Genomic DNA, 50,105 nt, shown 5'->3' on the forward strand with positions numbered 1-50,105 from the left:
CTGGCGCTCGGGGAGGCGACCGGGCACGCGCACGCGCTGTCCGCGCCCGGCTCGCTGCTGCGCACCCCCGATCCGCTCGCCCCCGACCATCTGCACCTGCCGTCCGGCGGGCGGCTGGTGCACGAGGAGCACGCGGCGATCACGCTGCCCAAGGGGTGGTACCGGGTGATCCGCCAGCGCGAATACGTGCCCGGCGCCGTCCGCGTCGTGGCCGACTGAGGGGGCCGGGATGCCCACCGGAACGGTACGTGAGACCCACTACGTCGTCGGCGACTGGCAGGCGGCCGCGTTCCGCACCGGCCCCGCCGACCGCGCCCGCGCCGAGGCGGGCGTGGCCGCCGCCTACGCCGCGGCCGGGCTGGCCGCCCCCGAACGGTACATCTGGGTGCCCTCCCCCGCGCGCGGCGCCGCCCTGGCGGCCGTCCTGGCGGGGCACGGCGACGCCCTCGCGGCGGCGGGACTGGGGGGCCTGGTCGAACAGGCGCGGATCGACCTCGGCGAGAGCACCCCGGGCAGGAGCGTCCTCGCGGACGTGCGCACCCGGCCCTGGGAGGCGGAACGTGCGGCGGCCTGCTCCGAACAGGGGCCGGAGCAGTGGCCGCGCACGTGGGCCGACACCGGGGGCCTGCTCTGGAACCCGGTCCAGTCGCTGGTCGCGCGGGTGCGCGCCGCCATCGGCGAGCAGGCCGGGGACGCGCCCGAGCAGGAGCCGGCCGCGTCGCTGCTGCGGGCGGCCGCGCTCGACGCGGTCCTGGGCCAGCACGACGCGCCGTGGCTGGCGCTGTTCGAGTCGCTCGGCCGGCTGGACGGCCCGCTCGCCGGCCTCGCCGAAGCCGCCCGCTCGGCGGGCTGGTGGTGGCCCTACGAGCGGCTGGCGATCATGTCGGAACGCCCCAGCGAACTGCACCGCGACGAGCCCGGCCGGCTGCACCGGGGCGACGGTCCCGCCCTCGCCTACCCGGACGGGTTCGCGCTGCACGCCTGGCGCGGCATGCCCATCCCGCCCGGTTTCGTCTCCTCCCTGACCGACCTGACGGCCGACCGCATCTCCGCCGAGGAGAACGCCGAGCTGCGCCGCGTCATGCTGGAGATCTTCGGCTACGACCGCTACCTGGCCGAAACGGGCGCGCGCCCCCTGCACCGGGACGAGACGGGCGTCCTGTGGTCGATCGACCTGCCCGGCGACGAACCCGTGGTCATGGTCGAGGTGGTCAACTCCACGCCCGAACCCGACGGCACGTACCGCACCTACTATCTGCGCGTCCCGCCGGGGACCCGCACGGCCCGCGCGGGCGTCGCGTGGACGTTCGGCGTGGACGAGGCCGACTACCGCCCCGAAAAGCAGACCTGAGCCCGCGGGCGTCCCTTGGTCGCACTTCCCCAGTCACCAAGGGACGCCCGCCCCGCCGCATCACCGGGACCCGCCCGGCTGACCACCCCCGGTCACGCCTCCGGCCCCGTGGTCCGCCTGCGCGAACCGGCTGCTCCGCGCTGGCACAGGACGGCGGACCGGGGCGTGGTCCCTGGCGCCGGCCGCGGGCGGCGTTGCCGGTCGTCTTGTTGTGGGGGTCAGGGCAGGAGGATCGGGATTCGTTCGAGGATGCCGTCGGCGAAGGTTTCGTAGAGGCCCAGCGGTTTCAGGTGGACGTAGCCGATGTGGCAGTCGCAGGTGTCCAGGGGGCAGGGGCGCGGGGCCAGGGCGTCGCGGAACGTTCCGTCGTAGAGGTTGCCCAGGACGGTCGGGACGAAGTGGCAGCGGCGCACCGTGCCGTCGCCGTCCGCGGACACCACCGTTTCGCCCGTCCGGCAGGGAAGCCCGCGGCTGGGGTGGGGGCGGCGGCTGAGGGGGAAGAGCGGGTCGATGTCGGTCCAGGAGGCGGCCTCGGCGTCGTCGTAGGCGCGGCCTTCGGCGGCGTTGACCCACAGGTAGGTGCCGGCGGGCAGGTCGGCGCGGAGGCGGCGGGCGGCGTCGAGGTGGTCGGGCTGACCGACGATCCCCACGCTGAAGCGGACGCCGTTCGCGGCCAGGTCGCGGCATTTGCCCAGGAACCGTTGGTAGGGGACCTGGCCGGGGTGGTACGTCGCCCACAGCGCGAGCCGGTTGAGGTCGGCGTCGGCGGTCCACGAGACGCGGTGGCTGAGGTTCGTCTGGATCGCGACCCGCCGGACGTGCGCGAGGTGGCTGAGGGTGATGAGGGCCTGCCTGTACCAGGAGCGCACCAGGCCCTCGCCCCAGGGCGTGAACAGGACGGAGACCGGGTGGTCGCAGGCGGCGACCCAGGCGACGAAGCGTTCGAGTGCGGCGCGGTCTGCGCGGAGCTGGGCCGGTGTGTCGCGACGCTTGGCGAACGGGCAGTACGGGCAGTCGTAGTCGCAGCTCGCCAGCAGTCCGCGGTAGAGGATCGTGAGGTGATTCATCAGCGTGCCTCGTAGGAGTCCATGAGGGCTTGGACGCGGGACGAGAAGAGGGCGGGGCCGATGGCGTCGGAGTAGGCGAGCCCCTCCGGGGTGAGGCGGAGAGTGGTGTCGGACGCGTCCAGCCAGCCGCGGTCGATGAGGGTTGCGAGCTTGGAGGAGAAGTCGTCCAGGGGGTCTGTGCCAAAGCGCGCGCGGTAGGTGTCCCGGTCGAGGCCGGTCGCCTGGAGAAGTGATTGGAGGAGGTGCCGGCGGCGTTGCTCGTCGGTATCCAGGGCGAACCCCACTCGGGCGGTCGTGAAGTCGGTCTCACTTACGTAGGAGTCGATGATGGAGCGCACCTGGCCCGCACCGACCGCGTACTCGAACGAGTAGTGCAGGCGCGAGGTGTAGGAACGGGCGCCGCAGCCCAGGCTGACCATGCCGTCGGTCTGGCAGCAGTACCCGATGCCGCCGGCCGAGGTGCGGGGAAGGCGGAACATCCGCATCGACACCTGCTCGTAGCCTTCGGCCAGGAGGTGGTCGCGGCCGATGCCGTAGAGGGTGAGGCGCTGGTCGTCCCAGTCCCGGGCGCGCCGTCCGAGGCCGGTCAGCGGACGGACGTAGAGCGGGTACAGGTAGATCTCCTCCGGGCGCCACGCGAGGGCGGCGTCCAGGGAGTGCAGCCATGTCGCGGGCGTCTGGCCGTCGATGCCGTAGATGAGGTCGATGTTGAGCGTCGGGAACGCCGCCGCCCGGATGCGGTCCAGCGCCGCCTCCACCTCGGCGCGCTTCTGGGGCCGGACGGCGGCGCGGGCCTCGTCGTCCAGGAAGCTCTGCACGCCGATGGAGACACGGGTCGCGCCGCGTTCGGCGAGGACGGCCAGCCGGTCGGTGGTGGCGGTGGCCGGGGAGGTCTCCACGCCGAGCGGGATCGCGCCGAATCCCGGGAACCGTCCGGCGATGTCGCAGAGCCGTTCCAGTTCGGACGCGGTGAAGTAGGTGGGCGTGCCGCCGCCGAAGGCCGCCGTCGCGAAGGCGGGTTCGCCGAGGGCGTCCAGGACGGCGGTCGCCTGCCGGTCGAGGGCGTCCAGGTAGGCGCCGGTGAGTTCTTCGGGCGCGCCGGTGCGGGTGAAGAGGTTGCAGAAGCCGCACCGCATCTCGCAGAAGGGGACGTGCAGGTAGAGGAAGAGCGAATCGAGCGGCTCCCCCGCCCAGACGTCCTGCAAGGGGGGCGACGGGTCCAGGGGGCGGTAGGCGGTCTTGTGCGGGTACGCGTACACGTACGCCTGGTAGGGCTTCACGACAGGATGAACTCTCCGTACGGAACGGTCCAGACGACCTCGTGGCCGATGCGGTGCCCGGTGTGGCCGTCCTCGCCGTAGGCCGTCCCGTGGTCGGAGCAGACGATGACGAAGCACGGGCGGCGCATCAGCGCGAACAGCCGGCCGATGTGGGCGTCGACATGGCGGAGGGCGGCGGCGTGGCTGGCGCGCGTGTCGCCGTCCTCCTCGGTGGCGCCCGGCAGGTAGAACCAGTTGGGCTGATGCAGGGACGCGACGTTCACCAGCAGGAACAGGCGCCGGTCGGCGGGCAGCCGGCCCACGATCTCGGCGACGCGGCCGATCTGGTTGGGCAGTGCCTCCGGGTCCGCCACGCCGAACCCGGGTTCCCAGTGGCTCTCGGCGAACAGGGACGGCAGCGCCGACCCGAGCGGTGTCAGCTTGTTGAAGAACCCAACGCCGCCCACGCAGGCGGTGTGGTATCCGGCGGCGGCGAGCCCCGACGGCAGGTCGGCGGCGTCGAACGTCCAGGTGCGGGGCGCCGTCGTCTCGCTCCCCGGGAACGCTCCCGCGAAGAGGCGGGGGTGCGGCCCCGGGGACGCGGGCCTCGGCAGGAACCCGGCCAGCATCGCCGAGTGCGCGGCATAGGTGAAGCTGCCCGGTGTGTGGCGGCGCTCCCAGCGGCCCCCGGGCAGCAGGCCGGCCAGCGTCGGCGTCGCGCCGGACGCGGCCAGTTCGGCGGCCACGTCGTAGCGCAGCGTGTCGAGTGTCACCAGCAGCAGATCGTGGCTGCCGATGATGTCGTTCATGTCGTGCATCTGAGCCACGCGACCTGGGCGGCGTAGGTGTCGAGCCCTTCGGCGGGACCGCCTGGAAGGCCCGTCAGCCCGGGGAGCAGGTCGCCGAACGCGTTCACCTCGCACACCGCGAACCGGTTCAGACCCGCCCCCACGAGCAGGTCCACGCCGACCATCGGGGAGCCCGGGAAACAGGCCGCGGCCCGCGCGCACACGTCGAGCGCCCGCTGCCAGCGTTCCTGCCCAAGCGCGCGCTGCACGGCTCCGAGGTCTCCCCTGGCGCCGCCCAGATGGAGGTTGGTCATCGGTGTGCGGCTCGTCCGGACGACCGCGTGCGTGGGTTCGCCGCCGATGACGACGACACGCAGGTCGAACACGCGGCCGTCGAGGGTGGCCTTGGGCAGCCACCGCTCCACGTGCAGGCCGTCCGGCGCGAGCAGGCCGATCAGCGCCGCGACCTCCCGCTCGGTCTGGTAGGAGCGCACGCGCAGCGAGTTGAGCAGCCGCTCCCCGGACATGAGGGCGGAGGTCACGGCCCTCACCCGGCCCGGCGCGGTCTGCAGGGCGACGACCCCGGAGGCGGACGAGCCGTGCGCCGGCTTGACGAACACCCGCCGCTCCCCCGCCTCGTCCATCCGCGACCGGAGCGCCGCATATCCGTCGATGCCCGGCAGCGCGGCGGGGACCGGGACCCCGGCGGCCAGCAGGCGCGCGTGGGTCAGCCGCTTGTCGAACATGACCGCGATCTCCTCGACGTCGCCGAGGACCCGCGCCCCGGACGCCGACGCCGCCTCCGACAGCCGCCGCAGCGCCGCCGTGAAGGTCCGGTGCCAGCGCGCGCCGCCGCCGACGCGGGCGGGATCGCCGGGGCCGCGCAGCAGCGCGTCGGCCGCGCGGTCCTCGCCCGGCGAGTCGATGCGCAGGACGTCGCCCGCCCGCAGGCCGAGCGGGGCGCCGCGCAGCACGTCCGTCCAGGCGACGAGCCGCGGCTCGGGCAGCCCGGCCGCCCGGCACGCCGCCGCGAAGAGCGCGGGGCGCCGGTCACCGGGCGTCCCCACCGCGACGAGGCTCATCCGGCGAGCGCCGGGAGGCGGTCCCGGATCATTCGGATACCGCGATGTAGTGCCAGTCGCCGTCCGGCTTCTCCTGGTCGCCGAGGTCGACCTCGACGCCGGGGAGCGCGGCCTTCACCCGCTCCATCATGGCGTCGGACAGGAAGTGGTGGTGCAGGTCCAGCCTGCGCAGGTGGGTCAGCGGCTGCCCGGCGAGCAGCGCCTCCGCGCCCCGGTCGGTGAGGATGCCCATGGCCAGGCTGAGCGACTCCAGCCGCGCGACGACGGGCGCGCCGGCGACCGCCGCCGCGATCTCGTCCTGGATCTCGCTGTCCTCCAGGCCGAGGTGGCGCAGCGCGGGCAGCCGCTCGCCGCTGAGGAACGGGGCGAGGTCGGCGACCGTCGCGTCGCCGCCGTAGTTGTCCTCGCCGAGCCACAGGTCGAGGTGCTCCAGGTTCGGCAGCTCGCTCGCCCCCACGGCCCGGACGACGCGGGCGGGCAGCCCGCCCGACTCGAACCGCAGCACCTTGAGCTCGTCGCTCTCGACCGGGTCGAGGACGAGGTCCTGCGAGCCGCGGACCTCGAACCGCTCCAGGCCGGGGAACGCGGTGAACAGCGGGGTGATGTCGGAGTGCTCGATCCAGGAGATCTCCGACTCCTCGCCGGTGATGTCGCCGAGGAACAGCGCCCTGAGCTTGGGGAACGACGCGGCGGCCGCGGTGAGCAGCGCGACCGGGTCGGCGGCGCCGTCGTCGTAGGACGCGCCCCAGTAGCCGATGATCAGCGCCGTGACCTCGGTGGTGTCGACGCTCTGGAGGAACCGGGCGAAGACGTCGGCGAAGTCCTCCTCGTCGAAGGAGGTCCCGACGAACCATGCGGCGTCGGCGGCCGGCGGGAGGTCGGCGCCGGTGACCGGGTCGCCGGCTCCGCCCTCCCCGTCCGGCCGGGTGTCCTCGTTGAACGTGGCCACCGGCAGGCCGGCGTATTCCTCAAGGTGCTGATAGACGCCCATGGGTCCCCTTTGCGAGTTCGTCGGCACATGTCCTATCAGGACGGGCGGACAAACCGCGGCGGTTTCCCTCCGGAGGGCGTCCCGGCGCGCGGGGCGCCCCCCGGACGGCGCCCGGCGCGTCAGGACGCGATCAGCACGGACCCCTTGTACTTGTCCTCGACGAACTTCTTCACCTCCGGCCCCTGCAGCAGCCGGACGAGCTTCTTCACGCGCGGGTCGTCCTTGTCCTCCGGCAGGGTGACGATGCCGTTGGCGTACGGGTTCCCCTCGGCCTTCTCCGCGGCGAGCGCGTCCTTGTTCGGCGCGAGCCCGGCCTCGATGGCGTAGTTGCCGTTGATGACCGACAGGTCCACGTCGTCCAGCGACCGGGGCAGTTGCGCCGCCTTGACCGGCTTGAACTTCAGGCCCTTCGGGTTGCTCGCGATGTCGCGCTCCGTCGCGGTGGACGGCGCGTCCGGCTTCAGGGTCAGCAGGCCGTTGTCGGCGAGCAGCTTCAGCGCGCGGCCCTCGTTCGCCGGGTCGTTCGGGACGGCGACCTCCGCGCCCTGCGGGACGTCCCGCAGGCTCTTCGCCTTCTTCGAGTAGACGCCGAGCGGCTCCAGGTGGACGGGCGCGACGAACGCCAGCTTCGTCCCGGTCTGCTTCTCGAACTCCCGCATGAACGGCACATGCTGGAAGTAGTTGGCGGTGACCTGCTTCTCCTTCAGCGCCGTGTTCGGCTGCTGGTAGTCGTCGAACGTCACGATGTCGATCTTGAGCCCGGCCTTCGCGGCGAGGTTGTCCTTGACGTAGGCCAGGATGTCGCCGTGCGGGACGGGGTTGACCGCGACCTTCAGCGGCGCGTCCGGATCGTCGGACGCCTCCGACGAGCCGCAGGCGGCCAGCCCGGCCAGGAGACCGAGGGAGGCCAGCGCGACAGTGATCTTGCGAAGCACGACAAGTGCCTTTCTGTGGGTTACCTATGGGTCAGGCGGCGGGCGAGGAGGTCGCCCGCGGCCTGGATGAGCAGGACCAGGACGACGAGCAGCGCGACGGTGGCGACCATGACCTTGGTCTCGAAGCGCTCGTAGCCGTAGACGACGGCGAGGTTGCCGAGCCCGCCGCCGCCGACCGTCCCGGCCATGGCCGTGTAGCCGATCAGCGCGATGACGGTGACGGTCAGCCCGGACACCAGGCCCGGCCGCGCCTCGCGCAGCATGACCTTGCCGACGATCTCCCGGCGGGTGGCGCCCATCGCGTCCGCCGCGGCGAGCACGCCGGGGTCGACCTCGCGCAGCGCGATCTCGACGAGCCGCGCGTAGAACGGGATGGCGCCGATCGTCAGCGGGACGATCGCCGCGGCGTTGCCGATGCTGGTGCCGACGAGCAGCCGGGTGAACGGGATGATCGCCACCATCAGGATCAGGAACGGCAGCGACCGGCCGATGTCGACGGCGACGCCGAGCGCCCGGTTGACCGGCGCCGCGGGCAGCAGCCCGCCGCGCTCGGTGACGACCAGCAGCACGCCGAGCGGCAGCCCGAGCACGACGGTGAACAGCGTGGCGACACCGGTCATGTAGAGGGTGTCCACGGTCGCGGGCCACAGCAGCGGCGCGACCTCGCTCCAGGTCATCGCACGCCCTCCGCGCTCTCGGCGCCGGCCGCGCCCTCGTGGCCGTGCTCGCCGGCGGGACGGTTCCTGACGTCGACGGTCAGGCCGGATTCGCGGAGGAAGGCCAGCTGCGCGGCGTTCGTGCCGGGGTCGCCGGGGAGTTCGAGCTGGAGGCGGCCGACGCGTTCGCCGGCGACCGTCTCCACCGCGCCGCCGAGGATGTTCACGTCCAGGGAGTACTTGCGGGCGAGCGCCGACACGAACGGCTCGCCGGCGGCGCCGCCGGTGAAGGTGACCTCGACGAGCGTCCACCCGTCGCGGGGCTCGGCCGGCGGCAGCGGGAACAGGTCCCGGGCCAGCTCCGAGCCGGGGCGGGCGAGCAGCCGCGCCACCGGCCCGGACTCGGTGATGCGGCCGGCCCGCATGACCGCGGCCGAGTCGCAGATGCGCTTGACCACGTCCATCTCGTGCGTGATCAGCAGGATGGTGAGGCCGAGCCGCCGGTTGAGGTCGCGCAGCAGCTCCAGGATCGACGCGGTCGTCTCCGGGTCGAGCGCGGACGTCGCCTCGTCCGACAGCAGCACCTTCGGGCGCCCGGCGAGGGCGCGGGCGATGCCGACGCGCTGCTTCTGCCCGCCGGAGATCTGCGCCGGGTACGCGCGGGCGTGCTCGGCGAGCCCGACGAGGTCCAGCAGCTCGGCGACGCGGCGCGCCCGCTCGGCGCGCGGGACGCCCATGACCTCCAGCGGGAACGCGACGTTCCCGGCGACCGTCCGGCTGCCGAGCAGGCCGAAGTGCTGGTGGATCATGCCGATGCCCTGGCGGGCCCGGCGCAGGTCGCCGCCGCGCAGCGCGAGCAGGTCCTGCCCGCCGACGACGACGCGGCCCTCGTCCGGGCGGTCGAGCAGGTTGACGCAGCGCAGCAGGGTGCTCTTGCCGGCGCCGCTGCGCCCGAGCACGCCGAAGACCTCGCCCTCGGCGACGGTCAGGTCGACCCCGTCGACGGCGACGACGCGTCTGCCGCGGTCGCGGTAGCTTTTTCGGAGTTTCTCGATCTGAATCACAGGAAAATATCCAGGCGGTGATCGCCGAACGGGCGGCGGCGGTCAGGACGGCGGCGTGCGGCGCGGCGCGCCCGGGCGCTCAGGAGCGGCCGGGCGGGAAGGGCGCGTGGCCGAGCAGGTGGCGTTCGAAGAAGTGGCGTTCGAAGAACATGTGTGACTCGTGGACGTCGCGGACGGCTCGCTTCGGGGCGCGAGGCTCAGGCAGGGGCCCTCAGCGGTCACACATTCGCCGGCAACACGTACGCCGCAGGGCCCGCGGCATCGGCGGGCGGTGCGCGAAGCACAGGCGTACGGAGGACATGTCAGCAGTTAACCCGCTTCACGCGAGTGACCGCAACTCCGCCCGGTGTGACGTCGATCGCCGTGAACCGCCCGCATCGCAGGCGGCGGGCGGTGCGCGCGCCGTGCTGTGACGACCGCCACGCCCGGCCCGCGCGGATGCGGGCGATCATGCACGCGGCCGCGCCGGAACCGCCGCCGGCGGCCCCGGGAAGGCCCGCTGCTCAGCCCTTGCCGCACCGCCGTTCACGCAGCGTAGAGCCATGATCGACGATCCGGTGCACGATGATCGGCAAAGCGTGGAAGGGAGTGCGTCAGATGGGTGAAACCAGACGAGCCGGACCTCTAGAGTGAGTGCCACGTGAGGGCCCTCTCGCGGGAGGGCCCTTTGTTCTGCCTGCACGATCCAGAGGTCCCGACATGAACGACCACGAGGTGCACGAGGAGTGCATGAGGCTCCTCAGGGATGGCCTCCCCGTCCCCGCTCCCGCCGCCTTCGAGGAGGGACGGGACTTCCTTCCGCTCAGTCTCGACGTCGACGGCGACATCGCCGTTGTCACGTTCCTACACCAGTGGGACGGGGCGTCGCCCTTCATCGAGGGGTGGACGTTCCACCGCCGCGACGGCGAGTGGCGGGAGCTGGGCGGCGCCGGCGGATCGGCGCCCGCCGACCCGCTGCTGCGCCGGTCGTCCGGGGAGATGGGACGCCACCTGCTGAAGTACGGGTCGGGCCGCACCGTCCGCAACTCCAACCGGCTGCTGCCGTGGGGCGCCAAGTGGGTCCACGAGGCCCGGCTGCGGGCGTCGGCGGAGGTGGCGCGGATCAGGGTCGGCAACCGGATCCTGAACGTCCCCGAGCACGGGCACGTCGTCGTGGTCTGGGGCGCCCGCCGGGGGCCGGTCGTGGAGGCCCTCGCCGCCGACGGGTCCGTGCTGGACGCCATGGACCTCGACCGCCCGTCCGTTCCCGCCCGCCCGCAGAGCTGATATTTGACCGATCGTTCTGCACGAGGTTACCGTCCTGCCATGGCACGGACGAAGGAGTTCGACCCCGACGCCGCGCTGCGGCGCGCGCTCGACCTGTTCTGGGAGCGCGGGTACGAGGCGACCTCCATGGCCGATCTCGTGGAGCGTCTCGGCATCGCCCGCGCCAGCATCTACGGGACGTTCGGCGGCAAGCACGAGCTGTACCTGAAGGCGCTCGAACGGTACCTGCGGACCACGGACCCGGGCGTCGCCGAGCGGCTGTCGCAGCCGGGCCCCGCCCTGCCGGCGGTGCGCGCGCTGATCGAGCGGTACGCCGAGGAATCGGCCGGCGACCGGGAGCGGCGCGGCTGCATGGTCGTCAACGCGGCGGTCGAGCTGGCGCCCCGCGACGCCGAGGCCGCCCGGCTCGTCGAGGCGAGCTGGAGCTTCCTGGAGGCGGCGCTGACCGTCGCGCTGACCCGTGCCCGCAACCAGGGCGAACTGGCGCCCGGCAAGGACCCGCGGGCGCTGGCCCGCCTCGTGCTGGTCATACTCCAGGGGATGCGGGTGCTCGGGCGCGCCCCCGCCGACCCGGGCCGCGTCCGCGACGCGGCGCGCGCCGCGCAGGCCCTGTTCGACTGATCCCCGGCCCCCGGCCGACCGGGCCGGGGGTCTTTTCCGTCCTCATTCAAGAACGATCGATCTAGAAACGGAGCCCCGGCCATGACCTTCGACGGCAAGATCGTCCTCATCACCGGCGGCGCGGGCGGCATCGGCCGCGCCGTCGGGCACGCCTTCGCCCGCGCGGGCGCCACCGTCGTCCTCGCCGGCCGCGACGTGACCGCGCTCGCCGACGCGGTGAAGGAGATCGGCCCCGGCAGGGCCGACCACGTGGCCGCCGACGTGACCGACCCCGCGTCCGCCGCCCGGATGGTCGAGACGGTGACCGCACGCCACGGCGGCCTGCACGTCGCGGTCAACAACGCCGGGATCTTCGGCGCCGCCGCACCGGTCGCCGACCTCGACGCCGGCGTCTGGGACGGCGTCCTCGCGGTGAACCTGACCGGGGTGTTCCTGTCGATGAAGCACGAGATCGCGCACATGCGCGCCCACGGCGGCGGAACGATCGTCAACGTCTCGTCCAACATCGGTGCTCACCGCCGGCGTCCGGGCCTGGCGGCCTACGCGGCGTCCAAGGCGGGGGTCAGCGTCCTCACCCGCACCGCCGCGCTCGACCACATCGCCGACGGCGTCCGCATCAACGCCGTCAGCCCCGGGCCGAGCGACACCCCGATGTCGCTCCTGCCGGGCGAGACCGAGGCCGAGCGCGCCGCCCGGATGCGGACGGCGGTCCCGGCCGGCCGCGTCGCGAGCACGTCAGAGGTCGCCTCGACCGTCCTGTGGCTCGCTTCCGACGCTTCGGCGCACGTAGTGGGCCATGACCTCGTCATCGACGGGGGTGTCACCGCCTGACAACGCATCCCGCGCCCGCCTCCGGGCAGACTCGGGACATGGCCCTCACACCCGATCACGACTCTGAACCGGAACGCTTCCGCCTCGCCGGCCGGGTCACCGGGAAGTATCTGATCGGGGCGCGGAGCCTGCACGACCACGTCGCGTCGAAGCTGCTGAGCGCCGGCGCGTCCCTCGTCCTGGACATCGGCTGCGGGGAGGGCGCCCTCAACGCCGCCCTCCCCCGCCCCTCCCCGATCCGGCTGGTGGGCCTCGACGCGTCCGCCGACCTCCTGCGCGACCACCCGGGCACGCGGGTCCGCGGCGACGCGCTGCGGCTGCCGTTCCGCGACGGGACGTTCGACGCCGCCGTGGCCGTGAACATGCTCCACCACCTGGACGATCCGGGCCGCGCGCTGCGCGAGGCCCGCCGCGTCCTCGCCCCCGGCGGGCTGCTGCTCGCCTCCGCGATCTGCCGGAACGACAGCCCCGAGCTGGCGCCGGTCTGGCGCCCCGAGCCCACGGCGTTCGACGCCGAGGACGCCCCCGACCGGGTATGCGAGGTGTTCGGCGAGGTCGAGGTGGAGCGCTGGGACGCCCCGCTGATCACGCTGCCCGACCGCGCCGCCGTCCGCGACTACCTGATCGCCCGCCGCGTGCCCCGCCCCCAGGCCGCCGAGGCCGCCGCGCAAGTCCGCACCCCGCTCCCCGTCACGAAGCGGGGCAGCCTGGTCCTGGCGCGCCGCTGACCCGGCGCCCGCTGCGCCGCCCGCTACAGCCAGCCGAGGTCGCGGGCGACGCGGGCGGCGGCGTGGCGGTTGTCGGCGCCGAGCTTGGTGACGGCGGCGGAGAGGTAGTTGCGCACGGTGCCCTCCGACAGGCCGAGGTCGCGGGCGATGCGGGAGACCGGGGCGCCGCCGGCGGCGGCGCGGAGGGTGTCCAGCTCGCGCGGGGTGAGCGGGCACTCCTCGGCGGCGAGGGCGTCGGCGGCGAGCTGCGGGTCGATGTAGCGGGCGCCGGCGGCGACCTGCCGGATGACCTCGGCGAGCCGCCGGCCGGGCGCGTCCTTGCCGAGGAAGCCGCGGACCCCGGCGGCCATGGCGCGGCGCAGGTTGCCGGGCCGGCCGTGCGCGGTCACGATCACCAGGCGGCAGCCGGGCAGGTCGCGGGCGAGGCGCTCGGCGGCGGCGAGCCCGTCCAGGCCGGGCATGTCGATGTCGAGGACGGCGACGTCGGGTTTGAGGGCGAGGGCGCGGTCGACGGCCTCGTCCCCGCGGCCCACGTCGGCGGCGACCTCGATGCCGTCCTCGGTCTCCAGCAGCAGGACGAGCGCCTCCCTGATCAGGAGGTGGTCGTCGGCGAGCAGCACCCGGATCATGCCTCACCCCTCGCTTCGGCGGGCACGGCGGCGGTCACCCGGAACGTCCCGTCGCCGGCCGGGCCCGCGGTGAACTCGCCGCCGGCGGCCGCGATCCGCTCGGCGAGGCCGGCCAGGCCGCTGCCCGCGTCGCCGGCCCGGCGCCCGGCGCCGTCGTTGACGATCTCCAGCCGGACGCGGTCCCGGCCGGCCCGGACGGCGATCTCGCACCAGGTGGCGCTGGAGTGCCGCAGGACGTTGGTGGCCGCCTCGCGGGCCACCCAGCCGAGCGGCTCGTGCACGTGCGCGGGCAGCGACGGGGACACCGCCGGCCGCTCGCACCGGATCCCGGCCGCGCGCAGCACGGCGGACATGCCGTCCAGCTCGGTGCGCAGGGAGGTGGCCCGGTAGCCGCGCACGACCTCGCGGACGTCCCGGACGGCGTCGCGCGCCATCGTCTGGATCTCGGTGAGCTCCTTGCGGACGCGCCCGTCGTCGCGTTCCACGAACCGTTCGGCGACCTCGGCGCGCAGCGCGACGGCCTGCAGGCTGTGGCCGAGGACGTCGTGCAGGTCGCGGGCGAAGCGGAGCCGCTCCTCGCCCACCGCGGAGCGGGCCAGCTCGGCGCGCGCCTCGCGCAGCTCCTGCACGACGTGGAACAGCCAGACTGTGACGTACCCGGAGAAGGCGCCGAGCGGCACCCCGGTGACCTCGTACAAAACGTTCAGCGCGGGCAGCCCGAGGAGCAGGCCGTAGAGGGGGGTGAGCACGGTCGCCGCCGCCGTGACCGCGATCGCCTCGCGGACCGGCAGCACGACGGCGATCAGCCCGGCCGGGACGAGCAGCGCGTTGCCCCAGCCCTGCCCGGTGTCGAGCAGCGGCGGCAGCGCCCAGCAGATCAGCGCGATCGCGGCGAGCCCGAGCCGGTGGGCGGGTGCGGTGCGGCGCATCAGGTTCTGCCACAGCAGCCGGGCGTAGAGGCCGAACGCGGCGGCGACGCCGGTGAGGGCGACGAGCAGGTGGCCGGCCTCCCGCCGCTCGGCGACCTCGTACCAGAGCGCCGGCAGCAGGAACCCGGCCAGCGTCAGCACCGTCATCCCCACGATGATCGCGGCGATGACGGTGGGGCGCGGGATCCTGGGCTGCACGCGCCCAGCGTATGCGGCCGGCAAGGCGGCTGGTGAGGTCGTCGGTCCGGGCCGCGCCGCTCAGGCGGCGCGGAGCCGGGCCGCCTCCCGGCCGGTGACGAGGCGGCCCTCGTCCAGGACCCCGACCCGGTCGGCGCGGCACGCCTCGTCCGGGTCGCGGGTCGCGACGACGATGCCGGTCCCGTGCGCGGCCAGCATGAGCAGGACCGACCACACCTCGCGGGCGTCGGCGGTGTCGAGCCCGGCGGTGGGCTCGTCCAGGAAGAGCACGTCGGAGCGTCCGATCAGGGCGAGCGCGAGGTCGAGCATGCGGCGCTGCCCGGGGGTCAGCCGCTCGAACGGGACGCCGGCGACGTGGGTGAGGCGGGCCAGGCGCAAAGCCTCATCGCGGGTGATGGGGTCGAGCGTCCAGCGCCGCCACGTGTCGATGACCTCGGTGACGGTCAGCCCCGGGAACAGGCCGCCGTCACGCCAGACCGCCCCGGCGCGCGCGGAGTCGCGGTCGGTGTAGGGGTCCGCGCCGCGGAGGCGGACGGTCCCGCCGGCGGGGCGGCGCAGGCCGGCGAGCATTTCCAGGAGTGTCGTCTTGCCGGAGCCGTAGCGGCCCAGCAGCGCGTAGATCTCCCCTTCGGCCACAGTGAACGAGACATTCCGCACGGCCTCGTTCAGGTGCAGGTCGCGTACCTCGATCACAGGTGCCTTCATGGGATCCATGCTGGCCGCCGGCGGCGCGGGCGAGCAGTCACAGGCGTCAGAAGGCGGCCGTGAGGAATCCATGAGTGGGCCATGACAAATGTCATGGTTCGGCGATCGCCCATCCGGCCGGTGGGATGGTGGCGCCGTCTGCGGTGAAGCTCGCTTCACCGGCTGCGCACGTCCAGTCGGCGGCGGGCAGCTCGGCTGTGGCGGGCTCATCGCCCAGGTTGAGGACGACCGCGAGCCGGTCTGCGCCGTGCCCCACTGTGTAGGACAGGGCCGTGTTGGTCAAGGTCGCGACCGTGGTCTGGGCGCGGACGAGCCATGGGTGGCGCCGCCTCAGCCCGATGAGGTCTTGGTGGAGGCGGTGGTAGGGGGCGCTGTAGCCGGGGGTCTCGTCGGGACGTTCGGGGAAGGCCGGCCGTATGGCGTCGTCGCCGCCGGCGCGCTCCTCCTTGATGCCTTCGAAACCGAACTCGTCACCCGCATAGATGGACGGCACGCCCCCGGTGGTCAGCAGGATCACCAGCGCGTGTTGCAGGAGTTCCTTCCGGTTCAGGCGGCTGGCGATGCGGGTCACGTCGTGGTTGCCGAGGAACGTCTGCGGGACGAAGACGTCGAGCATCCCGTTGTGCCGGTTCAGGGCGTGGGCCAGTTCGAAGAAGTTGCGGTCGTTGAGCGAGCTCCAGATGGCCTTCCACAGTTCGTACTGGGTGAGGGAGTCGAATCCGGTGTGCTCCACAAGGCGCGTGTAGTCGCCGTGGATGACCTCGCCGACGAACCATACGTCGGGGAAGCGCGCGCGGACGCGGTCTGTGACCGTCCGCCAGAACGGGGGCGGGACGGCGTACGCGGCGTCCAGGCGCCATCCGTCTACGCCGCGCTCCAGCCAGTGGGTCATGACGTCGGTGACGTAGTCGGCGACCTTGGGTTCGGCGTGGTTCAGCGTGACGAGGCGGTCGTGGCCCTCGAACGTGCGCAGGTCGGGGTGGAACCAGTCGCGGTACGGGGAGTCGTCGCCTCTGGCCGCGACGTCGGCGAACGGTTCGAAACCGCGCCCGACATGGTTGAAGACTCCGTCCAGCAGGACTCTGACGCCTTTCCGGGACGCCTCGTCGATGAGCCTTTGCAGGTCGTCCTCGCTGCCTAGCCTCGGGTCGATGCGGTAGTGGTCGACGGTGTCGTAGCCGTGGGTCTCGGACGCGAACACCGGGCCGAGGGCGAGCCCGTTGCAGCCGAGCCCGACGAGGTGGTCGAGCCAGCCCGCGAGCATGGCGAGCCGCGGCACGGGCGGCGCCCCCTCGGGGAGTGCCTCGCGTTCGGCACCGACGAAACCGAGCGGGTAGACGTGCCACCAGATGGCGTGATCGGGCCAGCGCATGCCCGTTCCCCTACCCCGAAAAGTAGTACGTACTCACGAACTATCCGCCAGGCGTCCCATGAGCCGGGCCGCGATCAGGAGGACGTCGCGCTCGGTCTCCGACAGGCCGGCCAGCGCGCCCGCGAGCCAGGCGTCGCGCTCCTGGACGTCGCGGCGGAGCGCCTCCGCTCCCCGCGGGGTGATGGTCAGCACGACCTGACGGCGGTCGTGCTCGGCGCGCGCCCTGGAGACGAGCCCCTCGGCCTCCAGTTCGGCGAAGACGCGCGTCAGGGACTGGGGCTTCTGGCCCTCCGCCCCGGCCAGCTCGCCGGGCGTGGCGGAGCCGTTCCGGTACAGGTGGCCGAGGACGACGAGCTTGTTGCCGCTCAGCGCGTCGGGCGAGCGGGCCGAGCGCATGCGGCGCGACACCCGCATGATCCCGGCGCGGATCTCCGCCACCGCCTCCATCGAAACGCCGTCCACAATGTTACGCTATCACTTACTAATTACGGGAGGCGGTCATGGCCGACGTCTGACGCGCCGCCTACCCGCGCACGAGAATGTCCGGAGTCAGCCCGTCCGGGGCCTTGATTCCGGACAGCGCCATGGTCAGCTCCAGTTCGGCCTGGAGGCAGCGCAGGACGTGCTGGACTCCCGCCTGACCGGCGAGCGCCAGCCCATAGGCGTACGGGCGCGCGACCAGGACGGCCTTGGCGCCCAGTGCGAGGGCCTTGGCGATGTCCGCTCCCGTCCGGATCCCGCTGTCGAACAGCACGGTCGCCTGGTCGTGGACCGCCTCGACCACCCCGGGCAGTGCGTCGAGGGAGGCGATGGCGCCGTCCACCTGGCGGCCGCCGTGGTTGGACACGATGACGGCGTCCATGCCGGCGTCCACGGCGTGGCGGGCGTCGTCGGGATGCTGGATGCCCTTGAGCGCGATGGGCCCGTCCCAGTGCTCCCGCAGGAAGATGAGGTCGTCCCAGGTGAGGCTGGGGTTTCCGAAGTTGGCGACCCAGTGCAGGAGCGCCATGTCCCGATTCTCGTCGGTGACGGGTCCGCCCACGGCCTTCTGGAAGACCGGGTCGCTGAAGTAGTTGGCGACACCGATACCGCGCAGGAAGGGCAGGTATGCCTGGTCCAGGTCGCGCGGGCGCCAGGCCATCGTGAACGTGTCCAGGGTGACGACCAGGGCCGTGTACCGCGCTGCCTTGGCGCGCTCAAGGAAGCTGACCGCGAGCTCCCTGTCCTTCGGCCAGTACAGCTGGTACCAGCGAGGCCCGTCGCCGTTCGCCTCGGCCACGTCCTCGATGGAGTACGAGGCCGCCGTGCTGAGCACCATCGGCACCCCCTCGGCCGCCGCCGCGCGCGCGACGGCCAGCTCGCCGTCCGGGTGGAGGATCGACAGGACGCCGATGGGGCCGAGCAGGACGGGCGACGGCATCGCTGTGCCCAGCACCTCGACCGACAGGTCCCGTTCGGCGACGTCCCGCAGCATGCGCGGCACGATCCGCCACCGGTCGAACGCCGCCCGGTTGGCCCGCGCGGTCGCCTCGCTGCCCGCCGACCCCGCCACGTACCCGAACGCCCGCGCCGACAGGGAGCGCTCCGCGAGGCCCTCCAGCCTGGTCAGGTCCGTCGGCAGCGACGGGACGACGTCGCCGAGGCCCTGGAGATAGATCGAGTTCTGGAAGTCGGCAAGCCCGCTCAAGGGAACCTCCACCTGGGTACGTCGGAACCGTCCGTCCACAATCTGCCAGGTCCGGCAAGGTGACGGAACGGCACCAATCCCCCGAGTTGGGCGCCACACCCGGTGGGGCGGGCGAAAGATGTCCCCGGGACCGGCCACAATGTGGGGCATGGCACGACGCGGATCCCAAGCCCCTCCACCTCCGCCGGACTTCGAGGAGAACATCGTCGACGTCGATGTCTCCGACGAGATGCGGGGGAGTTTCCTCGAATACGCCTACTCGGTCATCTACCAGCGGGCGCTTCCGGACGCGCGCGACGGCATGAAGCCCGTCCAGCGCCGGATCCTGTACTCGATGAACGAGATGGGGCTCCGGCCCGACCGCGGGCACGTCAAGTGCGCCCGCGTCGTCGGCGAGGTCATGGGCAAGCTGCACCCGCACGGCGACAGCGCCATCTACGACGCGATGGTGCGGATGGCGCAGCCGTGGGCGATGCGGATGCCGCTCGTGGACGGGCACGGCAACTTCGGCTCGCTCGGCGGCGACGACCTGCCCGCCGCCATGCGGTACACCGAGGCCCGCATGTCGCGCGAGGCGATGCTGATGGTCGAGTCGATCGACGAGGACACGGTCGACTTCCGCCCCAACTACGACGGGCAGGAGCAGGAGCCGGAGGTCCTGCCGGCGGCGTTCCCGAACCTGCTGGTCAACGGGGCGTCCGGCATCGCGGTCGGCATGGCCACGAACATGGCGCCGCACAACCTCGGCGAGGTCATCGCCGCGGCCCGGCACCTGATCGACCACCCCGACGCCACGCTCGACGACCTGATGCGCTTCGTGCCCGGCCCCGACCTGCCCACCGGCGGCAGGATCGTCGGCCTGGACGGCATCCGCGACGCCTACGAGCGCGGCCGGGGAACGTTCCGCACCCGGGCCACCGTCTCCATCGAGAACGTCACGCCGCGCCGCAAGGGCATCGTGGTCAGCGAACTGCCGTACGCCGTCGGGCCGGAGCGCGTCAAGGCCAAGATCAAGGAACTGGTCAACGCCAAGAAGATCCAGGGCATCTCCGACCTGAAGGACCTCACCGACCGCAACGTCGGCCTCCGCCTGGTCATCGAGATCAAGAACGGCTTCAACCCGGAGGCCGTCCTCGCCGACCTCTACCGGCTCACGCCGATGGAGGAGACGTTCGGCATCAACAACGTCGCCCTGGTCGACGGCCAGCCCCGCACCCTCGGTCTGCGCGACCTGCTGCAGGTGTACGTCGACCACCGCATCGAGGTCGTCCGCCGGCGCTCGATGTTCCGCCGCAAGAAGCGCGAGGACCGCCTCCACCTGGTGGACGGCCTCCTGGTCGCCCTCCTCAACATCGACGAGGTCATCCAGGTCATCCGGCAGAGCGACGACGCCGCCCAGGCCAAGCAGCGCCTCATGCAGATCTTCGAGCTGTCGGAGATCCAGGCGCAGTACATCCTGGACACCCCGCTCCGCCGCCTCACCCGGTACGACCGGCTCGAACTGGAGAAGGAGAAGGAGCAGCTCGCCAAGGAGATCGCCAAGCTGACCGCGATCCTGGAGTCGGAGCGCAAGCTCCGCGGCGTGGTGTCCAAGGAGCTGGGCGACGTCGCCAAGGAGTTCGACACCCCCCGGCGGACGGTCCTGCTGGAGTCCTCGGGCCAGACGACGGCGTCGGCCGTGCCGCTCGAGGTGGCGGACGACCCGTGCACGGTGCTGCTCTCTTCCACCGGCCTGATGGCCCGCACCCACGACGCGTCGCCCCTCCCGGACAGCGGCCCCCGCGCACAGCACGACGTGCTGACGTCGGTGGTGCCCGCGACGGCGCGCGGCCAGGTGGGCGCGGTGACGTCGCTGGGCCGGATGATCAGGATCGACGTCCTGGACCTGCCGACGCTGCCGCCGTCGGCGACGCCCCCGTCCCTGGCGGGCGGCGCACCCGTGGCCGAGTACGTCGACCTGGAACCGGACGAGACGGTCGTGGGCATCGCCGCCGTGGGCGAGGAGGGCGGCGGCCTGGCCCTCGGCACGGCCCACGGCGTGGTCAAGCGGGTGGTCCCCGACTTCCCGGCCAACCGCGACGAGTTCGAGGTCATCACCCTGAAGGAGGGCGACCGGGTCGTGGGCGCCGTCCAGCTGCTGTCCGACGACCAGCACCTGGTCTTCATCACGACCGACGCCCAGCTCCTGCACTACTCCGCGTCGCTCGTCCGCCCGCAGGGCCGGGCGGCGGGCGGCATGGCGGGCATCAAGCTGGGCGCCGGGGCGAGCGTCCTGTGGTTCGGCGCCCTGGAGCCTGACCGCGAGGCCCGCGTCATCACGGTCTCGGGTTCGTCCTCGGCGCTCCCGGGCACGCAGACGGGCGCGATCAAGGTGGCCGACTTCGCGGACTTCCCGTCCAAGGGCCGCGCGACGGGCGGCGTGCGCGCCCACCGCTTCCTGAAGGGCGAGGACGTCCTGCTGCAGGCGTGGGCGGCCCCGACCCCGCTCCGCGCGGCGGCCGCCAACGGCAAGCCGGCGATGCTGAACGCGACGCTGGGCCGCCGGGACGGCTCCGGCGAGAAGCTGGACAAGCCCATCGTCGCCATCAGCGGCCCGATAGGCCCCGCCCCCGAAGAAGACGAATCCCCCGAAGAATGACGCAAAGAGGCCCCGGCGCCCCCGGGGCCTCTTTCACATGCCCGGCCGGACCCGGGCGTTGAGATCCGCGTTGCACCGCGCGATCCGCTCCGCCGCCTCGACGACGTCGCAGACCGGACGGCAGGCGCCGTCACCGTCCGGCAGCGCGACGCAGGCCGTCAGCGGATGACGTCGAAGACGTTCTTCTGGATGCCGTTGGAATATGCCTCGTGCTCGACGAGCCTGAGCTGCTGGGCGTCCTTGTCAGTGGAGCTGAACAGGCGCTTGCCCGCGCCGAGCAGCAGCGGGAACACGAGCAGGTGGTACCGGTCGATCAGACCGGCGTCCGACAGGGCATGGTTCAGGGCCGCGCTGCCGTGGAGGATGATCGGGCCGCCCTCGGTCTCCTTCAGCGCGGCGACCTCGTCGAGCGAGCGCAGGATCGTGGTCTCGCCCCAGTCCGCGACCAGATCGTCATCGGCGAGGGTGGTGGAGACGACGTACTTCGGCATCGCCTTGTAGCCGGTGAACTCCTCCATGGCGGGCCACACGGGGCTGAACACCTCGTAGCTGACCCGGCCTAGGAGCAGCGCGGTGGCCTCCTCCTGTTCCCGGCCCTTGATCTCGTACGCCTCGGGGACGAACTCGATGTCCTTGAAGGTCCAGCCGCTGTTCCGGTAGCCGGGCTCGCCGCCCGGCGCCTCCATGACGCCGTCGAGCGAGATGAAGGCGGTGCTGATCAGAGTGCGCATCTTGGTCTCCCTGGTGTCTCGCGGTACGGTCACAGCCTGCCCTGGACAAGAATATTTGTCAAGAACGATTCGATTGTCGGAAGCTCGGCGGTCGCGCCGACGGTCGCGCACTTGACGAGGGCAGCTAATTCCATTAGCGTTCAGCTAACTTGATTAGCCAACGAGGGAGCATCATGACCGAGTTTCTGGCCGTCGACGGCGGCACCATCGCCTACGAGGTGGCGGGGGACGGCCCGCTGATCGTGCTCGCGCACGGGGTGGGCGACAGCCGCGAGGCCTACCGCGCCGTGATCCCGCACCTGGTCGATGCCGGTTACCGGGTCGCCGCGGTCGACCTGCGCGGCTGCGGCGAGTCCAGCGCCGACTGGCCGGAGTGGAGCCGCACCGCCATCGCGGGCGACCTGCTCGCCGTGATCCGCCACCTGGGCGGGCCCGCCGTGCTCGTCGGCCACTCGGTCTCCGGCGGCGCCGCCACCATCGCCGCGGCGAAGGAGCCCTCGCTCGTCACCGCCGTCGTCGAACTGGCGCCGTTCACCCGCAAGCAGTCGGTCAGCCTCGGCGGCCTCCTGAAGGTGCAGCGCTACCGGCGCGGCATGCTGCGGCTGCTCGGCGCGGCCGCGTTCGGCAGCCTGCCGCTCTGGCGGTCCTACCTCGACGTGGCCTACCCCGGCCGGAAGCCGGCCGACTGGGCCGAGCGGCTCGCCCTCATCGAGTCCCGGCTGCGCGAGCCCGGCCGGATGAAGGCCATGCAGGCCATGGGCAAGAGCGCCCCGACCGACGCCGGCGCGCAGCTCGGCAACGTCCGCTGCCCGGTCCTGGTCGTGATGGGCACGCAGGACCCCGACTGGGCCGACCCGCGCGCCGAGGGCGCCGCGGTCATCGGCGACCTGCCGTCCGGCCTCGGCCGCCTCGAGATGATCGACGGCGCCGGGCACTACCCGCACCACCAGTTCCCCGACCGGGTCGCCTCGCTCGTGCTCGACTTCCTCCACACGGACGCCGCCCGTGCCTAGGGCGGGCCTGGACGCGGCGGCGGTGGTCGCCGCCGGGGCCGCCCTCGCCGACGAGGTCGGCTTCGCCAACGTCACGATGGGCAAGCTGGCCGAGCGGCTGGGCGTGCGCACCCCGTCCCTCTACAAGCACGTGAAGGGCCAGGAAGACCTCAACCGGCGCATCGCGACCCTGGCGCTGGGCGAGACCGCCGAGGCCGTCGGCGACGCGGTCCAGGGCTACGCGGGGCGCGACGCCCTGGCGGCGGCGGCGCGCGCCTTCCGCGCCTTCGTCGTGGCCCACCCCGGCCGGTACGCCGCGACGATAGGGGTCGAACCGGAAGGACCGGACGATCCGCTGGCCACCGCGGGGCAGCGGCTGCTCCGCGCGTTCTCGGCCGTCCTGCGCGGCTACGAGATCAAGGAGGCCGATAGGAACCATGCCCTGCGCATGCTCCGCAGCCTCTTCCACGGCTTCGCCACGCTGGAGGCGGGGCACGGCTTTCAATGGAGCACCGACATCGACGAGAGCTTCGAGTGGCTCATCGACTTCGCCGACCGTGGCCTGCGCGGCCGGTGATCTCGGGGTGGCCGACCGCTTGGTCCTGGCACGGGGGTAATTACACCGCGGGATGACAGCGGTGGAATCACAGCGGGCTAGTTACGCCGGCGTGGTTTCGGCCTCGCGGGGGCGGGGCTGCAGGCCCTGCTCGGCGGCGGAGGCCAGGGCCTCCAGCAGGTCGGCCGGGCCGCCCGCGGCGTCGTCGTAGTGCCACGCGCGGATGATCTGCTCGCCTTCGGCGCCCGGGTTGAAGCGGCCCAGGGCGAAGCAGCCGGCCTTGGCCATGCGGACGATGACGCGGGAGCTCTCGTCCAGGTGCTCCACGTAGGCGGCCGCGTCGATGAGGCCGATCGCGGCGCGGACGTTGCGGGGGCCGGGACGGTCGATCCGCCATTGCGCGTACGGGCGCAGGTAGTCCGCGATCATGCAGGTTCTCAGCACGGTCCTCATCGTGGAGCCGCGAGGACACGCCAGTGCCCGGTTTGACCGACGCCTTGCCGGACGATGACCGATGATCAGCCGGTGAGGCCGTTCTTGTAGGCGTAGGTGACGGCCTGGGCCCGGTCGCGCAGGTTCGCCTTGGCGAACAGGTTGTTGATGTGCGTCTTCACGGTGGCCTCGGAGATGAACAGGTCCCGGGCGATCTCGGCGTTGGAGCGTCCCCGCGCGATGAGGGCGAGTACCTCCGCCTCACGGCGGGTGAGGCCGTCGGGCAGCCCGGCGCGGCGGGGGCGTTCGCCCGCGGCGACGGCCTCGACCAGGCGGAGCTGGACGGCCGGGTCGAGCTGGGACGCGCCGCCGCGGACGGCGGCGATGGCGCGGGCGATCTCGTCGGCGTCGGCGTCCTTGGTGAGGTAGCCGCGGGCCCCGGCGCGCAGGGCGGCGAAGATCGAGTCGTCGTCGGCGTAGGTGGTGAGGACGACGATCCCCACGTCCGGATGGGCCTCCTTGATGCGGCGGGTCGCCTCGACGCCGTCCATGCGCGGCATGCGCAGGTCCATCAGGACCACGTCGGGCTCCAGCTCGCCGACCATCGCGATCGCCTGCTCGCCGTCGCCGCAGGCGCCGGCGACCTCGATGCCGGGCAGCAGTTCGAGGAGGAGGACCAGGCCCTCGCGCACCACGGTCTGGTCGTCGACGACCAGGATTCTCGTCTTCACCGCGTCTCCCGTCACGCCGGCACCTGGAGGGACACCCGGAACCCCGCGCCGTCCGGTCCCGTGACCAGGGTTCCATCGATCAGCTCGGCGCGTTCCCGCATGCCGACGAGACCGTATCCGCCGCCGCTCACCTCGATGACCGACTCGGTGCCGCCGGTGTCGGTCACTTCCAGTTCCACCCGGTCGGGGAGGTAGCGCAAGGTGACCTGCGCGCGGGCGCCGGGTGCGTGCTTGCGGACGTTCGTGAGCGCTTCCTGAGCCGTGCGCACCACCGCCAGCCCCGCCTGGGGCGAGAGTTCGCGCGGGGCGCCCGTCACCTGCACGTCGCACGGGCGTCCTGTGCTGGCGTAGAACTCCTCGGCGAGCTCCGCCAGCGCCTCCCTGGGCTCCGGGATCTCCCCGCGGAGGGTGGCGAGGGCGCGCCTCGTCTCCTCCAGGCCGGAGCGGGCCAGGTTCCGCGCGCGCTCCACGCGGTCCAGGGCCTGGAGGCGGTCGCCGTCGCGGGAGAGCAGCAGCCTCGCGCCCTCCAGGTGGACGAGCTGCGCCGACAGGGAGTGGGCGAGGATGTCGTGGATCTCGCGGGCGATGTGCGAGCGTTCGGCGAGGACGGCGTTGGCCGCCTCGGCGCGGCGGGTGGCCTCCTGCGCGATGGCGCCCTGGCGGCTGGCGACGGCGCCGAGGGTGAGGCCGGCGAACGCCGACAGGAGGCCGAGGTCCGCCCCGCCCGGCCGGAGCGCCTCCCCCAGCGCGCCGACCGCCGCGATCGTCAGCACGCTGACCGCGACGCCCCACCGCAGCGGCAGCCGCATCAGCAGCACCCAGAGGCCCGCCATGCAGAAGAAGAACCCGCCGCCGGCATGCGGCGCGATCGCGTACAGCGCCATCCCCGCCGCCACGGCCAGCAGCAGCAGGACGATCCCGGGCCCCCGCCACGGCGAGCCCTTCTGCCGCCCGAGCACGATGCCCGCCCCAAGCAGCGCGAACATCACCGCGTTCAGGACGACCATGGCCAGGCCGACGCCGTGCAGCGCGGGGGCCGGGTCAGCGAGCAGCAGCCCCCGGACGTACGCGATGAGGCCCCACGCCACCAGCATGCCGACGATGAGCAGCCGGACGAACCGCTCCCGTCCCGTGTCCTCGCACTTCACGGTCCGACGTTAACCTGTGCGGCGCCGCGCGCCCGGCGGCCGACGACGAGGCCCTGCACGAGCAGCGTCACGGCGAGGAACAGCAGGACGCCGCCGGCGGCCGGTTTGATCCCCGCCGCGTACCCGGCGGCGACGAACGCCGCCCGGATCGCGATCGACACGAGCCAGGCCGCGAGCGTCCAGCCGGTGCCGCGCCGCCACAGCGTCCCGTCGCCCGCGCGCCACACCCGGATCGTGACCGCGCGCAGCACGCCGAGGCCGACGGCGGCGACGGCCTCCCCCGCCACCAGGGCGGCGCTCAGCGCGAGATGCCCGCGGTCGATCAGCCCGCCCTGCGCCAGGGCCACCACGGCGAGGACGAGCGGCACCGTGTACATCCGGCGTTCGTCGACGGAACACGTCCGCAGCTGCCGGTACAGGACGAGGGCCACCACAGCGACGGCGAGCAGAACGTTGTCGAGCGTGTTCATGCCCCGACGCTAGAAGCCGGCGGCCGTGCAGCGGATCGGCATGCGGCTGGACATCCCGCTCTCCACCCCCGGGTGGACGCCCTCCCGGCCCCGGCCCGAGGCGCCGGAGCCGCGGACGCTCAGGCGTCGATGCGCTCCACGTCGAGTTCGGTGGCGCCGGCGGTGATGAAGGCGCGGCGGGGGGCGACCTCGCTGCCCATCAGCAGCTCGAACACCTTCGCCGCCTCCTCGGCGTCCTCGATGCGGACGCGCCGCAGCACCCGGTGGCGCGGGTCGAGGGTGGTCTCCGCGAGCTGGTCGGCGTCCATCTCACCGAGGCCCTTGTAGCGCTGGATCGGCTCCTTCCACCGCTGGCCCTTGCGCTCCAGCTCGACGAGCCGTTTGCGCAGCTCGGCGTCGGAGTAGGTGTAGATGTACTTGTCCTGGCCCTTCTTCGGCTTGATCAGCTCGATGCGGTGCAGCGGCGGGACGGCGGAGTAGACCCGCCCGGCCTCCAGCATCGGGCGCATGTAGCGGTGGAAGAGGGTGAGCAGCAGGGTGCGGATGTGCGCGCCGTCGACATCGGCGTCGGCGAGGATCACCACGCGGCCGTAGCGGGCCGCCTCGACGTCGAACGTGCGGCCGGAGCCGGCGCCGATCACCTGGATGATCGCGGCGCACTCGGCGTTCTTGAGCACGTCCGCGACGGACGCCTTCTGCACGTTGAGGATCTTGCCGCGGATCGGCAGCAGCGCCTGGAACTCGGAGTTGCGGGCGAGCTTGGCGGTGCCGAGCGCCGAGTCGCCCTCGACGATGAACAGCTCGCTGCGGTCGTCGGTGGTGCGGCAGTCGACGAGCTTGGCCGGCAGCGCCGAGTTCTCCAGGGCGTTCTTTCGCCGCTGGTTGTCGCGCTGGGTGCGGGCCGCGATGCGGGTCTTGGCGGCGCCGACGACCTTCTCCAGGACGGCGCGGAGCGCCTGCTTCTGCCCGCGCGGCGGGTTCTCGAAGATCGCGCGCAGCTCCCGCATGACCACCTGGGACACGATGCGGGTGGCGGCGGACGTGCCGAGGACCTCCTTGGTCTGGCCCTCGAACTGCGGCTCGGGCAGCCGGACCGTCACCACCGCGGTGAGGCCCTCCAGGACGTCCTCCTTGATGACGTCCTCGTCGCCGTTCTTCAGCAGCTTCACCGCGCGGAGCTGCTCGTTCAGCACCTTGACCACCGCGCGGTCGAAGCCGCGCAGGTGGGTGCCGCCCTTCGGGGTGGCGATCACGTTGACGAACGACTTGGTGATCGTGTCGTAGCCGGTGCCCCAGCGCAGCGCGACGTCCACCTCCAGGTCGCGTTCGACGTCGGTCGGGGTCAGGTGGCCCTGGTCGTCGAGGACGGGGACGGTCTCGGTGAAGTGGCCGCGCCCCTGGATCCGCAGCACGTCGATGATCGGCGCGTCCTTGGCCAGGTAGGTGCAGAACTCGCTGATGCCGCCGTCGAACCGGAACGTCTCCTCGACGACCTCCTCGCCGCGCTCGTCGCGGACGTCGATGGTGAGGCCGGGGATGAGGAACGCGGTCTGCCGCATCCGGTCGAGGACGAGCTGCTGGTCGACCTCGGCGTCCTTCAGGAAGATCTGCGGGTCGGGCCAGAAGCGGACCCGCGTGCCGGTGACCTTCTTGGCGACCTTGCGCACCTTGCGCAGGCCCGACTTCTTCCTGAACCGGGCGTTCGGGCGCCCGTCGTCGGCGAACTCGCCGGGCAGGCCGCGCCGGAAGCTGATCGCGTGGGTGTGGCCGTCGCGGTCGACCTCGACGTCCAGCCGCGCGGACAGCGCGTTGACCACGGACGCCCCCACGCCGTGGAGCCCGCCGGACGCGGTGTAGGAGACGCCGCCGAACTTGCCGCCCGCGTGCAGCCGCGTCATGACCAGCTCGACGCCGGGCAGCCCGGTCTTCGGCTCCAGGTCGACGGGGATGCCGCGGCCGTTGTCGCCCACCTCGAAGGAACCGTCGGCGCGGAGCGTCACACTGATGTGGGTGCAGTAGCCGGCGAGGGCCTCGTCGACGCAGTTGTCGACGATCTCCCACAGGCAGTGGGCGAGGCCCCTGCTGTCGGTCGACCCGACGTACATGCCGGGCCGTTTCCGGACGGCCTCCAGCCCCTCCAGCACCGACAGGTGCCGGGCGGAGTAGCCGTGCGGGTCTTCGGTCGTCGGTTCGGCGGTCGCGGCGGTCAACGTGCGTGCGCTCCTCGGGGGTAGGACGGACGGCAGCAGGGTACCCCCGACCACCGACAATCCGCCGAAAGGCTCGCCGCCGCGGGCGTTCCGCGCGTCCGCGCGGCGGCCCGGGGACTCGTTCGCAGGACTACCCGGACCTCGACTTCTAGACCTTAACGTCCACCTTTAGGTGGGTGTGCGGGCTCTGCCGGACTGCTTAGGGTTCGTTGCATGGTGCAAACGATCGAGGTCTCGGGCCTCCGTAAACGCTACGGAGACGTCCAGGCCGTGGACGGGGTGACGTTCGAGGTCGAGGAGGGCGAGTTCTTCGGCATCCTCGGCCCGAACGGCGCGGGCAAGACGACGACGCTGGAGATCATCGAAGGGCTGCGGCAGGCCGACGCGGGCGACGTCGCGGTGCTGGGGGCCTCCCCGTGGCCGCGCAACCCGAAGCTGCTGCCCAGGATCGGCGTCCAGCTCCAGGCTTCGTCGTTCTTCGAGCGGCTGACCACCCGCGAGCAGCTGCAGACGTTCGGCTCCCTCTACGGCGTCCCCGCCAAGAAGGCCGACGCGATGATGGAGCTGGTCGGGCTGGGCGACAAGGCCGACGTCCGGGTGGAGAAGCTGTCCGGCGGCCAGGCGCAGCGCCTGTCCATCGCGTGCGCGCTCGTGCACGACCCGGAGCTCGTGTTCCTGGACGAGCCGACCGCCGCGCTCGACCCGCAGGCCCGCCGCAATCTCTGGGACCTGCTGCGGCAGATCAGCACGGAGGGCCGCACGGTCGTGCTGACCACGCACTACATGGACGAGGCGGAGATCCTCTGCGACCGCGTCGCCATCATGGACTCGGGCAGGATCCTGCGGCTCGGCCCGCCGGCGGTGCTGGTGCGGGGCCTGGACGCGCCGGCCAGGATCAGCGTCGCGAGCGGCGTGCTGGACGTGACGGACGCGCGGCTGCTGCCCGGCGCGGACGAGGCCGCCGACGACGGCGTCTCGCTGACCATCACCACCCGCGACCCGTCGGCCGTGGTCGCGGCGATGGCGGCCAAGGACGCCCTCGACGGCGTGCAGATCCGCGGCGCGACCCTGGAGGACGTCTTCCTCGAGCTCACCGGACGGGAGTACAGGGCGTGAGCACGTTCGAGAGCTTCAAGAGCCTGTCCAGGGCCATGTACCTGGGCTTCAAGCGGGACCGGACCGCGCTGTTCTTCACCATCCTGTTCCCCCTGATGTTCCTGCTGATCTTCGGCGGGATCTTCGGGCACCAGACGACGTCCAAGGTGAAGGTGCTGCAGATCGGCAAGGCACCGGTCCTGGAGCAGGCCGTCGCGCAGGGCGGCGAGGAGGTCGGCAAGGTCATGAAGGTGACCAGGACGTCCGACCGCGCCGCCGCCCTGCGCAAGGTCGAGAAGGGCGACGCGGACGCGGCCGTCGAGCAGCGCGGCAACCAGCTGGTCGTCCACTACTCCGCCGCCGACCAGGTCAAGTCGGGGACGGTGCGGGGGCTGATGGACTCCATCGTGCAGTCGGCGAACCAGGCGGCCACCGGCAAGCCGCCCGCCTACACGATGTCCGCCCAGCAGGTGGAGGACGACTCGCTCAAGGCCATCCAGTTCTTCACCCCCAGCCTGCTGGGCTGGGCGCTGGCGTCGGCCGGCGTCTTCGGGGCCTCCCAGACGCTGGTGACGTGGCGGACCAAGGGCATCTTGCGGCGGCTCCAGCTCTCCCCCGCCCCGATACCCACCGTGTTCGCGGCGCGGGTCGCGGTCAGCCTCGCCATCGCGCTCGTGCAGTTCGTGCTGTTCGTGGTCGTGGCCCAGCTCCCGATGTTCGGGTTGCAGCTGAGCGGCGCCTGGTGGATGGCCATACCGATGGTGATCGCGGGCGTGCTCGCCTTCCTCGCCATCGGGATGCTGATCGGCGCGTGGGCCAAGACGCAGGAGACCGCTCAGGCGGTGACGCAGCTCATCGTCCTGCCGATGGCGTTCCTGGGCGGCTCCTTCTTCCCCTTGGACGCGGCACCGGGCTGGATGAAGACGCTGTCCTACATCTTCCCGCTTCGGTATCTGAACGAGGGGATGCTCAACGTGATGGGACGCGGTCTCGGCCCTATGTCCGCGGTGCCGCAAATCGGCATCCTGTTGGGCGTCGCGTTGGTCGGCGCGCTCATCGCCGTGCGCCTGTTCCGGTGGGAGGCCGCCTAATGTGACCTCGGTCACTTATTGGGCCATTCTGCTGTGGGCGTACGAAGAACCAGGTTGGGAACGTCAACGTCGGGTTAGATGTTGTCCTAAGTACCGACCCCGAGCATGAGGAAGGTGCCGTGACTGGAGCCCTTGCCCCAACCAAGCCGCTGACCGTCGCCGACCGATGCGACCGCTGCGGCGCCCAGGCCTACGTCCGTGCAGTCCTTGTAGGCGGCGGCGACCTTCTGTTCTGCGCCCACCACGGACGCAAGTACGCAGAAGCGCTGCGCGCCAACGGGGCCGACATTCAGGACGAGACCGACCGGCTCAACGAGACCCCGGCCACCGCACGTGACGACGAGCGGTAGATCAACATAGAAATCCCCGGAACGGCGGTCACCGGACACGGTGGCCGCCGTTCGCATATCCGGCGCCCGACCGCCATCGGCTATCACTCCGGAAAGTGATGAAGCCATTACGGACCGTGGTTGCATTCGTGCGCGCCGGTGAGTCAGCTCACCAGATCGATGCACTACTCACCCCGTGGTGACATTTTTCACTCGATAGTGATAGCCGCCCGCCGGCGCAAAGCCCTCGGCCTCGTACAACGCACGCGCCGGGGCGTTCCGCTCGACGACGACCAGGTACGCGCGCTCGCATCCCTGCTCGCGTCCCCAGCCGAGGAGCGCCCGCAGGACGCGCCGTCCCAGACCGCGCCTGCGCGCCTCCGGCGCGACGGCCATGGCATAGACGCCGAGCCACTCCCCCTGGGGAACGCCGCGGCCCACGGCGACGCCGTCCAGCGACGCGTACGCCGCGGGTACCCCGGTCAGGATCTTCTCGGCCATCGGCAGTTGGTGGTCGTACCGGCCGTCGACCGACCACCACAGGTCGAGCCACTCGCCGGACGGCGCCAAGGCGATCTCCACGCCGTCACGCTCGTAGGGGCCGGTCAGGTCCGTCTCCATGGCCATCGTCGGATCGACCAGTTCGTAGCCCCTGGCTTCCAGGAGCCCATCGAGACCTTCGGGGCGCGCTTGGGCGTCCACCGAGAACACGGTCGGGAGGCCCAGTTCGGTGTAGAAGCGCTCCGCCCGCTCCAGGGCGACATCCACGTCGCCTGGGTCGTCCATGGGCAGGACGGAGTTGGCCCGCTTGGTCACCCCGCCGGCATGGCGCAGCAGCCAGCCCCCAATATCCTGGGTGGACGGCGCGGGCCATGCACCGGCGACGAGTTCGCCCAACCGCGTTCCCAGTACCCGCGTCATCTGTCACCGCTTTCGGGGGGATCGTGCACATCCTGCTGCCGCCGTCGGAGAAGAAGGCTACCGGCGGGGACGGGCCGCCCCTCGACCTGGCCTCGCTGAGCTTCCCCGAGCTGAACCCGGTGCGGAAGCGCGTCCTGTCGGCCCTGGCCAAGGCGAGCCGGCGGGCCGACGCGCCCGAGATCCTCGCCTTGCCGCCCGGCCAGGCGGACGAGGCGCTCGCCCGCAACAAGGCGCTGGCCAAGGCGCCCACGCTGCCGGTCTCCAGGCTCTACACCGGCGTCCTCTACGACAACCTCGACCTCCCGGACCTGGACGCCGAGGCCGCCGCCGCTCAGCTGATCGTCTTCTCGGGCCTGTGGGGCGCGCTGAGGCTCACCGACCGCGTCCCGCCCTACCGGCTGGCCATGTCGGTGTCGCTGCCGCCCCTCGGCCGCCTGGGCACGCTGTGGCGTCCCGCGATGCGCAAGGCGCTCCGGCCGGACGGCGACCTCGTCGTCGACATGCGCTCCGGCCCCTACGCGGCCGCGTGGAAGGCGCCCCAGCCGGCCGTCGCCGTCCGCGTGTTCCGCGAGCGGCTCGCCGGCGGCTCCCCCGAACGCGCGGTCGTCAGCCACATGGCCAAGGCCACCCGGGGCAAGATCGCGCACGACCTCCTCAAGGCGGGCGCGGCGCCGCGGACCCCCGAGGAACTCCTGAAGGCCGTGGCCGATCTCGGCCACACCGTCGAGCTCAACGGCGCCAACCTCGACGTCATCCTCCACGACTGACGCCCGGCACGGGCCGCGCGGTGAAGCGCGGAAAGGGTGAACCGGCCGCGTACGCGAACAGGGCCCCGCGTAACGCGGAGCCCTGTTCCTCGTCGTGTCGCGGGCCAGGTCAGTCCAGGTAGTCGCGGAGGACCTGGGACCGGGACGGGTGGCGCAGCTTCGACATGGTCTTGGACTCGATCTGGCGGATGCGCTCGCGGGTCACCCCGTACACCTTGCCGATCTCGTCCAGGGTCTTCGGCTGGCCGTCGGTGAGGCCGAACCGCATCGACACCACGCCGGCCTCGCGCTCGCTGAGCGTGTCCAGGACGGAGTGGAGCTGCTCCTGCAGGAGCGTGAAGCTGACCGCGTCGGCCGGGACGATGGCCTCGGAGTCTTCGATGAGGTCGCCGAACTCGCTGTCGCCGTCCTCGCCGAGCGGCGTGTGCAGGGAGATGGGCTCGCGGCCGTACTTCTGGACCTCGACGACCTTCTCCGGGGTCATGTCGAGTTCCTTGGCCAGCTCCTCCGGCGTGGGCTCGCGGCCCAGGTCCTGGAGCATCTGCCGCTGCACGCGGGCCAGCTTGTTGATGACCTCGACCATGTGCACCGGGATGCGGATGGTGCGCGCCTGGTCGGCCATCGCGCGGGTGATCGCCTGCCGGATCCACCAGGTGGCGTACGTGGAGAACTTGTAGCCCTTGGTGTAGTCGAACTTCTCGACCGCGCGGATCAGGCCGAGGTTGCCCTCCTGGATGAGGTCCAGGAACAGCATGCCGCGGCCGGTGTAGCGCTTGGCCAGCGAGACCACCAGGCGGAGGTTGGCCTCCAGGAGGTGGTTCTTGGCGCGGCGGCCGTCCTCGGCGATCCACTCGAAGTCTTCGAGGTCCTCCTGGGACATGGTGGACGCGGACGCGGCGAGGCGCTCCTCGGCGAAGAGGCCGGCCTCGATGCGCTTGGCGAGCTCCACCTCCTGCTCGGCGTTGAGCAGCGGGACCTTGCCGATCTGCTTGAGGTAGTCCTTCACCGGGTCGGCGGTGGCGCCGGCGGCGGCGATCTGCTGGGCGGGCGCGTCCTCGTCGTCGTCGCCGAGGGTGAAGCCCTCCTCCTCGGCCGGGGCGGCTCCCTCGGCGCCCGCCTTGGCGGCGGTCTTGGCGGCGGCGGGGGCGACCGGGGCGGCCTCCTCCTCGTCGGCCTCGGGCTCCTCGACCTCGACGGCCGCGTCGACCTCCAGCTCGACGTCGAGGTCGGCCAGGTCGGCGTCGAGGTCGACGTCGACCTCGTCGTCGACCTCCGGCTCGTCGCCCTTCTTGGCCGGGGCGGCCTTCGCGGGCGCGGCCTTGGCCGGCGCCCCCTTGGCGGCGGCGGCCTTCTTGGCGGGCGCCGCCTTCTTCGACTTGGCGCCCTTCGCGCCCTTGGCCGGCGCGGCCTTGCGGGCGGCGGGCCTGGCGGCGGCCGGGCGCGGCTCGGCGGCGGCCTCCTCCGGCGCGTCGTCGCCGACGACGGCGGTCACCGTGTCGGGTTGCTCCTTGGCGGCGGCCGCGGTCTTCGGCCTGCGCGCCGCCGGCGTCGCGCGCTTGCGCGGACGCTTGGGCGCCGCGGAGTCGGCAGCGCTCACCATGACGGTCACACCCTCCTTGCTGAGGCTCCGCAGAATGCTGGAGGCCTTCGACACGGGGATGTCGGCCTCCTCGAACGTACGGCGTACGTCGTCGGCTTCGAGGTAACCCTGGGACCGTCCACGCTCGATCAGCTGCGCGATGACGTGATCGTGCAGATCCGACGCTTTCGAGGTCGAGCTAGCAGGCGACACAAATACCTCTCGAACGAACGTGTGGCTTGGTTGACCCAAGTGCCCTGACGGGCCCGGCCTCACACTGGGTGGGACCACACACGGAGCGGACCACCGGTGCGGGACGGCAGCGTACCCGCTCTGTCTGGGTCAAGCATTCTGGCACTGCTGCGCATTCCGCCCTGAAGTCCTACCCGGTAACTCTCCACCTTAGAGGGCGCGGGACGGTCCTTCGAACGTGCTGCTCCGTCTCCACGCGTCTCAGGCGGGGCTTCACGCGGGCTCGGGCGGGACGTGCAGGGCGAGCACGGTCACATCGTCCACCTGCTCGTATCCGGCAAGCATCCGATCGACCAGGAAGTCGACGAGTCTCTCGGGATCTCCTACCACTTCAGGTGGGGCGTCCTCGGCTACGGCGACAAGCTCCTCCAGCCCGGCGTCCACCCCACGCCTACGGTTCTCCACAAGTCCATCGGAATAGAAGACCACAGTGTTGCCGGTTTCGATGGAAAAACTTGTCTGCTGCCTCTGGCTGGGCCAGCCGAGCGGTGTTCCCGGCTCCCGCGTGCTGACGCGCGCGGGCGTGTCGGGCGAGATCAGCAGGGGCGGCGGGTGCCCCGCGTTGCTGAACTCCCCGTGCCCGGTCTCGGGGTCGATGACCGCGTACGCGACCGTGGTGAACTGCTCCTCGTCCTCGGTGGCGCTGAACAGCCGGTCGAGGCCGGCCAGGACCGCGGCGGGGCGCGGGTCGTTCAGCGCGAGCGCGCGCAGGGCGTTGCGGACGCGGCCCATTCCGGCCGCGGCGAGCACGCCCTTGCCCATCACGTCGCCGACGGCGACGGCGAGCCGGTCGTCCGGGAGGCGGAACACGTCGTACCAGTCCCCGCCGACCTGGACGTGCCGGGTGGCGGGGTTGTAGCGGGCGGCCAGCACCATGCCCGGCAGCTGCGGTAGGTCGCTGGGCAGGAGGCTGCGCTGGAGCTCCTCGGCGGTGCGGTGCTCGCGCTCGAACAGCAGCGCCCGCTCGACGGCCAGCGCGCACTGCCCGGCCAGCGCCTCCAGGAAGACCCGCTCCTCCTCGGTGATCTCCCTGGGCCGGGTGAACGAGAAGCGCAGCGCGCCGATCGGGGCGCCGGCCGCGAGCAGCGGCAGGCCCACCCAGGCCCGCTCCTCGGTGTGCTGGGCGAACAGGTCGCGCTCGCCGTGGCCGAGCTGCAGGCGCAGGCTGTCGGGATGCTCGGCCAGGAACGGCCGGCTCTCGCGCACCGCCACCGACATCACGGTCTGGTCGCTGACCTTGATGTCGTCGCGGGAGGCGGGGCTGGTCTCGCCCTCCGCCTGGGACGGCGCCACGATGCTGAGGCGCAGCTTGTCGTCGTCCAGCAGCGCCACGGCCGAGTAGTCGGCGCCGATGGCGGACCGCCCGACCTCGGTGATGACCTGGACGACCTGGGACACGGTCAGCGCCTCGGCGAGCATCGACGTGGCCTGCTGGAGGCGGGCGGTGCGCAGCGCCGCCGCGGACAGCTGCTCGGTCAGCCGGCCGCGCATCTCCTCGGCCTCGCGCTGGCCGGTGACGTCGGTGTTGGCGCCGACCCACTCGATCACCGTGTCGCCCTGCCAGATCGGCACGGCCCGGACGTCGAAGTGCCGGTAGGTGCCGCTCTTGGTGCGGATGCGGTAGTTGGTCTCGAAGACCCGGTTCTCCGCGACGCACTCGCGCCAGGCGGCCTCGATGCGCGGCCGGTCCTCGGGGTGCACCACCGACAGCCAGCCGCCGACCGCGTAGTCGTCGGGCGTCTGCCCGGTGATCGCGCGCCACTCGGGCGCGTCGTCGATCACGCCGCCGGCCGGCGCGGCGACCCACACCACCTGGGCGCTGGCCTCCACGAGCGAGCGGTAGCGCTGCTCCTTGCGGCGGATGACCTCCTCGGCGCGGCGGCGCTCGGTCACGTCCAGGGCGGTCAGGACGACGCCGAGGTGCTCGCCGTCGCCGTTCCTGGCGGGCAGCCAGGTGCAGGACAGGATGCGCTCCTCGACGGCCGTGGCGACGCCCGCGGCGTCCTCGGACGCCCCGCCGGGATCCGCGGCCGGGACGACGAGATCGGGGTCGCTGACCGGGCGGTCCTCGTCGATCACCGTCCGCAGCGCCGTCTCGAACGCCGCCGCGAGCGGCTCGGGCAGCGCCTCGGACGGCCTGCGCTGCTGCAGGTCGCGCACGGGCACGCCCAGCAGCGCGGCGAGCGCGTCGTTGGCCCGGCGGCAGCGCAGCTCGCGGTCGAAGAACGCGAGGCCGCCGGGGGCCTCCTTCAGCAAGGTCGCGTACAGTGCGGCGTCGGACGCATCCATGGGCTGCCCCTCCACCCCTGAGACGCGGGGATGCGGGACGGACGTCTCGGTGCTCATGGACAACACCTCCGCCCCAGAGGGTCCCGTACCGCGCGGCAAGTCTTCATCACTATGAGTGAATGGGAGCAGGCTAGCGCTCCCGCCTCCATCACAACACCGGTCGGAGTCAGGTATTCATCATCCCGATGGTTCGCCGTGTACGGAACCCCTGCTGAACATCCTTGTCCCTTCGGTCCCGGACGAACGCGTCGGATTCGGACGCCATCGCAGGGGGACGCCGAGGCGGCCCGCCCGGACGGCGAAAAGGAGATGTTACGGCCCTCGGGCGTCACGGCGCGTCAACTTCCGCCCCCGGGTGTGTCTCCGCCCGCCGTCCACCCGGCGGCCCTCCGGCCCGCGGCCTGCTACTTGGCGGCCTTGGCCGCGGCCTTCTGCTCCTGCTTGAAGGCCCTCACCTTGGCCAGCGACTCAGGGCCGGTGATGTCGGCGACGGAACGGTACGAGCCTTCCTCTCCGTAGACTCCGGCCGCTTCGCGCCACCCCTCCGGCCGGACGCCGTACTGCTTGCCCAGCAGCGCCAGGAAGATCTGCGCCTTCTGCTTCCCGAAGCCGGGGAGGCCGTTGAGGCGCTTGAACAGCTCCTTGCCGCTGTCGACGCCCTTCCACACCTTCTCGGCGTCCCCGTCGTAGTTCTCCACGAGGTACCGGCACAGCTGCTGGACGCGCTTGGCCATCGACCCGGGGTAGCGGTGGACGGCGGGCTTCTCCGACAGCAGCGCCGCGAACCGGTCCGGGTCGCACGCGGCGATCTCGTGCGCGTCCAGGTCGTCGGCGCCGAGCCGCTGCGCGATGGTGTAGGGGCCGGAGAAGGCCCATTCCATCGGGATCTGCTGGTCGAGCAGCATGCCCACCAGGGCGGCCAGCGGGCTGCGTCCGAGCAGCTCGTCGGCTTCCGGGCGCTGTGCGAGGTGAACCTTCGTGGCCATGCGGCCAGCTTAGGGCGGGGCCGAGATCTGTCAGAAGTCTTACGTGTCCCGCCGGACCCTGGCGCGGGGCGGCCCGCGGTGCTCGAATGAAGACGTGAACGAGGAGGAGCGAACGAAGGGCGCTCCCGTGGGGCGGCGGGTGGTGCTCGGGATGCTCGGCCTCGGCGTCGCGGGGGTCGCCGTCGGAGCGTCCGTCCAGGACAAGGTGAGCCGGACCCTGGCGCCGGTAGGACCGATCGGGGACGTCCTACCTGCGGCCGGCGGGTTCCGCTACTACTCCGTGACCGGCAGTGTGAAGCGGCACAGCGCGGCGACCCACCGCGTGACCGTCGGCGGCCTCGTCGAGCGGCCGCAGGCGTTCCGGCTGGCCGATCTGGCGCGGCTGCCCCAGACCGTCCTGGACCGCGACTTCCAGTGCGTGACCGGCTGGCGCGTCCCGGACGTGCACTGGGTCGGGGTGGCCCTGCCCGACCTGCTGGACGCGGTCGGCGTGTCGCCGCAGGCCCGCGCCGTGCGGTTCACGTCGTTCGACGGCGTCTACACCGAGTCGCTGACGCTGGAGCAGGCGCGCCGCAGGGACGTCCTGGTGGCCACCCAGATGGACGGGAAACCGGTCTCGCACGACCACGGCGGGCCGACACGGCTCTACGTGGCGCCCATGTACGGCTACAAGTCGCTGAAGTGGCTCGGCGGAATCGAGCTCACCGACAAGGAGGAGCCCGGCTACTGGGAGAACCTCGGGTACGACGTGGACGCCTGGGTGGGGCGGTCGAACGGGCGCAACGATGCCCCCACATGACACGCCCTCACACGACACACCCCCACATGACACGCGGCGGCGCGGCGCTCACGGACCGGGGGCACCGCGCCTGCTGGTGCGCTTCACGCGCGCTGAGCGGTCCATCCATCACGCGACCGCACTGCTGATGCTCGCCTGCCTGCTGACCGCCGCGCTGCTCTACCTCCCGATGCTGTCGACGCTGGTGGGCCACAGGGAGACGGTCAAGACCGTCCACGTGTGGTGCGGGTTCGCGTTGCCGGCGCCGATCGTGCTGGGCCTGCTGTCCCGTGCGTTCAGGGCCGACCTCTCGCGGCTCAACCGGTTCCACCCGCACGACTGGGAATGGCTCAAACGCAGCGACCGGAGGGCCGTCCGGGGCGGGCGCGGGATCCTGCCGGTGGGCAAGTTCAACGCCGGGCAGAAGCTCAACGCGGCGTTCACGGCGGGCGCCATCCTGGTCATGCTCGGCACCGGCGAGATCATGACGTTCCCGGACCCGTGGGGCGACCGGTGGCGGACGGGCGCCACGTTCGTCCACGACTGGCTCTTCCTCCTCATCGCCGTGGTGGCGGCCGGACACCTGTGGGAGGCGCTGCGGGACCGCGACGCGCTCGGCGGGATGCTCACGGGACGGGTCGACCGAGGCTGGGCGGCGCGTCACCACGCCGCCTGGGCCGACGCCGAACCGGCGGAAGATCGGCCGGAGGAGCGTCCGGGGGAGGCCGGTCCGGAATTTGCCAAACGACGACCCGGCACGTCTTGACTCTCCCGGCAGAAACGCTGGAATGGGACATCGAGGCGGGGATTGCACGGAAGCTCCCGCCAGGGGAGGTCCGTGCCCTGCTCCGCCTCGGCCGGCGGCGTCCCCGCCCGCCGGAACCCCGTGCGCGGAGGTGTGCGCGATATGCCTGCACTGGCCGATCACCGAAGCGAGACGCGCGAGGCACTCGAACGACGGCTCTGCGCGGAGTTCGCTTCCTTCCCCTCGGGCGCGGTCCGGCAGTGCGTGGCCGACGTCCAGGCGTGCATGGCCCATCTCGGGCTGGAGGCGACGCCCGCGAGGGTCGAGCGGATGGCGCGCGAGCATCTGACCGGAGTCCTCAAATCGGAGCCGCCGTCCGGGCGGGCCTCCGGCGGAGGGGTGGACGGCTGAGCGATCGGCCGATAGAGGGCGCCGCACCCGGCCGTGTCCCGGTTCGGCCGTGTCCGGGACATCGTCCGCGCGGGATCTGAGAGGCTAGAAGGGTGAGTCCCCGCAGCCGCAGCCGCTCCTCCGGGGACCCTGCCCGGGACGGATCCTCCCCCCCGGCCGAGGTCTCGGCGATTTTCGACGGCATGCTCCAGCACGCCCGCGAACTCCTCGCCGTGCGCAGCCCCCTGGACGCGGAACTGATCGTCAGCGAGATCCTCGGCTCCTGGTGGGGCCGGCGGGTGCCGGGCGGCGACGTCGAGGAGGTCATCGGCGAGGCCCTGGTCGACTACGCCGCGGACGCCGGGACGCCCGCCGCCCTCGCGCTGCTCACCGGGATGGCCTACATGGGCACGCCCCGGCAGGCGGCCAAGGCCGAGCGCGCCGCGCTCGAGCTCATGGCCGGCGGCGTCGCCCGGCCGGGCTGGGCCGACCGGGTGGGGATGGTCGAGCCGGAGGGCTGCTTCGTCTCCAGGGACGTCTTCGGCGACCAGGACTCGATCGTCTGCACTTACACCTACGGCGGCGCCGAGCGGCACGCGCTGGTCATCGTGGTCGACCGCACCAAGGCCGGGGCCGTCCGGCCGGCCGCCGACCCGTCCGGCCCGGACGCGCCCGAGGGCCCTCCGCCGGCGAGCGGGATGGTCAGGGACGCGTGGGTCTCCTCCCGGGTCGACAGGCTCCTCGACCAGTGCCGCCGGGAGGGCCGCGAGAACCCCCTGATGCGGTTCGAGGAACTCGACCCGCGCGACACCGGGGCGCTCCTGCGCAGCGCCCTCGATCTCACCGACGAGCTCGACGACCCGCCGGTGCACGAGAACTTCGGCTCATACCACGCGTTCGTCCGCGCGCGCGTGGACATCCTCCCCCCGGGCGGGAAGACGCCGCAGCCGCCGGTGTACGGGCGCGACAGGCGGGCGACGATCGCGGCCCGCTTCCTCGCCTCCGACGAGGCGGAGGGCCTCTCCGACCGCTCCGCGGCGAGCCGGTGCGTGGACCGGATCATCGACTACGGCTGCACGCACGACTTCGGCCGCCCGCTGCGGGTGTCCCCGGTCAAGTGCGAGATGTTCCTCCTCGACTGGCTGCCGAGGAAGGTCCTGCTCTCCCCGACGGAACAGGAGGCCGTCCCGCACATGCTGGCCGCGTGGGTCCGGTGGGCGGGCGCGCGCACCGGCCTCCCGGAGGAGGGCATCAGGGCGACGCTGGACGCCCTGTGGGACGCGACGGCGAAGTTCGCCGACGCCTACCGCGACCCGGCCGCCTTCGGCCTCGACCGCGACCTGGTCGGCCGGCTGCTGCCCGACGGCGACCTGGAGGCGCTCCCCCGGCGGGCGTTCGCGCTGCCCTTCCTGTCGGGCACCCACCGGCGGTCGGGGCGGCACGGGTTCGTCAACCTGTCGAAGCTCGATCCGTCCGATCCCGGCGACCGCCGCGTGATCCTGGAGTTCGAGCACCCGGGCGCCGACGAGGCGCATCTCGACGCGCACGAACGCCTGGCGGAGATGCTGTGGGACGGCCGGCCCCCGCAGCTGTGGACGACCGCCCAGGCGCTGCTCGACGTGGGCTACGAACGCCACCAGATCCTGCACAAACTCATCGACGTCCTGGACCGCTCGGAGGGCGACCCGGAGGCCCTCCGCGAAGCCCTGAGTGTGCTTCGTCACGAACCCCCGCCCGAGTGAACTCCCGGTTTGCGCGCGGCGTCCCCTGCGACAATCATCGGGATCCGGGCATGGTCTCGCTGGGTCCCGGGGCCCGGGGCCGGCCCCCGGTCGTAGGGAGTGATCTTGTTGGAGTGGTCCGAGTTCGCCCGGCGGCTGGGACGTGAGCTGGCGGGGCTCGAGCGCGACACGATCCTCATCGTGCGCGAGCGCGAGGAGAGCCGTCACTACGTCCAGGCCATGCGCGAGCCCGACCGGCTCTACGCCGAGGCCGTGAGCAACAACTTCCTCGACGGGCCGCTGCTGCTCACGGTGGCGGACGAGGAGGTCATGAGCGACGCGGGCTGGCGCCCGCCCGCCGACCCCGCGCCGCGCAACTGGTGGACGGAGCTGCCCGGGGCGGGCACCCCCGGCGGGATGCTGAGCGTGACGGACGGCGACTACTCGCGGCTGGCCGACGTGATGGTCACGGCCCTGCGGGACGTCCAGGGCGTCCGGCGCCCGTCCGACCTCGTGTACGAGTCGTTCCACCGGCACGGGACCGGCCTCATCGAGCTCCCCGACTTCGGCATCGACGTCGCCGACCCGTCCCGCGTGACCAGGCGGCGGGCGACGGCGGGCGGCGCCCTCCCGGGCGCGCCGGACCCGCTGGCGGCGGACCCGCTGGCGGCGGACCCGCTGGCGGCGGGCACTCCCCCGGCGGGGACCCCGATGCCGCTGCCGACGGACGGCGTGCCGGGCGCGGACGCCGAGCTCCTCGAACCCCGGCTGGCGGAGGCCAAGGCGAACGGCGACAACACCACCTACTTCCGGCTGCTGGCGGGCGCCGACCTGGTGCTCCCGGCGACCGCCTCCGCCGTCGAGGACCCCGACCGCGCCGAGTTCCCCACCATCGCTATCGGCGGCGACACCTACGTCACGGTGTTCACCTCGCCGGGCGCGCTGGCGCGCACGGGCGACCGGCATCCCGGCCTGTACCGGCGCACGTCCTTCGCCCGGCTGGCGTCCGGTTGGCCCGACCCCGCGTGGCGGGTGGCGATCAACTGGGGGCTGCCCAGCGAGGTGCTGCTCGACTCGTCCGTCCTCGGGCGGCTGACCGGCGTCCAGGACGCGCCGCCCGCCGCCGCGCTCGACGCCCCCAACCCGTACGGGACGGTCGACCCCCACGCGCTCTCAGGGCCGAACCCGGTCGCCGGGGGGCCGACCTCCGGCCTGAACGGTTCCGTCCCGGGCGCCGACGCGCCCGGCGACGATTCGCACACGGCGATCGACCCGTACACGGCGGCCGACCTGAAGGCGGCCCTGGAGCGCGGCGGCCCCGAGCCGGAGGCGCGCGAACCGGCGCCGGCCGCGGCACCGCCCCTGGGCGCCCCGCCGGACAAGCCGCCGCGCGGAGCGCCCGACCGGGCACCGGACGGCCCGCCGCCGGACGGACCGCAGGACGGCCCGCCGCCGGACCGGGCACCGGACCGGGCACCGGACCGGGCACCGGACGGGGGCGCGCCGGAGGGGGCGCCCGCGCCGCGGCCGAGGCCCGCCGGTGTCCCGATGAGGCCGCCGCACGGCACCCGCCTCTGGCGGTCGGCCGGCGACGGCGACGAGACGCCGCTCGCGGTGTACGACGCCATCGGCGGGGTCTGGACCCAGGTGCGGACCGACGCCGTCCCGGCTCCCCGGACCGACTGACGCGGCGTTCGGCTACTGTCTAGTACAGGACGGACGTGGAAGTGGACCCGAGTGGACTGGAACGACTTCGCCAAACGGCTGACGCTGGAGCTGTCCCGGCTTCCGGTCACGTCGTTCCTCATCGTGCAGGGGCCGAGCGGGCTGCCGTACGCCCAGGCCATGAGGTCGGAGGGCGTGCTGGACGCCGAGGCCGTCGGCAGCGCGTTCCTGCCCCGCCCGCTGGCGCCCCGGCAGGAGCGGCGGCTCCGCGCGCTCGGCTGGGAGCCGCCGGACGAGGAGGAGCGCAAGAACTGGTGGGACCGGTTCACCTGGCGTGACCGCGGCGGCCGCGCCTCCGCCGAGCACCTGGAGGCGTGCGCGATGCTCGCCGGGCAGATGGTCGGCGCCTTCCGCGACGTGTACGGGATCGAGTCGCCGCTCGAACTGGTCTACCAGGCGAGCAAGGCGGGCCCGGACGGCGGGCCGCTGGCGCTGCCCGGCCTCGGCATCCCGCTGGCCGTCCCCGAGGACGAGCGCCGCTCCGCCGCGTCCTCCGCGCGCGCCTCCCGGCCCTCCGGCTCCGCCCTGGAGACCGCCCTCACCGACGCCCGGGAGCGCGGCGACCAGCAGGGCTACCTGGAGCTCCTGGCGCGCGCGGTCCTGTACCTGCCCTCGCCGGGAGAGCCCGGGGAGGCGGGGCACCAGTTCGCCACTGCGCAGTTCGGGGACGGCACGTTCGTCCTGGCGTTCACCTCGCCGGAGGCGATGGACCGCTCCCTGCAGGGCCAGGCCGTCCACCACCGCGAGGCGACGCTGGCGGAGCTGGCCCGGCGCTGGCCGCATCCCGAGTGGCAGCTCGCGGTCAACCCGGGGCTGCCCAGCGCCTCGTACCTGGACGCCAAGGCGCTCCTGGAGCCGGAGGAGCCGCGCAAGCCCGTGCCTCCGGTGCCGACGGACGTCCACGTGGCGGGCCCGTCGTCCCGCCGCCCGTCCCGCACGCGGACCCGCGGCGTCAAGCCGCCCCGCAGCGGCTCCGGCGCCCGCCGGCAGGCGCCCAGGCCGGTGCAGAGCCCCGAATCGGCGCGGAGCCGACCGGAGCCGTCGCCGGCCGCTTCCGCGCCGCCACAGGCGCCCACAGACCCGCGCGACGACTCCGGCGCGCTGCGTCCGCCCGACCGCCGGCCGCAGCCCCCGGCCCCCGCCGAGCGGCCGGCCGAGCGACCGGCCGAGCGACCGGCCGAGCGCGCCCCCGAGCGACCGGCCGAACCGGCCCGGCCGCCCGCGCCCCAGTCTCCCGCGGCGCCGGCCGCGCATCCGGCGGTGCCCGCCCCGCGGCCGCAGGCGCCCGCCGCGCGGCGCCCCGCCGAGCAGCCCGTCGCGGCCACCCGGCCGCAGACCGCCGTGCCGCCGCGCCCGGCGCCCGCCCCGCGGCGCCCCCCGGCTCCCGCGCCGCGCAGGCCCGAGACCCCGGCGTCCCGGGAGACGCCGAGCGACCCGCACGGCCTGCCCGTCGCGCCGCTCTACGGCCAGGGCGGCAGGGACCAGGGCGGCAGGGACCGGGGCGGCCGGCGGCCGGGCGACGGGGAGCGGGGCGGCGGCGAGAGCGTCCCCGCCGCCGCGCAGCCGGGCGACCTCGGGTCGGCGGACGCCGCCCGCGACGGCGCGTCCGAGGTCGTGATGATGCAGAAGGTGGTGCGGCCCGAGCACGTCCAGCACTACCTGGAGGGCGGGTACGACCTGGTCGCCGGTTACGTGCACCGCCTGCAGGACGTCCGGGAGATCAGGTCCCCCTCGGCGATGATCCGGGCGCTCGGGCTCGTGTACGAGGGGTCGCCCTTCTCGCACGCGGACGAGCAGCTCTTCCTGATCCGCTGGCCGGCGGTGAAGCCGGCGCTGTTCCGCCGCCCGCTGGGCGGGATCGACGAGTGGAGCATGGGGATCATCCCGGGCGGCTGGGTGATCGAGCGGGCGCCGTTCCCCGGGTCGGGGTACGCGCCGGGCGACGGCCCCGCCATCCCGGAGTTCAAGATCGAGAGCCAGCGCCTCCCGCACGGCGCCGAGATGTACCGGCTCGACGCGCGCGGCGCGCAGACCCTCGTCGCCGGGTACGACGCCGACCTGCGCAGGTGGCTGGTGAAACTGCCGGGAGGGCGCTGATGGGCATCCGGCACGGCTTCTACGCGGACTGGCGCGGCGCCGAGTACGAGGCGAGCCCCGACGGCGACCGCGTGCGGCTGTACTCCCGGCGGCACGCCGACGGGTTCCGGCAGGTGTCGCCCGACCGCTACGTCCAGGTGGTGCCCCGGTCGGAGGTCGACGGCGTGCGGTACGTGACCACGCACTGCACCTGGCGCGGCGAGCCGTTCGTCGTGCTGGGCGAGCACGACGGCTGGCTGCGCGTGGAGTACTGCGGCGGGAAGGCACCGGTCGCGGAGCGGCTCGGGCTGGAGCTGTTCGACCGCGGCGTCTACCAGGCGTGGGCCTCCAGGCACGAGGTCGAAGACCTGCGCGAAGAGGCCGTCTGAGACGGTGAGCGGGGAGGTCCCGACCATGATGGTCATCGACGTCAACGCCGACCTCGGCGAGGGGTACGGCATCTGGCAGCTGGGCGACGACCTGGCGCTGCTCGACGTGGTCACGAGCGCGAACGTGGCGTGCGGCTTCCACGCGGGCGACCCGCTGATCATGCGGCGGGTGTGCGCGGCGGCCGTGGAGCGCGGGGTGGCCATCGGCGCGCAGGTGTCGTACCGGGACCTGGCCGGTTTCGGCCGCCGGGAGATGGACGTGGCCGCGCCCGAGCTGACCGCCGAGATCCTCTACCAGCTCGCGGCCCTGGACGGCATCGCGCGCGCGGAGGGCGGGCGCGTCGCCTACGTCAAGCCGCACGGCGCGCTCTACAACCGGGTGAGCCGCGATCCCGTCCAGGCGCAGGCGGTGGTCGAGGCGGTACGGGCCTACGACCCGTCGCTGCCGCTGCTGACCCTTCCGGGCTCCGTGGTGCACGACGTCGCCGACGGGCTGACCGTCGTCGCGGAATGCTTCGCCGACCGCGCCTACACGCCGGCCGGCGCGCTCGTGTCCCGGCGCGAGCCGGGCGCGGTCATCCAGGACCGGGAGGCCGTCATCCAGCGCGCGATCAAGATGGCCGTGGAGGGGACCGTGGTCGCGGTCGACGGCAGCGAGGTCGCGCTCAAGGCGCGGTCCATCTGCGTGCACGGCGACACGCCGGGCGCGGTGGCGCTGGCCCAGTCCGTCCGGTCGGCGCTGGCCGAGGCGGGCGTCGCGCTGGAGTCGTTCGCGTGAGAGTCCTGCGGGCCGGTGACGCGGCCCTGCTCGTGGAGACGGGCGACCTCGCCACGTCGCACCGCCTCAACGCCGCGCTGCGCGACGACCCGCTGCCGGGGGTGGTGGACGTCGTGCCGGGCGAGCACACCGTCCTGGTGATCACCGACCCGTCGGCCGACCTCGGCGGCATCGCCGCGCGCCTGCCGCGGCTGCCGCTGCCGGACGACGCGGAGGCCGGCGCGGAGCCGGTGGAGATCCCGGTCGTCTACGACGGCGCCGACCTCGACGAGGTCGCCGAGCTGACCGGGCTGTCGCGGGAGGAGGTCGTCCGGCGGCACTGCGCGGGCGCGTACACGGTCGCCTACCTCGGCTTCTCCCCCGGCTTCGGGTACCTGACGGGCCTGGACCCGGCCCTGCACGTGGCGCGCCGCGCGTCGCCCCGCACCGCCGTCCCGGCGGGGTCGGTGGCGATCGCCGGGCCGTACGCGGCCGTCTACCCGTCCGGGTCGCCGGGCGGGTGGCGGCTGCTCGGGCGCAGCCCGCTGCGGCTGTGGGACGTCGCGCGCGACCCGCCGTGCCTGCTCCGGCCGGGCACCCGCGTCCGGTTCGTCCCGGAGGAGCGGCGTTGATCGAGGTCGTGCGGCCCGGGCCGCTGGCGACCGTGCAGGACCTCGGCCGGCCGGGCCGCGCCCATCTCGGCGTCCCGCGCTCCGGCGCCGCCGACGAGCGCGCGCTGCGCCTGGCGAACCGGCTCGTCGGGAACCCCGAGGGCGCGGCGGGCGTGGAGTTCACGTTCGGCGGCGCGGCGCTGCGGTTCCGCACCCGGGCCTGGGTCGCGGTCACCGGCGCGCCGGTGTCCGTCCGCGTCGCCGGCCGCGCCCACGGGCCGAACGCGCCGTGCTTCGTGCCCTGCGGCGCCCTGGTGGAGATCGGTACGCCTCCGTCCGGCCTCCGCAGCTATCTCGCCGTGCGGGGCGGGATCGCGGTCGAGGAGGTCCTCGGGAGCCGCTCGACCGATCTTCTGTCCGGGCTGGGCCCGGCTCCGCTGGCTCCGGGCGACCGCCTCCCGATCGGAGCGTGCGAGGGCCTGGCCGACATCGTCGTCGACGTCGCTCCCGCGCCGCCCCTGCCGGAGACTCCCGTGCTGCGCGTCCTGCCGGGTCCGCGTGACGACTGGTTCACCGAGGAGGCGCTGGCGACGCTCACGTCCGCGTTCTACGAGGTGTCGCCCGACAGCAACCGCGTGGGGGTCAGGCTGGACGGGCCTCCGCTCGTCCGCGCGCGCGGCGGCGAGCTGCGCAGCGAGGGGGTGGTCACCGGGTCGATCCAGGTGCCGCCCAGCGGGCTGCCGATCATCTTCCTGGCCGACCATCCGACGACGGGCGGCTACCCCGTGATCGCCGTGCTCGGCTCGGCTGCCGTCGCCGCCGCGGCACAGCTGCGTCCGGGACAGCGGCTCCGCTTCCGCCTCTAGGACGGCGGCCGGGCCGGCGGTCAGGTCAGCGGCGCCGGGACGGACCAGTCCAGGTGGGCCACGTCGTTGAAGCCGCGGACCGACGCCAGCTCGCCGAGCCGCACCAGCAGGGAGATCGACGCGTTGTCGGGGGCGAGGAACGCGAAGGGCCGGGCGCCGGTCGCGGCGGCGAGCGCCTGCGCGATCACCCCGCCGTGGGTGAACACCGCGATGCGGCCGCCCGCGTGCGCCGCGCCGAGCCGGGCGAGGCTCTCCTCGACGCGCGCGGCGAACTCCTCGGTGCGCTCCGCGCCGGGGATGACGTCCCAGCGCTCCTCCGCCCACATCCGCTGCGCGACCGGGTCGTTGTCGGCGACCTTCTTGCGGAACAGCCCGCCCTCCCACTCCCCGAGGTGGACCTCGCGCATGCCGGCCTCGACGCGCGGCTCCAGGCCGAGGCGGGCGGCCAGCGGCGCCGCCGTCTGCGCGGTGCGGCGCAGCGGCGTCACGTAGATGGCGTCGAGCTTCTCCTCGGCGAGGCGCTCGGCGACCCGCTCGGCCTGCTCGCGCCCCTCGGGGGCGAGATCGGGGTCGGCCTGGCCGTCCACGAGCGGGAACGGCCGGTCGGCCCGGGCCGGCGCCGAGGCGCCGTGCCTGATCAGGAGGATCTCGGTCGCGCCCTCCGGCGCCTTGTACCGCGTCTGCCGGTACTCGACCGGCTCGTCCCGCTCGTCCACGGACCGCACCCTAGACGACCGATCCGGCGCCGCGCCGGACGGGTCTCGCGTTGCGGCCTGAGGGCGACAGGCCGGGCGTGCGCCCGCGGCGGCCGGTCTCCTCGTGGACGCGGGGCTACGCCAGGCGGTGGGCGAGGTCGGCGAACGCGTCGCGCACGTCGGCGGCGGTGAGGAGCGTGAGGTCGTCGGCGGTGGCGCGTTCGCCGAGCTCGGCGGCGCGCAGCGCGCGGCACGCGCACGCCTTCTCGTACATGGAGCGGGCGAAGCGGCCGTTGCCGAACTCGTCGATGCGGCCCGTCCCGCAGACGCGCTGGAAGACGAGGGCGAGGTCGTCCAGGGCGTCGTCCTCCCAGCGGTCGCCGCCCTGCTCGGCGATGAGCTGGGCGATGCGGAGCAGCTCGTCCGGCCCGTAGGAGGGGAAGTCGACGCGCACGTCGAACCGGGAGGCGAGCCCCGGGTTGGACGCGAGGAACCGGTCCATGTCGGCCTCGTAGCCGGCGAGGACGACGACGAGCCGGTCGCGGTCGTCCTCGGCGCGCTTGAGCAGCGTCTGCACCGCCTCCGCGCCGAACGCGTCGCCGCCGGAGTAGCCCTGGTTGCTCAGCGCGTACGCCTCGTCCACGAACAGGACGCCGCCGAGGGCCGAGTCGACGACCTTGTTGGTCTTCAGCGCCGTCGCCCCGAGGTGCTCGCCGACGAGGTCGGCGCGCTGCGCCTCGACCACCTCGGGGCGGGCGAGGAGCCCCGCCGCGGCGAAGATGCGGCCGAGCACGCGCGCGACGGTGGTCTTGCCCGTCCCGGGCGGCCCGGTGAACACGAAGTGGCGGGTGGGCGGGCGGGTGACCAGGCCCTGCTCCTGCCGCATCCGGGCCACCTGGAGCTGCGCGGCGATCTCCCTGACCTGCCGCTTGACCGGCTCCAGGCCGATCATCTCGTCGAGCGAGCCGAGCGCCTCGTCCAGCGTCGGGGTCTCGGCGTAGCCGCGGTACCGCTCGGTGACCTCCGCGAACGCGGCCTCCACGTCCTCGGCGCGGAGGGTGACGAGGTCGTCGGCGCTGGGCGCGCCCCGCCCGGACGCCGCGGCGGCGTCCACGACGCGGACGTCCCGCGCCCGCGCCGCCGCCTCGGTCAGGGTCCGCACGAACCGGCCGTTGCCCAGCTCGTCGACGATGCCGCGCCGCTCGACCTCCTCGAAGCGCGCGGCGAGCCGCCGCCGGGCCTCCGGGTCGAGCCGGTCCTCGCGCAGCCCGGTGTGGTAGTCGGCGATCCGCAGCAGTTCGGACGGGCGGTACGACGGGAAGTGCACGCGCGTGCCGAACCGGGAGGCGAGCCCGGGGTTGGAGTCGAGGAACTCGGCCATCTGCGCCTCGTAGCCGGCGAGGATGATGACCAGGTTGTCGCGGTCGTCCTCGGCGCGCTTGAGCAGCGTCTGGACGGCCTCGTCGCCGAAGCGGTCGGGCTGCCCCTCGGCGGAGTTGACCAGGCCGTACGCCTCGTCGATGAACAGGACGCCGCCGAGCGCGGAGTCCACGAGCCGGTTGGTCTTGAGGGCCGTCGCGCCGAGGAACTCCCCGACGAGGTCCGCGCGGTGCGCCTCGACCAGCGCCGGCTCCGGCAGCAGCCCGAACGCGTAGAAGATCTTCGCGAGGACGCGGGCGACGGTCGTCTTGCCCGTCCCCGAGGGGCCGACGAAGACGAAGTGCCGCATGGGCTTCTCGGTGGGCACGCCGGCGGCGGCGCGCATGTGCGCGGCCTCGATGGACGCGGCGATCGAGCGGACCTGCCGCTTCACCGGCTCCAGCCCGATCATGTTCTCCAGCTCGGCGAGCGCCTCGGCGACGGAGATGTCCGGCGCCGGGGCGGTGCGGCGCTCGGGCGGGGCCTACGACGTCGGGGTCGTCGCCGGTCTCCCAGACATGGCCGACCACCGCCGGGCGGTCGGGGGCTCCCGCTCG

Annotated in this window: 49 protein-coding genes (1 of these 49 only partly in view); 23 read left to right on the forward strand and 26 right to left on the reverse strand. The window is 73.1% G+C overall.

Annotation, left to right across the window (positions count from 1 at the left end):
• Both ABTW95_RS10390 and ABTW95_RS10395 read left to right on the forward strand, forming a co-directional pair.
• Window positions 1-219 carry the 3' portion of a DUF8820 family protein gene (locus ABTW95_RS10390; RefSeq protein ID WP_396447075.1) on the forward strand. It extends 108 nt beyond the left edge of the window, so the window shows 219 of its 327 coding nt (coding positions 109-327); the start codon falls outside the window, past its left edge; its stop codon occupies window positions 217-219.
• Between the two features lie 10 nt (window positions 220-229).
• Window positions 230-1,351, forward strand: a complete 1,122-nt coding sequence (locus ABTW95_RS10395; protein WP_396447074.1) for a DUF6745 domain-containing protein — start codon at window positions 230-232, stop codon at window positions 1,349-1,351.
• Between the two features lie 218 nt (window positions 1,352-1,569).
• Here the strand turns inward: ABTW95_RS10395 and ABTW95_RS10400 are convergent, their stop codons facing one another.
• The 8 genes from ABTW95_RS10400 to ABTW95_RS10435 all read right to left on the reverse strand — a co-directional run bounded on the left by ABTW95_RS10400 (window position 1,570) and on the right by ABTW95_RS10435 (window position 9,193).
• Window positions 1,570-2,418 (reverse strand): STM4011 family radical SAM protein, encoded by an 849-nt coding sequence (locus ABTW95_RS10400; protein ID WP_500226077.1) that lies wholly within the window; start codon window positions 2,416-2,418, stop codon window positions 1,570-1,572.
• Complete coding sequence (locus ABTW95_RS10405) at window positions 2,418-3,698, reverse strand: STM4012 family radical SAM protein (RefSeq protein WP_500226078.1); 1,281 nt, start codon at window positions 3,696-3,698, stop codon at window positions 2,418-2,420. Before ABTW95_RS10405 ends, ABTW95_RS10400 begins: the two co-directional genes overlap by 1 nt.
• Complete coding sequence (locus ABTW95_RS10410; protein WP_500226080.1) at window positions 3,695-4,495, reverse strand: STM4013/SEN3800 family hydrolase; 801 nt, start codon at window positions 4,493-4,495, stop codon at window positions 3,695-3,697. The genes ABTW95_RS10405 and ABTW95_RS10410 overlap by 4 nt, the downstream gene beginning before the upstream one ends.
• A complete protein-coding gene (locus tag ABTW95_RS10415; protein ID WP_396447069.1) occupies window positions 4,483-5,547 on the reverse strand; it encodes an STM4014 family protein in 1,065 nt (354 codons plus the stop codon). Before ABTW95_RS10415 ends, ABTW95_RS10410 begins: the two co-directional genes overlap by 13 nt.
• A gap of 28 nt (window positions 5,548-5,575) precedes the next feature.
• Entirely contained in the window at window positions 5,576-6,538 is a 963-nt protein-coding gene (locus ABTW95_RS10420) for an STM4015 family protein (RefSeq protein WP_500226082.1), read from the reverse strand.
• 119 nt (window positions 6,539-6,657) lie between these two features.
• Window positions 6,658-7,473, reverse strand: a complete 816-nt coding sequence (locus ABTW95_RS10425) for a MetQ/NlpA family ABC transporter substrate-binding protein (protein ID WP_500226083.1) — start codon at window positions 7,471-7,473, stop codon at window positions 6,658-6,660.
• A gap of 20 nt (window positions 7,474-7,493) precedes the next feature.
• Entirely contained in the window at window positions 7,494-8,150 is a 657-nt protein-coding gene (locus tag ABTW95_RS10430; protein ID WP_396447066.1) for a methionine ABC transporter permease, read from the reverse strand.
• Window positions 8,147-9,193 carry a methionine ABC transporter ATP-binding protein gene (locus ABTW95_RS10435; protein ID WP_500226085.1) on the reverse strand — a complete coding sequence of 349 codons (1,047 nt, stop codon included), beginning with the start codon at window positions 9,191-9,193 and terminating at the stop codon, window positions 8,147-8,149. The genes ABTW95_RS10430 and ABTW95_RS10435 overlap by 4 nt, the downstream gene beginning before the upstream one ends.
• Before the next feature lie 699 nt (window positions 9,194-9,892).
• On the opposite strand from ABTW95_RS10435, the gene ABTW95_RS10440 reads away from it, so the two are divergent.
• The 4 genes from ABTW95_RS10440 to ABTW95_RS10455 all read left to right on the forward strand — a co-directional run bounded on the left by ABTW95_RS10440 (window position 9,893) and on the right by ABTW95_RS10455 (window position 12,639).
• On the forward strand, window positions 9,893-10,459 hold the full coding sequence (locus ABTW95_RS10440; protein ID WP_396447064.1) for a hypothetical protein: 567 nt from the start codon (window positions 9,893-9,895) through the stop codon (window positions 10,457-10,459).
• Window positions 10,460-10,498: 39 nt separating this feature from the next.
• Window positions 10,499-11,080: a TetR/AcrR family transcriptional regulator gene (locus ABTW95_RS10445; RefSeq protein ID WP_396447063.1), complete on the forward strand. Its 582-nt coding sequence runs from the start codon at window positions 10,499-10,501 to the stop codon at window positions 11,078-11,080.
• An 81-nt stretch (window positions 11,081-11,161) separates the two neighbouring features.
• A complete protein-coding gene (locus ABTW95_RS10450) occupies window positions 11,162-11,911 on the forward strand; it encodes an SDR family NAD(P)-dependent oxidoreductase (RefSeq protein ID WP_396447062.1) in 750 nt (249 codons plus the stop codon).
• A gap of 38 nt (window positions 11,912-11,949) precedes the next feature.
• Complete coding sequence (locus tag ABTW95_RS10455) at window positions 11,950-12,639, forward strand: class I SAM-dependent methyltransferase (RefSeq protein WP_500226088.1); 690 nt, start codon at window positions 11,950-11,952, stop codon at window positions 12,637-12,639.
• A gap of 23 nt (window positions 12,640-12,662) precedes the next feature.
• On the opposite strand, the gene ABTW95_RS10460 is transcribed toward ABTW95_RS10455, so the two are convergent.
• The 6 genes from ABTW95_RS10460 to ABTW95_RS10485 all read right to left on the reverse strand — a co-directional run bounded on the left by ABTW95_RS10460 (window position 12,663) and on the right by ABTW95_RS10485 (window position 18,159).
• Window positions 12,663-13,268, reverse strand: a complete 606-nt coding sequence (locus ABTW95_RS10460; protein WP_396447060.1) for a response regulator — start codon at window positions 13,266-13,268, stop codon at window positions 12,663-12,665.
• Window positions 13,265-14,395: a sensor histidine kinase gene (locus ABTW95_RS10465; protein ID WP_500226090.1), complete on the reverse strand. Its 1,131-nt coding sequence runs from the start codon at window positions 14,393-14,395 to the stop codon at window positions 13,265-13,267. The genes ABTW95_RS10460 and ABTW95_RS10465 overlap by 4 nt, the downstream gene beginning before the upstream one ends.
• A 60-nt stretch (window positions 14,396-14,455) precedes the next feature.
• The gene (locus tag ABTW95_RS10470; protein WP_396447058.1) at window positions 14,456-15,100 is read right to left on the reverse strand and encodes an ABC transporter ATP-binding protein; all 645 of its coding nucleotides are present in this window, start codon (window positions 15,098-15,100) and stop codon (window positions 14,456-14,458) included.
• Between the two features lie 91 nt (window positions 15,101-15,191).
• Entirely contained in the window at window positions 15,192-16,472 is a 1,281-nt protein-coding gene (locus ABTW95_RS10475) for an alpha-amylase family glycosyl hydrolase (RefSeq protein ID WP_396447057.1), read from the reverse strand.
• Between the two features lie 33 nt (window positions 16,473-16,505).
• A complete protein-coding gene (locus ABTW95_RS10480; protein ID WP_500226093.1) occupies window positions 16,506-16,934 on the reverse strand; it encodes a MarR family winged helix-turn-helix transcriptional regulator in 429 nt (142 codons plus the stop codon).
• 61 nt (window positions 16,935-16,995) lie between these two features.
• Complete coding sequence (locus ABTW95_RS10485; RefSeq protein ID WP_396447055.1) at window positions 16,996-18,159, reverse strand: lactate 2-monooxygenase; 1,164 nt, start codon at window positions 18,157-18,159, stop codon at window positions 16,996-16,998.
• A 148-nt stretch (window positions 18,160-18,307) separates the two neighbouring features.
• Here ABTW95_RS10485 and ABTW95_RS10490 point away from each other — a divergent pair, with 148 nt between their 5' ends.
• A complete protein-coding gene (locus ABTW95_RS10490; RefSeq protein ID WP_500226095.1) occupies window positions 18,308-20,797 on the forward strand; it encodes a DNA gyrase/topoisomerase IV subunit A in 2,490 nt (829 codons plus the stop codon).
• A 158-nt stretch (window positions 20,798-20,955) separates the two neighbouring features.
• Here ABTW95_RS10490 and ABTW95_RS10495 read toward each other — a convergent pair whose 3' ends face one another.
• Window positions 20,956-21,528, reverse strand: coding sequence for a dihydrofolate reductase family protein (locus ABTW95_RS10495; RefSeq protein WP_500226097.1), 573 nt, complete (start codon window positions 21,526-21,528; stop codon window positions 20,956-20,958).
• 173 nt (window positions 21,529-21,701) lie between these two features.
• Here ABTW95_RS10495 and ABTW95_RS10500 point away from each other — a divergent pair, with 173 nt between their 5' ends.
• Entirely contained in the window at window positions 21,702-22,541 is an 840-nt protein-coding gene (locus ABTW95_RS10500; RefSeq protein WP_500226099.1) for an alpha/beta fold hydrolase, read from the forward strand.
• Window positions 22,534-23,097 carry a TetR/AcrR family transcriptional regulator gene (locus tag ABTW95_RS10505; RefSeq protein ID WP_500226100.1) on the forward strand — a complete coding sequence of 188 codons (564 nt, stop codon included), beginning with the start codon at window positions 22,534-22,536 and terminating at the stop codon, window positions 23,095-23,097. Before ABTW95_RS10500 ends, ABTW95_RS10505 begins: the two co-directional genes overlap by 8 nt.
• 81 nt (window positions 23,098-23,178) lie before the next feature.
• On the opposite strand, the gene ABTW95_RS10510 is transcribed toward ABTW95_RS10505, so the two are convergent.
• The 5 genes from ABTW95_RS10510 to ABTW95_RS10530 all read right to left on the reverse strand — a co-directional run bounded on the left by ABTW95_RS10510 (window position 23,179) and on the right by ABTW95_RS10530 (window position 28,067).
• Window positions 23,179-23,520 carry a hypothetical protein gene (locus tag ABTW95_RS10510; protein ID WP_396447051.1) on the reverse strand — a complete coding sequence of 114 codons (342 nt, stop codon included), beginning with the start codon at window positions 23,518-23,520 and terminating at the stop codon, window positions 23,179-23,181.
• Between the two features lie 74 nt (window positions 23,521-23,594).
• Window positions 23,595-24,239 (reverse strand): response regulator, encoded by a 645-nt coding sequence (locus ABTW95_RS10515; protein ID WP_500226102.1) that lies wholly within the window; start codon window positions 24,237-24,239, stop codon window positions 23,595-23,597.
• Between the two features lie 11 nt (window positions 24,240-24,250).
• Window positions 24,251-25,387, reverse strand: a complete 1,137-nt coding sequence (locus tag ABTW95_RS10520; RefSeq protein ID WP_500226104.1) for a sensor histidine kinase — start codon at window positions 25,385-25,387, stop codon at window positions 24,251-24,253.
• A complete protein-coding gene (locus ABTW95_RS10525) occupies window positions 25,384-25,857 on the reverse strand; it encodes a hypothetical protein (protein ID WP_500226105.1) in 474 nt (157 codons plus the stop codon). The genes ABTW95_RS10520 and ABTW95_RS10525 overlap by 4 nt, the downstream gene beginning before the upstream one ends.
• Window positions 25,858-25,976: 119 nt before the next feature.
• On the reverse strand, window positions 25,977-28,067 hold the full coding sequence (locus ABTW95_RS10530; RefSeq protein WP_396447047.1) for a DNA gyrase/topoisomerase IV subunit B: 2,091 nt from the start codon (window positions 28,065-28,067) through the stop codon (window positions 25,977-25,979).
• Between the two features lie 213 nt (window positions 28,068-28,280).
• On the opposite strand from ABTW95_RS10530, the gene ABTW95_RS10535 reads away from it, so the two are divergent.
• The 3 genes from ABTW95_RS10535 to ABTW95_RS10545 all read left to right on the forward strand — a co-directional run bounded on the left by ABTW95_RS10535 (window position 28,281) and on the right by ABTW95_RS10545 (window position 30,603).
• Window positions 28,281-29,183: an ABC transporter ATP-binding protein gene (locus ABTW95_RS10535; RefSeq protein WP_396447046.1), complete on the forward strand. Its 903-nt coding sequence runs from the start codon at window positions 28,281-28,283 to the stop codon at window positions 29,181-29,183.
• On the forward strand, window positions 29,180-30,253 hold the full coding sequence (locus ABTW95_RS10540) for an ABC transporter permease (RefSeq protein WP_396447045.1): 1,074 nt from the start codon (window positions 29,180-29,182) through the stop codon (window positions 30,251-30,253). Before ABTW95_RS10535 ends, ABTW95_RS10540 begins: the two co-directional genes overlap by 4 nt.
• 119 nt (window positions 30,254-30,372) lie before the next feature.
• Window positions 30,373-30,603: a DUF7455 domain-containing protein gene (locus ABTW95_RS10545; RefSeq protein WP_396447044.1), complete on the forward strand. Its 231-nt coding sequence runs from the start codon at window positions 30,373-30,375 to the stop codon at window positions 30,601-30,603.
• A 168-nt stretch (window positions 30,604-30,771) separates the two neighbouring features.
• On the opposite strand, the gene ABTW95_RS10550 is transcribed toward ABTW95_RS10545, so the two are convergent.
• Complete coding sequence (locus ABTW95_RS10550) at window positions 30,772-31,479, reverse strand: GNAT family N-acetyltransferase (RefSeq protein WP_396447043.1); 708 nt, start codon at window positions 31,477-31,479, stop codon at window positions 30,772-30,774.
• Between the two features lie 47 nt (window positions 31,480-31,526).
• Between ABTW95_RS10550 and ABTW95_RS10555 the strand changes: the two genes are divergently transcribed.
• The gene (locus tag ABTW95_RS10555; RefSeq protein WP_396447042.1) at window positions 31,527-32,270 is read left to right on the forward strand and encodes a YaaA family protein; all 744 of its coding nucleotides are present in this window, start codon (window positions 31,527-31,529) and stop codon (window positions 32,268-32,270) included.
• A 109-nt stretch (window positions 32,271-32,379) separates the two neighbouring features.
• On the opposite strand, the gene ABTW95_RS10560 is transcribed toward ABTW95_RS10555, so the two are convergent.
• The 3 genes from ABTW95_RS10560 to ABTW95_RS10570 all read right to left on the reverse strand — a co-directional run bounded on the left by ABTW95_RS10560 (window position 32,380) and on the right by ABTW95_RS10570 (window position 37,376).
• Window positions 32,380-34,062, reverse strand: coding sequence for an RNA polymerase sigma factor (locus tag ABTW95_RS10560; RefSeq protein WP_396447041.1), 1,683 nt, complete (start codon window positions 34,060-34,062; stop codon window positions 32,380-32,382).
• 252 nt (window positions 34,063-34,314) lie between these two features.
• Entirely contained in the window at window positions 34,315-36,447 is a 2,133-nt protein-coding gene (locus ABTW95_RS10565) for a SpoIIE family protein phosphatase (RefSeq protein WP_396447040.1), read from the reverse strand.
• 347 nt (window positions 36,448-36,794) lie between these two features.
• On the reverse strand, window positions 36,795-37,376 hold the full coding sequence (locus ABTW95_RS10570) for an HhH-GPD-type base excision DNA repair protein (protein ID WP_396447039.1): 582 nt from the start codon (window positions 37,374-37,376) through the stop codon (window positions 36,795-36,797).
• Between the two features lie 94 nt (window positions 37,377-37,470).
• On the opposite strand from ABTW95_RS10570, the gene ABTW95_RS10575 reads away from it, so the two are divergent.
• The 10 genes from ABTW95_RS10575 (at window position 37,471) to ABTW95_RS10620 (ending at window position 47,434) form a co-directional block, all read left to right on the forward strand.
• On the forward strand, window positions 37,471-38,175 hold the full coding sequence (locus ABTW95_RS10575; RefSeq protein WP_396447038.1) for a molybdopterin-dependent oxidoreductase: 705 nt from the start codon (window positions 37,471-37,473) through the stop codon (window positions 38,173-38,175).
• Between the two features lie 76 nt (window positions 38,176-38,251).
• On the forward strand, window positions 38,252-38,920 hold the full coding sequence (locus ABTW95_RS10580) for a cytochrome b/b6 domain-containing protein (RefSeq protein ID WP_396447037.1): 669 nt from the start codon (window positions 38,252-38,254) through the stop codon (window positions 38,918-38,920).
• Window positions 38,921-39,061: 141 nt separating this feature from the next.
• Window positions 39,062-39,310 (forward strand): hypothetical protein, encoded by a 249-nt coding sequence (locus tag ABTW95_RS10585; RefSeq protein WP_396447036.1) that lies wholly within the window; start codon window positions 39,062-39,064, stop codon window positions 39,308-39,310.
• 182 nt (window positions 39,311-39,492) lie between these two features.
• Window positions 39,493-41,031: a hypothetical protein gene (locus ABTW95_RS10590; RefSeq protein WP_500226113.1), complete on the forward strand. Its 1,539-nt coding sequence runs from the start codon at window positions 39,493-39,495 to the stop codon at window positions 41,029-41,031.
• 105 nt (window positions 41,032-41,136) lie between these two features.
• Complete coding sequence (locus ABTW95_RS10595) at window positions 41,137-42,696, forward strand: SseB family protein (RefSeq protein ID WP_500226116.1); 1,560 nt, start codon at window positions 41,137-41,139, stop codon at window positions 42,694-42,696.
• A gap of 51 nt (window positions 42,697-42,747) precedes the next feature.
• Window positions 42,748-44,832, forward strand: a complete 2,085-nt coding sequence (locus ABTW95_RS10600) for an SseB family protein (protein WP_500226118.1) — start codon at window positions 42,748-42,750, stop codon at window positions 44,830-44,832.
• Entirely contained in the window at window positions 44,832-45,200 is a 369-nt protein-coding gene (locus tag ABTW95_RS10605; protein ID WP_396449911.1) for a UCP033725 family protein, read from the forward strand. Before ABTW95_RS10600 ends, ABTW95_RS10605 begins: the two co-directional genes overlap by 1 nt.
• A 28-nt stretch (window positions 45,201-45,228) precedes the next feature.
• Window positions 45,229-45,978, forward strand: a complete 750-nt coding sequence (locus ABTW95_RS10610; protein ID WP_396449938.1) for a LamB/YcsF family protein — start codon at window positions 45,229-45,231, stop codon at window positions 45,976-45,978.
• Window positions 45,975-46,589, forward strand: coding sequence for a 5-oxoprolinase subunit PxpB (gene pxpB / locus ABTW95_RS10615; protein WP_396449912.1), 615 nt, complete (start codon window positions 45,975-45,977; stop codon window positions 46,587-46,589). The genes ABTW95_RS10610 and pxpB overlap by 4 nt, the downstream gene beginning before the upstream one ends.
• Entirely contained in the window at window positions 46,586-47,434 is an 849-nt protein-coding gene (locus ABTW95_RS10620) for a 5-oxoprolinase subunit C family protein (RefSeq protein ID WP_396449913.1), read from the forward strand. The genes pxpB and ABTW95_RS10620 overlap by 4 nt, the downstream gene beginning before the upstream one ends.
• Before the next feature lie 20 nt (window positions 47,435-47,454).
• On the opposite strand, the gene ABTW95_RS10625 is transcribed toward ABTW95_RS10620, so the two are convergent.
• Both ABTW95_RS10625 and ABTW95_RS10630 read right to left on the reverse strand, forming a co-directional pair.
• Entirely contained in the window at window positions 47,455-48,150 is a 696-nt protein-coding gene (locus tag ABTW95_RS10625; protein WP_396449914.1) for a histidine phosphatase family protein, read from the reverse strand.
• A 115-nt stretch (window positions 48,151-48,265) separates the two neighbouring features.
• On the reverse strand, window positions 48,266-49,960 hold the full coding sequence (locus tag ABTW95_RS10630) for an AAA family ATPase (protein ID WP_500226121.1): 1,695 nt from the start codon (window positions 49,958-49,960) through the stop codon (window positions 48,266-48,268).
• Between the last annotated feature and the right edge of the window lie 145 nt (window positions 49,961-50,105).

This window comes from Spirillospora sp. NPDC127506 (assembly GCF_040302145.1).
GTDB lineage: Bacteria > Actinomycetota > Actinomycetes > Streptosporangiales > Streptosporangiaceae > Spirillospora.

Excerpts from the sequence above, each read along its gene's own strand:
- ABTW95_RS10395 (WP_396447074.1), top strand. The coding sequence starts at position 230 with ATGCCCACCGGAACGGTACGTGAGACCCACTACGTCGTCGGCGACTGG.
- ABTW95_RS10400 (WP_500226077.1), bottom strand. The coding sequence starts at position 2,418 with ATGAATCACCTCACGATCCTCTACCGCGGACTGCTGGCGAGCTGCGAC.
- ABTW95_RS10410 (WP_500226080.1), bottom strand. The coding sequence starts at position 4,495 with ATGCACGACATGAACGACATCATCGGCAGCCACGATCTGCTGCTGGTG.
- ABTW95_RS10415 (WP_396447069.1), bottom strand. The coding sequence starts at position 5,547 with ATGAGCCTCGTCGCGGTGGGGACGCCCGGTGACCGGCGCCCCGCGCTC.
- ABTW95_RS10420 (WP_500226082.1), bottom strand. The coding sequence starts at position 6,538 with ATGGGCGTCTATCAGCACCTTGAGGAATACGCCGGCCTGCCGGTGGCC.
- ABTW95_RS10430 (WP_396447066.1), bottom strand. The coding sequence starts at position 8,150 with ATGACCTGGAGCGAGGTCGCGCCGCTGCTGTGGCCCGCGACCGTGGAC.
- ABTW95_RS10440 (WP_396447064.1), top strand. The coding sequence starts at position 9,893 with ATGAACGACCACGAGGTGCACGAGGAGTGCATGAGGCTCCTCAGGGAT.
- ABTW95_RS10445 (WP_396447063.1), top strand. The coding sequence starts at position 10,499 with ATGGCACGGACGAAGGAGTTCGACCCCGACGCCGCGCTGCGGCGCGCG.
- ABTW95_RS10450 (WP_396447062.1), top strand. The coding sequence starts at position 11,162 with ATGACCTTCGACGGCAAGATCGTCCTCATCACCGGCGGCGCGGGCGGC.
- ABTW95_RS10455 (WP_500226088.1), top strand. The coding sequence starts at position 11,950 with ATGGCCCTCACACCCGATCACGACTCTGAACCGGAACGCTTCCGCCTC.
- ABTW95_RS10460 (WP_396447060.1), bottom strand. The coding sequence starts at position 13,268 with ATGATCCGGGTGCTGCTCGCCGACGACCACCTCCTGATCAGGGAGGCG.
- ABTW95_RS10470 (WP_396447058.1), bottom strand. The coding sequence starts at position 15,100 with ATGAAGGCACCTGTGATCGAGGTACGCGACCTGCACCTGAACGAGGCC.
- ABTW95_RS10475 (WP_396447057.1), bottom strand. The coding sequence starts at position 16,472 with ATGCGCTGGCCCGATCACGCCATCTGGTGGCACGTCTACCCGCTCGGT.
- ABTW95_RS10490 (WP_500226095.1), top strand. The coding sequence starts at position 18,308 with ATGGCACGACGCGGATCCCAAGCCCCTCCACCTCCGCCGGACTTCGAG.
- ABTW95_RS10495 (WP_500226097.1), bottom strand. The coding sequence starts at position 21,528 with ATGCGCACTCTGATCAGCACCGCCTTCATCTCGCTCGACGGCGTCATG.
- ABTW95_RS10500 (WP_500226099.1), top strand. The coding sequence starts at position 21,702 with ATGACCGAGTTTCTGGCCGTCGACGGCGGCACCATCGCCTACGAGGTG.
- ABTW95_RS10525 (WP_500226105.1), bottom strand. The coding sequence starts at position 25,857 with ATGAACACGCTCGACAACGTTCTGCTCGCCGTCGCTGTGGTGGCCCTC.
- ABTW95_RS10535 (WP_396447046.1), top strand. The coding sequence starts at position 28,281 with ATGGTGCAAACGATCGAGGTCTCGGGCCTCCGTAAACGCTACGGAGAC.
- ABTW95_RS10565 (WP_396447040.1), bottom strand. The coding sequence starts at position 36,447 with ATGAGCACCGAGACGTCCGTCCCGCATCCCCGCGTCTCAGGGGTGGAG.
- ABTW95_RS10570 (WP_396447039.1), bottom strand. The coding sequence starts at position 37,376 with ATGGCCACGAAGGTTCACCTCGCACAGCGCCCGGAAGCCGACGAGCTG.
- ABTW95_RS10585 (WP_396447036.1), top strand. The coding sequence starts at position 39,062 with ATGCCTGCACTGGCCGATCACCGAAGCGAGACGCGCGAGGCACTCGAA.
- ABTW95_RS10590 (WP_500226113.1), top strand. The coding sequence starts at position 39,493 with ATGCTCCAGCACGCCCGCGAACTCCTCGCCGTGCGCAGCCCCCTGGAC.
- ABTW95_RS10605 (WP_396449911.1), top strand. The coding sequence starts at position 44,832 with ATGGGCATCCGGCACGGCTTCTACGCGGACTGGCGCGGCGCCGAGTAC.
- ABTW95_RS10610 (WP_396449938.1), top strand. The coding sequence starts at position 45,229 with ATGGTCATCGACGTCAACGCCGACCTCGGCGAGGGGTACGGCATCTGG.
- ABTW95_RS10630 (WP_500226121.1), bottom strand. The coding sequence starts at position 49,960 with ATGATCGGGCTGGAGCCGGTGAAGCGGCAGGTCCGCTCGATCGCCGCG.